Source organism: Mesorhizobium sp. P2_A8 (assembly GCF_056404935.1).
Map to the genome: position 1 here is coordinate 454,802 of NZ_JBFUDB010000004.1, position 56,567 is coordinate 511,368.

General features: G+C 62.8%; 50 protein-coding genes, 1 tRNA gene, 1 pseudogene and 1 riboswitch (2 of these 53 running past the window's edge). Of the genes and pseudogenes, 23 read left to right on the plus strand and 29 right to left on the minus strand.

What is annotated here, in order from left to right; all coding sequences use genetic code 11:
* Positions 1–835, plus strand: partial view of an Hsp33 family molecular chaperone gene (locus tag AC1D10_RS14630; RefSeq protein WP_477272832.1) — the 3' portion only. The gene continues 200 nt to the left of window position 1, outside the view; only the last 835 of its 1,035 coding nucleotides appear in the window; the start codon falls outside the window, past its left edge; the stop codon is at positions 833–835.
* 43 nt (positions 836–878) lie between these two features.
* Here the strand turns inward: AC1D10_RS14630 and apaG are convergent, their stop codons facing one another.
* On the minus strand, positions 879–1,271 hold the full coding sequence (gene apaG, locus AC1D10_RS14635) for a Co2+/Mg2+ efflux protein ApaG (protein WP_379107056.1): 393 nt from the start codon (positions 1,269–1,271) through the stop codon (positions 879–881).
* Between the two features lie 224 nt (positions 1,272–1,495).
* On the opposite strand from apaG, the gene AC1D10_RS14640 reads away from it, so the two are divergent.
* Positions 1,496–2,647: a ceramide glucosyltransferase gene (locus tag AC1D10_RS14640; protein WP_477272835.1), complete on the plus strand. Its 1,152-nt coding sequence runs from the start codon at positions 1,496–1,498 to the stop codon at positions 2,645–2,647.
* A gap of 14 nt (positions 2,648–2,661) precedes the next feature.
* Here AC1D10_RS14640 and AC1D10_RS14645 read toward each other — a convergent pair whose 3' ends face one another.
* On the minus strand, positions 2,662–3,849 hold the full coding sequence (locus AC1D10_RS14645) for an O-succinylhomoserine sulfhydrylase (RefSeq protein WP_477272837.1): 1,188 nt from the start codon (positions 3,847–3,849) through the stop codon (positions 2,662–2,664).
* A gap of 57 nt (positions 3,850–3,906) precedes the next feature.
* Positions 3,907–3,984, minus strand: a riboswitch (SAM riboswitch).
* Positions 3,985–4,121: 137 nt separating this feature from the next.
* On the opposite strand from AC1D10_RS14645, the gene AC1D10_RS14650 reads away from it, so the two are divergent.
* Positions 4,122–5,216 (plus strand): 2'-deoxycytidine 5'-triphosphate deaminase, encoded by a 1,095-nt coding sequence (locus AC1D10_RS14650; protein WP_477272839.1) that lies wholly within the window; start codon positions 4,122–4,124, stop codon positions 5,214–5,216.
* 101 nt (positions 5,217–5,317) lie between these two features.
* Positions 5,318–6,091, plus strand: coding sequence for an ABC transporter substrate-binding protein (locus AC1D10_RS14655; protein WP_379107064.1), 774 nt, complete (start codon positions 5,318–5,320; stop codon positions 6,089–6,091).
* An 18-nt stretch (positions 6,092–6,109) separates the two neighbouring features.
* On the opposite strand, the gene AC1D10_RS14660 is transcribed toward AC1D10_RS14655, so the two are convergent.
* The 5 genes from AC1D10_RS14660 to chvE all read right to left on the minus strand — a co-directional run bounded on the left by AC1D10_RS14660 (position 6,110) and on the right by chvE (position 11,793).
* The gene (locus AC1D10_RS14660; protein WP_477272841.1) at positions 6,110–6,559 is read right to left on the minus strand and encodes a hypothetical protein; all 450 of its coding nucleotides are present in this window, start codon (positions 6,557–6,559) and stop codon (positions 6,110–6,112) included.
* 28 nt (positions 6,560–6,587) lie between these two features.
* The gene (gene araD1 / locus AC1D10_RS14665; RefSeq protein ID WP_477272843.1) at positions 6,588–7,580 is read right to left on the minus strand and encodes an AraD1 family protein; all 993 of its coding nucleotides are present in this window, start codon (positions 7,578–7,580) and stop codon (positions 6,588–6,590) included.
* A 198-nt stretch (positions 7,581–7,778) separates the two neighbouring features.
* Positions 7,779–9,071: a multiple monosaccharide ABC transporter permease gene (mmsB, locus tag AC1D10_RS14670; protein WP_477272845.1), complete on the minus strand. Its 1,293-nt coding sequence runs from the start codon at positions 9,069–9,071 to the stop codon at positions 7,779–7,781.
* Positions 9,068–10,600 carry a multiple monosaccharide ABC transporter ATP-binding protein gene (mmsA, locus tag AC1D10_RS14675; protein ID WP_477272847.1) on the minus strand — a complete coding sequence of 511 codons (1,533 nt, stop codon included), beginning with the start codon at positions 10,598–10,600 and terminating at the stop codon, positions 9,068–9,070. The genes mmsB and mmsA overlap by 4 nt, the downstream gene beginning before the upstream one ends.
* Positions 10,601–10,722: 122 nt before the next feature.
* The gene (chvE, locus tag AC1D10_RS14680) at positions 10,723–11,793 is read right to left on the minus strand and encodes a multiple monosaccharide ABC transporter substrate-binding protein (protein WP_477272849.1); all 1,071 of its coding nucleotides are present in this window, start codon (positions 11,791–11,793) and stop codon (positions 10,723–10,725) included.
* Between the two features lie 315 nt (positions 11,794–12,108).
* Between chvE and AC1D10_RS14685 the strand changes: the two genes are divergently transcribed.
* Both AC1D10_RS14685 and AC1D10_RS14690 read left to right on the plus strand, forming a co-directional pair.
* Entirely contained in the window at positions 12,109–13,098 is a 990-nt protein-coding gene (locus AC1D10_RS14685; protein WP_477273115.1) for a LysR family transcriptional regulator, read from the plus strand.
* A gap of 141 nt (positions 13,099–13,239) precedes the next feature.
* Positions 13,240–13,491, plus strand: coding sequence for a hypothetical protein (locus AC1D10_RS14690; protein ID WP_477272851.1), 252 nt, complete (start codon positions 13,240–13,242; stop codon positions 13,489–13,491).
* A 222-nt stretch (positions 13,492–13,713) separates the two neighbouring features.
* Here AC1D10_RS14690 and AC1D10_RS14695 read toward each other — a convergent pair whose 3' ends face one another.
* Together AC1D10_RS14695 and AC1D10_RS14700 are read right to left on the minus strand one after the other, a co-directional pair.
* A complete protein-coding gene (locus AC1D10_RS14695; RefSeq protein WP_477272853.1) occupies positions 13,714–14,010 on the minus strand; it encodes a hypothetical protein in 297 nt (98 codons plus the stop codon).
* 77 nt (positions 14,011–14,087) lie between these two features.
* The gene (locus tag AC1D10_RS14700; RefSeq protein ID WP_477272855.1) at positions 14,088–14,465 is read right to left on the minus strand and encodes a low affinity iron permease family protein; all 378 of its coding nucleotides are present in this window, start codon (positions 14,463–14,465) and stop codon (positions 14,088–14,090) included.
* Between the two features lie 541 nt (positions 14,466–15,006).
* On the opposite strand from AC1D10_RS14700, the pseudogene AC1D10_RS14705 reads away from it, so the two are divergent.
* Together AC1D10_RS14705 and AC1D10_RS14710 are read left to right on the plus strand one after the other, a co-directional pair.
* Positions 15,007–15,126: pseudogene (locus AC1D10_RS14705) on the plus strand (DUF1236 domain-containing protein); the annotation flags it as partial.
* A gap of 9 nt (positions 15,127–15,135) precedes the next feature.
* Positions 15,136–15,300 carry a hypothetical protein gene (locus AC1D10_RS14710; RefSeq protein WP_477272857.1) on the plus strand — a complete coding sequence of 55 codons (165 nt, stop codon included), beginning with the start codon at positions 15,136–15,138 and terminating at the stop codon, positions 15,298–15,300.
* Between the two features lie 378 nt (positions 15,301–15,678).
* On the opposite strand, the gene AC1D10_RS14715 is transcribed toward AC1D10_RS14710, so the two are convergent.
* From AC1D10_RS14715 to AC1D10_RS14740, 6 genes are all read right to left on the minus strand, one after another.
* Positions 15,679–15,870, minus strand: a complete 192-nt coding sequence (locus AC1D10_RS14715) for a hypothetical protein (RefSeq protein ID WP_477272859.1) — start codon at positions 15,868–15,870, stop codon at positions 15,679–15,681.
* A gap of 279 nt (positions 15,871–16,149) precedes the next feature.
* Positions 16,150–16,223: transfer RNA gene (locus AC1D10_RS14720), tRNA-Gly, on the minus strand.
* Positions 16,224–16,541: 318 nt separating this feature from the next.
* Positions 16,542–18,023 carry a hypothetical protein gene (locus AC1D10_RS14725; RefSeq protein WP_477272861.1) on the minus strand — a complete coding sequence of 494 codons (1,482 nt, stop codon included), beginning with the start codon at positions 18,021–18,023 and terminating at the stop codon, positions 16,542–16,544.
* A gap of 39 nt (positions 18,024–18,062) precedes the next feature.
* A complete protein-coding gene (locus AC1D10_RS14730) occupies positions 18,063–18,506 on the minus strand; it encodes a GtrA family protein (protein ID WP_477272863.1) in 444 nt (147 codons plus the stop codon).
* 10 nt (positions 18,507–18,516) lie between these two features.
* The gene (locus AC1D10_RS14735) at positions 18,517–19,218 is read right to left on the minus strand and encodes a class I SAM-dependent methyltransferase (RefSeq protein WP_477272865.1); all 702 of its coding nucleotides are present in this window, start codon (positions 19,216–19,218) and stop codon (positions 18,517–18,519) included.
* The gene (locus tag AC1D10_RS14740) at positions 19,211–20,230 is read right to left on the minus strand and encodes a glycosyltransferase family 2 protein (protein WP_477273117.1); all 1,020 of its coding nucleotides are present in this window, start codon (positions 20,228–20,230) and stop codon (positions 19,211–19,213) included. Before AC1D10_RS14740 ends, AC1D10_RS14735 begins: the two co-directional genes overlap by 8 nt.
* A 343-nt stretch (positions 20,231–20,573) precedes the next feature.
* On the opposite strand from AC1D10_RS14740, the gene AC1D10_RS14745 reads away from it, so the two are divergent.
* Positions 20,574–20,837 carry a DUF6460 domain-containing protein gene (locus AC1D10_RS14745; protein ID WP_477272867.1) on the plus strand — a complete coding sequence of 88 codons (264 nt, stop codon included), beginning with the start codon at positions 20,574–20,576 and terminating at the stop codon, positions 20,835–20,837.
* 4 nt (positions 20,838–20,841) lie between these two features.
* On the opposite strand, the gene AC1D10_RS14750 is transcribed toward AC1D10_RS14745, so the two are convergent.
* Positions 20,842–21,744, minus strand: coding sequence for a histone deacetylase family protein (locus AC1D10_RS14750; protein WP_477272869.1), 903 nt, complete (start codon positions 21,742–21,744; stop codon positions 20,842–20,844).
* 133 nt (positions 21,745–21,877) lie between these two features.
* On the opposite strand from AC1D10_RS14750, the gene AC1D10_RS14755 reads away from it, so the two are divergent.
* Positions 21,878–23,218 carry an MATE family efflux transporter gene (locus AC1D10_RS14755; RefSeq protein WP_477272871.1) on the plus strand — a complete coding sequence of 447 codons (1,341 nt, stop codon included), beginning with the start codon at positions 21,878–21,880 and terminating at the stop codon, positions 23,216–23,218.
* Here the strand turns inward: AC1D10_RS14755 and AC1D10_RS14760 are convergent.
* Complete coding sequence (locus AC1D10_RS14760) at positions 23,211–24,290, minus strand: quinone-dependent dihydroorotate dehydrogenase (RefSeq protein WP_477272873.1); 1,080 nt, start codon at positions 24,288–24,290, stop codon at positions 23,211–23,213. The two genes, AC1D10_RS14755 and AC1D10_RS14760, sit on opposite strands and share 8 nt — an antisense overlap.
* Complete coding sequence (locus AC1D10_RS14765; RefSeq protein ID WP_477272875.1) at positions 24,287–24,637, minus strand: DUF952 domain-containing protein; 351 nt, start codon at positions 24,635–24,637, stop codon at positions 24,287–24,289. The genes AC1D10_RS14760 and AC1D10_RS14765 overlap by 4 nt, the downstream gene beginning before the upstream one ends.
* A 107-nt stretch (positions 24,638–24,744) precedes the next feature.
* Between AC1D10_RS14765 and AC1D10_RS14770 the strand changes: the two genes are divergently transcribed.
* Positions 24,745–25,173: a hypothetical protein gene (locus AC1D10_RS14770; RefSeq protein ID WP_477272877.1), complete on the plus strand. Its 429-nt coding sequence runs from the start codon at positions 24,745–24,747 to the stop codon at positions 25,171–25,173.
* Between the two features lie 125 nt (positions 25,174–25,298).
* Entirely contained in the window at positions 25,299–25,958 is a 660-nt protein-coding gene (locus AC1D10_RS14775) for a response regulator transcription factor (RefSeq protein ID WP_477272879.1), read from the plus strand.
* Positions 25,959–25,989: 31 nt separating this feature from the next.
* On the opposite strand, the gene AC1D10_RS14780 is transcribed toward AC1D10_RS14775, so the two are convergent.
* Positions 25,990–29,472 carry a PAS domain-containing hybrid sensor histidine kinase/response regulator gene (locus AC1D10_RS14780; protein ID WP_477272881.1) on the minus strand — a complete coding sequence of 1,161 codons (3,483 nt, stop codon included), beginning with the start codon at positions 29,470–29,472 and terminating at the stop codon, positions 25,990–25,992.
* Positions 29,473–29,750: 278 nt separating this feature from the next.
* Between AC1D10_RS14780 and mscL the strand changes: the two genes are divergently transcribed.
* Positions 29,751–30,173, plus strand: coding sequence for a large conductance mechanosensitive channel protein MscL (mscL, locus tag AC1D10_RS14785; protein ID WP_477272884.1), 423 nt, complete (start codon positions 29,751–29,753; stop codon positions 30,171–30,173).
* A gap of 111 nt (positions 30,174–30,284) precedes the next feature.
* Positions 30,285–31,451: a pyridoxal phosphate-dependent aminotransferase gene (locus tag AC1D10_RS14790; RefSeq protein WP_477272886.1), complete on the plus strand. Its 1,167-nt coding sequence runs from the start codon at positions 30,285–30,287 to the stop codon at positions 31,449–31,451.
* 73 nt (positions 31,452–31,524) lie between these two features.
* Here the strand turns inward: AC1D10_RS14790 and hemA are convergent, their stop codons facing one another.
* On the minus strand, positions 31,525–32,802 hold the full coding sequence (hemA, locus tag AC1D10_RS14795; protein ID WP_477272888.1) for a 5-aminolevulinate synthase: 1,278 nt from the start codon (positions 32,800–32,802) through the stop codon (positions 31,525–31,527).
* 266 nt (positions 32,803–33,068) lie between these two features.
* Between hemA and galE the strand changes: the two genes are divergently transcribed.
* The 3 genes from galE (at position 33,069) to AC1D10_RS14810 (ending at position 37,247) form a co-directional block, all read left to right on the plus strand.
* Positions 33,069–34,064 carry a UDP-glucose 4-epimerase GalE gene (gene galE / locus AC1D10_RS14800; protein WP_477272890.1) on the plus strand — a complete coding sequence of 332 codons (996 nt, stop codon included), beginning with the start codon at positions 33,069–33,071 and terminating at the stop codon, positions 34,062–34,064.
* A 103-nt stretch (positions 34,065–34,167) separates the two neighbouring features.
* Positions 34,168–35,418, plus strand: a complete 1,251-nt coding sequence (locus AC1D10_RS14805) for a D-amino acid dehydrogenase (protein WP_477272892.1) — start codon at positions 34,168–34,170, stop codon at positions 35,416–35,418.
* A gap of 2 nt (positions 35,419–35,420) precedes the next feature.
* Positions 35,421–37,247 (plus strand): alanine racemase, encoded by a 1,827-nt coding sequence (locus AC1D10_RS14810; RefSeq protein ID WP_477272894.1) that lies wholly within the window; start codon positions 35,421–35,423, stop codon positions 37,245–37,247.
* On the opposite strand, the gene AC1D10_RS14815 is transcribed toward AC1D10_RS14810, so the two are convergent.
* The 7 genes from AC1D10_RS14815 to AC1D10_RS14845 all read right to left on the minus strand — a co-directional run bounded on the left by AC1D10_RS14815 (position 37,248) and on the right by AC1D10_RS14845 (position 44,393).
* A complete protein-coding gene (locus AC1D10_RS14815) occupies positions 37,248–38,624 on the minus strand; it encodes an FGGY-family carbohydrate kinase (protein WP_477272896.1) in 1,377 nt (458 codons plus the stop codon).
* Positions 38,621–38,938, minus strand: coding sequence for an L-rhamnose mutarotase (rhaM, locus tag AC1D10_RS14820; protein WP_477272898.1), 318 nt, complete (start codon positions 38,936–38,938; stop codon positions 38,621–38,623). Before rhaM ends, AC1D10_RS14815 begins: the two co-directional genes overlap by 4 nt.
* The gene (locus tag AC1D10_RS14825; RefSeq protein ID WP_477272900.1) at positions 38,938–39,933 is read right to left on the minus strand and encodes an ABC transporter permease; all 996 of its coding nucleotides are present in this window, start codon (positions 39,931–39,933) and stop codon (positions 38,938–38,940) included. Before AC1D10_RS14825 ends, rhaM begins: the two co-directional genes overlap by 1 nt.
* On the minus strand, positions 39,930–40,910 hold the full coding sequence (locus AC1D10_RS14830; protein WP_477272902.1) for an ABC transporter permease: 981 nt from the start codon (positions 40,908–40,910) through the stop codon (positions 39,930–39,932). Before AC1D10_RS14830 ends, AC1D10_RS14825 begins: the two co-directional genes overlap by 4 nt.
* Complete coding sequence (locus tag AC1D10_RS14835) at positions 40,907–42,448, minus strand: sugar ABC transporter ATP-binding protein (RefSeq protein WP_477272904.1); 1,542 nt, start codon at positions 42,446–42,448, stop codon at positions 40,907–40,909. Before AC1D10_RS14835 ends, AC1D10_RS14830 begins: the two co-directional genes overlap by 4 nt.
* Before the next feature lie 84 nt (positions 42,449–42,532).
* The gene (gene rhaS, locus AC1D10_RS14840; RefSeq protein ID WP_027055502.1) at positions 42,533–43,528 is read right to left on the minus strand and encodes a rhamnose ABC transporter substrate-binding protein; all 996 of its coding nucleotides are present in this window, start codon (positions 43,526–43,528) and stop codon (positions 42,533–42,535) included.
* Positions 43,529–43,583: 55 nt separating this feature from the next.
* Positions 43,584–44,393, minus strand: a complete 810-nt coding sequence (locus AC1D10_RS14845) for a DeoR/GlpR family DNA-binding transcription regulator (protein ID WP_477272907.1) — start codon at positions 44,391–44,393, stop codon at positions 43,584–43,586.
* Between the two features lie 183 nt (positions 44,394–44,576).
* On the opposite strand from AC1D10_RS14845, the gene AC1D10_RS14850 reads away from it, so the two are divergent.
* The 3 genes from AC1D10_RS14850 (at position 44,577) to ggt (ending at position 49,916) form a co-directional block, all read left to right on the plus strand.
* Positions 44,577–46,679: a bifunctional rhamnulose-1-phosphate aldolase/short-chain dehydrogenase gene (locus AC1D10_RS14850; protein WP_477272909.1), complete on the plus strand. Its 2,103-nt coding sequence runs from the start codon at positions 44,577–44,579 to the stop codon at positions 46,677–46,679.
* Between the two features lie 113 nt (positions 46,680–46,792).
* Complete coding sequence (gene rhaI, locus AC1D10_RS14855) at positions 46,793–48,085, plus strand: L-rhamnose catabolism isomerase (protein ID WP_477272911.1); 1,293 nt, start codon at positions 46,793–46,795, stop codon at positions 48,083–48,085.
* A 91-nt stretch (positions 48,086–48,176) separates the two neighbouring features.
* The gene (gene ggt, locus AC1D10_RS14860; protein ID WP_477272913.1) at positions 48,177–49,916 is read left to right on the plus strand and encodes a gamma-glutamyltransferase; all 1,740 of its coding nucleotides are present in this window, start codon (positions 48,177–48,179) and stop codon (positions 49,914–49,916) included.
* 165 nt (positions 49,917–50,081) lie between these two features.
* On the opposite strand, the gene AC1D10_RS14865 is transcribed toward ggt, so the two are convergent.
* On the minus strand, positions 50,082–50,429 hold the full coding sequence (locus tag AC1D10_RS14865) for a hypothetical protein (protein WP_477272915.1): 348 nt from the start codon (positions 50,427–50,429) through the stop codon (positions 50,082–50,084).
* A gap of 440 nt (positions 50,430–50,869) precedes the next feature.
* Positions 50,870–53,020 carry a TonB-dependent siderophore receptor gene (locus tag AC1D10_RS14870; protein WP_477272917.1) on the minus strand — a complete coding sequence of 717 codons (2,151 nt, stop codon included), beginning with the start codon at positions 53,018–53,020 and terminating at the stop codon, positions 50,870–50,872.
* Between the two features lie 220 nt (positions 53,021–53,240).
* On the opposite strand from AC1D10_RS14870, the gene AC1D10_RS14875 reads away from it, so the two are divergent.
* The 3 genes in view from AC1D10_RS14875 to AC1D10_RS14885 are tightly spaced (at most 24 nt apart) and all read left to right on the plus strand, a layout consistent with a single transcriptional unit that may run on beyond the window.
* Positions 53,241–54,158, plus strand: a complete 918-nt coding sequence (locus AC1D10_RS14875; protein WP_477272919.1) for an ABC transporter substrate-binding protein — start codon at positions 53,241–53,243, stop codon at positions 54,156–54,158.
* Entirely contained in the window at positions 54,155–56,206 is a 2,052-nt protein-coding gene (gene fhuB, locus AC1D10_RS14880; RefSeq protein WP_477272921.1) for a Fe(3+)-hydroxamate ABC transporter permease FhuB, read from the plus strand. Before AC1D10_RS14875 ends, fhuB begins: the two co-directional genes overlap by 4 nt.
* 24 nt (positions 56,207–56,230) lie before the next feature.
* Positions 56,231–56,567, plus strand: the start of a protein-coding gene (locus AC1D10_RS14885; RefSeq protein WP_477272923.1) for an alpha/beta hydrolase. 545 nt of this gene lie beyond the right edge of the window; the window shows 337 of its 882 coding nt (coding positions 1–337); the start codon lies at positions 56,231–56,233; the stop codon falls past the right edge of the window.

Consider the following 56,567-nt stretch of genomic DNA (forward strand, 5'->3'; position numbering starts at 1 on the left):
CGCCCGCCTGCTGGCGGAAGCTTGTGTGTTGACGGTCCTGCTTGGCACCTCGCTCAAATTCGAGGGCAAGTTCATCTTGCAGACCCGCACCGACGGGCCGGTCGACATGCTGGTCGCGGATTTTTCCACGCCCTCGGCGCTGCGCGCCTATGCACGCTTCGATGCGGACCGGCTGGAGGCGCTGGTCGCGGCGGGCGAGACGTCCCAGCAGACCCTGCTCGGCAGCGGCGTGCTGGCTCTGACCATCGACCAGGGCGCTCACACGCAGCGCTATCAGGGCATCGTCCAGCTCGACGGCGAAACGCTGGAGGATGCGGCACGCACCTATTTCCGTCAGTCGGAGCAGATCCCGACCGATCTCAGGCTCTCGGTGGCCAAGCTGTTGACGCCAGGCGTCGGCGGCGCCCGTGAGCAATGGCGCGCCGGCGGCATCCTGGCGCAGTTCCTGCCGCAGTCGCCCGAGCGCATGCGCGTTCCGGACCTGCCGGGCGGCGATGGCGATCCACGCGAGGAGATCCACGATCCGGCCGACAATTCCTGGCAGGAGCTGTTGGCATTGCTCGGCACCATAGAGCCGACCGAACTGATCGACCCGACGATCGGCGCCGAACGGCTGCTCTACAGGCTGTTCCACGAACATGGCGTGCGCGTCTTCGGCGGCGTTCCGGTCGCCGACCAGTGCTCATGCTCGCGCGACAAGATCCGCGGCATCCTCGAGGGCTTCTCGGCGCAGGAGATCAAGGACAGCACCGAAGACGGCGGCATCCATGTCGCCTGCGAATTCTGCTCGAAGCAATATGACTTCGATCCAGCGGAATTTACGGCGGCCCAGTAGAGAATAACACGCCTCACCGGCTGCTTCGTGGCCGGTGAGCGAACTAATTCACCGTCCGCCGCGTCCCCGGCAGATCAAGCGAAAAGGCGGGGATGGCGATGTCGAACGTCTCGCCCCGCTTGTTGCGCATGGTGTAGTGCCCGACCATGATGCCGGACGGTGTCGAGAGCGGGCAACCGGACGTGTATTGATAGCTGTCGCCGGGATTGAGTTCGGGCTGGTCGCCGACCACGCCCGGCCCGCGCACTTCCTCGACCCGGCCGGTGCCGTCGGTGATGTGCCAATAGCGAGACAACAGCTGCACGAAATCGTCCGACTGGTTGTCGATCGTTATCTGATAGCCCCAGACATAGCGGTTCTCGGACGGATCCGAGCGGTCCTCCAGATAGAACGGCCTGACCTGCACTTCGATGTTGCGCGTCACGGCGCGGTACATAAGCGGCTCCAAAAACAATCCAAGTCGAACTGTCCTCGCTCCGGGCGAGCAGGTCAACATGCGCGTCCTGTCGCGCCCGGCCTGAAAGGCAGGTGCCGACAAAGAATGTCATTTAGGTGACACATGACAATGGTGGTGTGCACGAAGCGGGCGACTCGGCGCTCTGTCGAACGGTTGAAAACGGCCATCACGCGGGCCGTCTTTTCTGGAGTGACCAGATCTCGATGGAACTCACGCTCATAACCGCCTCGCTGTCGATCGCCCTCATTCTCTCAAACCTCGCCAGCATCCTGCTCGCCGCTTCGCGTCTGAAGCGCCGCCGCACCATCGCGCCGCCGGCCGGCAAGCCACGGCCAGTGTCGATCGTCGTGCCGTCGCGCGGCGTCGAGCCGTTCACGCAGGAGACGCTGGAGCGTGCCTTCTCGCTCGACTGGCCGCGCTACGAGCTGATCTTCTGCGTCGCCCATGCCGATGATCCGGTGGTCAGGCTGATCCGCGCCGCCATCGCCCGTTTCCCCAGGGTGCCGGCCCGGCTGTTGATCGGCGACGACCGTATCAGCGCCAATCCGAAGCTCAACAATTGCGTCAAGGGCTGGGAGGCGGCGCGCCACGATTGGGTTGTCTTGGCCGATTCCAACGTGTTGATGCCGAAAGACTATATTCAGCACCTGATGGCGGCGTGGCGGCCAAATACCGGCCTTGTCTGCTCGACGCCGATCGGCTCGCGGCCGGCCGGGTTCTGGGCCGAAGTCGAATGCGCCTTCCTCAACACGTTGCAGGCGCGCTGGCAATATGCCGGCGATGCGCTTGGCCTCGGCTTTGCCCAGGGCAAGAGCATGTTGTGGAACAAGCCGATGCTCGACGCCAGCGGCGGCATCCGTGCGCTGGCCGCCGAGATTGCCGAGGACGCCGCCGCGACCAAGCTGGTCAATGGCCTTGGCCTGCGCGTCAATCTCGTCGCCGCGCCCTTCGAGCAACCGCTCGGCCGGCGCACGTTTGGCGAGATCTGGTCGCGTCAGGCCCGTTGGGCGCGGCTGCGCCGCGTCACCTTCCCGCTGTTCTTCGCACCCGAAATCCTGACTGGCGCTGTGGTGCCGCTGGTGCTTGCGCTGGTTGCGGCGGCAGCCGCCGGTGTCAGCCTCTGGGCAACCGCCATTGCCGTGCTGGCGGCCTTCTACCTTCCGGAGAGCGTCCTTGCCAGGTCCAAGGGCTGGTACCTGTCGCCGCGCATGGTCGCGGCGATCATGGTGCGCGACATGATCCTGCCTGCGATGTGGGCGCGCGGCTGGCTCGGCGGCGCCGTCGACTGGCGCGGCAACGCGATGACCATCAGCACCAAGGCGGCCGAACTGGAAGAGACGCCGTCGGGCGCCTGAAAGCCAAAGGCCGCCTATTTGGCCTTCAGCGCCTGCTCGATGTCTTCCAGAAGATCGTCGGCATCCTCCAGGCCGACCGACAGTCTGAGCGTGCCCGGCCCGATGCCGAGCTCGGCGCGGGCCTCGTCGCTCAGATTCTTGTGCGTCGTCGTTGCCGGATGGGTGATCAGGCTCTTGGCGTCACCGAGATTGTTGGAGATCAGCACGATGTCGAGGGCGTTCTGCAAGGCGAAGGCCGCCTGCTTGCCGCCCTTGACGTCCAGGCAGATCAGCGTCGAGCCGCCCGACATCTGCTTCTTGACGATGGCCGCCTGCGGGTGGTCGGCGCGGCCGGGATAGATGACGCGGGCGATTTCGGGCCGCTCGGCCAGGAAATCCGCGATCTTGCCGGCGCTTTCCGTCTGCTGGCGCACGCGCAGCGGCAGTGTCTCCAGGCCCTTTAGCAGTGTCCAGGCATTGAACGGTGACAGGCTGGGGCCGGTGTGGCGGAAATAGTCGTGCAGGTTCTCGTCGATCCATTTCTTGTCCGACAGGATGACACCGCCGAGACAGCGGCCCTGGCCGTCAATGTGCTTGGTCGCCGAATAGACGACGATGTGCGCGCCGAGCTGCAGCGGTTTCTGTTGCAGGGGCGTGGCAAAGACATTGTCGACGATCAGCCGCGCGCCGATCGAATTGGCAAGCGAGGCAACCGCAGCGATGTCGACCACTTCCAGCGTCGGGTTGGTCGGGCTTTCCAGGAAGAACAGCTTGGTGTTCGGCTTGACCGCCTTTTCCCAGTTGGCGATGTCGGTGCCGTCGACCAGCGTCGCCTCGATGCCGTATCTCGGCGCCAGCGTCTCGACCACCCAGCGGCAGGAGCCGAACAGCGCGCGCGCCGCCACGATATGGTCGCCGGCCTTGGCGCTGCACAGGAGGGCTGCGGTCACCGCCGCCATGCCGGACGCCGTGGCGCGCGCGTCCTCGGCGCCTTCGAGCGCGCACATGCGCTTTTCGAACATGTCGACGGTCGGATTGGCATAGCGCGAATAGATGAAGCCCGGCTCCTCGCCCTTGAAGCGGGCTTCCGCCGCCTGCGCCGTTTCGTAGACATAGCCCTGGGTCAGGTACATCGCCTCGGAGGTTTCGCCGAAACCGGAACGCAGGGTTCCGCTATGGACGAGTGCTGTTTGAGGCTTCCAGTTGCGCTTCTTGGTGCTCATCGCTTTTGTTCCAGACACAAAAAAACCGGCCGCGAAAGTCGCAACCGGTCCATACGGCCTTGCGGCCCGACGGTCCTTTAGCGACTTGTTTAACGTGGCTGCAAGCCGACCGGCCAAATCACCACGGGATAACGACCCTTTAAACCCGCGCCACGCTTGCGTCAATTGCCGGCTTGATTAAGAGGTTTGTACCAAGCAGGTTCCGCAAAAGTGTTCCACGGTTTTGCGGCAGGAACCTGCGATCAGAAAACGTCTGGCCTAGGAGTGGAGCCTTGCGGCAGACAGGCATTCTTCCCGATCAGGACATTTCGGCGCTGTTCCAGTCCGGCGCGCTGAAGTCGGCCCGCGCGCTCGATATCGACCAGATCCAGCCAGCGAGCCTGGATCTGCGGCTCGGCGACAAGGCCTGGCGGGTGCGGGCCTCGTTCCTGCCGGGTCCCAACCACAAGGTTTCGGAAAAGCTCGACCGGCTGCAGCTGCACGAGATCAATCTTGCCGAGGGCGCGGTGCTGGAGACCGGCTGCGTTTATATCGTCCCCTTGCTTGAAAGCCTGGCATTGCCGGCGGACATTTCGGCCTCGGCCAATCCGAAGAGTTCGACCGGGCGACTCGACATCTTCACCCGCGTCATGACCGACCGTGGCCACGAGTTCGACAAGATCGCCGCCGGCTATCACGGACCGCTCTATCTCGAGGTCAGCCCGCGCACCTTTCCGATCGTCGCGCGCACCGGTTCGCGACTGTCGCAGATACGCTTCCGCACCGGCAATGCGCTGCTGTCGGAAGCCGAGCTGCATGACCTGCATCGCGCCGAGATGCTGGTTGCCACCGAGCCGCCGAACATTTCCGGTGGCGGCATTGCGCTGTCGATCGACCTCAACGGCGATCAAAACGGGCTGGTCGGCTATCGCGGCAAGCATCACACCGGACTTGTCGACGTCGACAAGCGCGCCGCGCAAGAGGTCGTCGATTTCTGGGAGCCGATCCACAAGAGCGGCGCCGGCGAACTGGTGCTCGATCCCGATGAATTCTACATCCTCGTCAGCCAGGAAGCAGTGCATGTGCCGCCGCTCTACGCCGCCGAGATGACGCCGTTCGATCCGCTCGTCGGCGAATTCCGCGTCCACTATGCCGGCTTCTTCGATCCGGGTTTTGGCCACTCTGCGTCCGGTGGTAGCGGCAGCCGGGCGGTGCTCGAAGTGCGCAGCCACGAAGTGCCGTTCATCCTCGACCATGGCCAGATCGTCGGCCGGCTGGTCTACGAGCACATGCTGAAGCGGCCGCAGGCGCTCTATGGCACCGATCTCGGCTCCAACTACCAGGCGCAGGGGCTGAAACTGTCCAAGCATTTCCGCCCCGCGCGCTGACCTCCCATTGCCGTCAGGCAATATGCTTGCCTGCGCCGGCTCGCCATGCTTGGCTGCACTGCTGGCCGTCAAGCTGGCGGCGTTCAAGGGGAACCAAGAAAATGCAGATTTCCAGATGGATCATATCGGCAGCTGGTGCTGCCATGCTGGTTATGGCCGCCGGCTCTCTGTCGGCGCAGGCAGCGGAGAAACTGAAGATCGGCACCGAGGGTGCCTATCCGCCATTCAACACCATCACCTCGGACGGCAAGGTCGTCGGCTTCGACATCGACATCGCCAATGCGCTGTGCGCGCAGATGAAGGTCGAGTGTGAAATCGTCACCCAGGACTGGGACGGCATCATTCCCGCCCTGCAAGCCAAGAAATTCGATGCCATCATCGCCTCGATGAGCATCACCGAGGAGCGCAAGAAGCAGGTCTCCTTTACCAACAAATACTATACGACGCCGCTGGCGCTGGTGGCACCGAAGGACACCGATCTCACCTCGACCGAACCGGCGGCACTTGCCGGCAAGACGGTCGGCGCCCAGGCTTCGACCACGCAGGCCGACTATGCCCAGAATGTCTATGGCAAGGCGGGTGCGGAGGCGAAACTCTACCCGACCCAGGAAGAGGCGATCACCGACCTGACGAACGGCCGCCTTGATGCCGTGCTGTCTGACAAGTTCGTGCTGGTGGACTGGCTGAAGAAGGCAAGCGACGGCTGCTGTAAGCTGGTCGGTGACGTCAAGGGCACCGAGACGCAAGCCGGCATCGCCGTTCGCCTGGAAGACACGGCGCTGCGCGACAAGCTCAACGCGGCGATAGACGCCATCGTCGCCGACGGCACCTACAAGAAGATCCAGGCCAAGTATTTCGACTTCGATATCTATTGAGGCTGTCGCAAGCCCTGGTCAGCCGCGAAAGAGATACTCTTTCGCGGCGCCGAGGCAGGCATGGAAATGGCCGATAAAGAGCAGTTCTCGCACGGCCAATCGCTTCCTGCCCCAGAACGCGGTGGTCCGCTTCTCCTCGTCAAGCGAGGCGCTTGATCCCGCCCCCAAGGGAAACAGCTGCTTGTCCAGGCAACCCAGGACATGCGACCTGGCTGAATCGATGCCGCAGGCTTTGGCATTGTCGTTCAATCTGTCGCTGCGAAGTGCGGAGGTCATCCGATCCGCATTGCGCATTAGGAAGCCGACCTGCGCTCTTGAATATCCCGTGGCCAGAAGCCGGTTCATCATCGCCGTACGAGCTTCGCGATACGATTTTGCGCTGCATTGTCCCGCACTGTAGGCCGCTGATGGATGAGCGAGGACGATTGCCAGGCCTACGGATGCAATACCAAGTCGCATGCTGCCCATCGGCCGATCTTTCTGGCGCGCCCGGTCTTCAAAGCGCCTTCACCGCCACCTTCACCGGCTGCTCGATCTCGAGCGGGTTGCGCAGCGGCAGGCCAAAATCCTTGGCCCCGATCTCGAACACGTCGCCGGCCTCGGTGTTGATGCCGTCGGCAAAGGACAGCGTCGCCGTGCCGAACATGTGCACATGCACGTCGCCCGGCTGGCGGAAGGCCGCATATTTGAAATGGTGGTGTTCGAGATTGGCGATGGTGTGCGACATGTTTGCTTCGCCAGACAGGAACGGCTTTTCCCACAGCACCTCGTTGTCGCGATAGATGCGCGAGGTGCCCCTGATGTCGGCAGGCAGGTCGCCGATCAGGATCTCCGGGCCGAACGAGGCGTTGCGCAGCTTGGAGTGGGCAAGGAACAGATAGTTCACCCGCTCGGTGACGTGGTCGGAAAACTCGTTTGACAGCGTGAAGCCGACGCGGAATGGCGCGCCGTCGTCCCCGATGACATAGATACCGGCCACTTCAGGCTCTTCGCCGGCGTCCTTGGCGAAGGCCGGTGACAGGAGTGCGGCCCCTGGCGCCACTGCCATCGTGCCGTTGCCCTTGTAGAACCATTCCGGCTGCACGCCGATCTGGCCTTTCGCAGGTTTACCGCCCTCCAGCCCCATGCGGAACATCTTCATGGAATCGGTCAGCTGTTCCTCGCCGTCGGCGTTGAGCTTCTTGTGCATGGAATCGCGCGTCGCGGCCGAGCCGAGATGCGTCAGTCCGGTGCCGGTCAGATGCAGATGCGCCGGATCGGGATGATTGATCGGCGACAGCAGCCGTCCCTTCTTGTAGGCGGCATCGAGATCGACCGCCTCGCCTAGGCCCTTGCGTTCGATCAGCGCGACGAGGCCGACGCCGGTGCGGGCGGCCTCCATCGCCAGCGAATAGACGCTGCGCGCGCCATTGATGATCCGGGTCTTGCCGCCGTTGCGGGCAACGACGCGGATGGTCTCGGCGTCGTCGAGAATCTGGGAGATCAGCATGATGAATCCTCTCTCATTTGCCTTGGCAGGGCTGCCGGAACGGCAAACCTTACCCAGCGCGGCCGGGACCTCGTCCATGCCACGGGTGAAATTCTCCATTCGGATTGCGCTCGCGAGCCTGGTCCCTCTTGGGACTTCTTCGTGCCGCCTGGTTGCCGGACAGCGCCGCGATGTGACCCGTATGCCTTCCTGGTTCCCTCAGCCCTTGTTCTTGTTGTAGACGTCGAACACCACCGCGCCGAGCAGCACCAGGCCTTTCACCACCTGCTGCCAGTCGACATTGACGCCCATGATCGACATGCCGTTGTTCATCACGCCCATGATAAAACCGCCGACCACCGCGCCGATGACCTGGCCGACACCACCCATCGCCGAGGCGCCGCCGATGAACACCGCGGCGATGACGTCGAGCTCGCTGCCAAGACCTGCCGCCGGCACCGCCTGCCCAAGGCGCGCCGCGATGATCAGGCCGCCAAGCGCCGACAGAACACCCATATTGACGAACACCATCAGGGTCAGCCGCTCGGTCTTGATGCCCGATAGCTGCGCCGCCTTGGCATTGCCGCCCATTGCGTAGATGCGCCGGCCGATCGTCATGCGTTTGGTGACGAACACGAACAGGGCGATCAGCAGGCCCATCACCATGAGTACGATCGGCAGGCCCCTGTAGCTGGCGAATTGGTAGACTAGGAACAGCGCCAGCGCGCTGGTCACCAGGGTCTTGACGACAAACAGTGAGAACGGCTCGGCCTGGTAGCCGTGCTGCTCGCGGGTGCGCCGTGCCTTGAGCCCGAAATAGGCATAGGCGAGTACGGCGATCAGGCCCAGCACAATCGTCGTCATGTGCAGGGTCAGGCCGCTGCCCATAATGGTCTTGCCGGCGGCGTTCACCGTCGGAGGGATGAGCGTCAAGGGGCCGATCACGTCCGGAATGAAGCCGGAACTGAGCGCCTTGAAGCCGTCTGGAAGCGGCCCCACGGAAGACCCGCCACCCAACAGCGCCTGGCAGATGCCGCGGAAGATCAACATCCCCGCCAGCGTGACGATGAAGCTCGGTATTCGGTGGTAGGCAATCCAGTAGCCTTGGGCCGCGCCGATGCCGCCACCGATGATGAGGCAGATGATCGACACGACCAGCGGATTGCTGAAGGGGCCAAGCGGCCAGATGACCATCATCATTGCCGCCAGCGCGCCGATGAAACCGGCGACGGAGCCGACGCTGAGGTCGATATGGCCCGAAACGATCACCAACAGCATGCCCAGCGCCATCACGATGATGAACGAGTTCTGCTGCACCAAATTGCTCAGGTTCACTGGCTTGAACAGCGTGCCGGACGTGGTGAACTGGAAGAACACCATGATGGCGATCAGCGCCAGGATCAGGCCGTATTCGCGCAGATTCGTGATCAGCGCCGAGACGGCCACACGCGGCCCCTGCTGCACATCTTCGGCAACGCCGCTTTTCGGCGCGGGAGCGCTTTCGGTGGTCATGATGCTTTTCCTTCTCCCCGAACGATGGCGCGCATGATCTTTTCCTGGCTGGCGTCGCTCGCCGCCATTTCGCCGACCATGCGGCCTTCATTCATGACGTAGATTCTGTCGGTGATGCCGAGCAGTTCCGGCATCTCCGACGAGATGACGACGATCGCCTTACCCTCCGAGGCGAGGCGGGCGATGATGGTGTAGATTTCGTACTTGGCGCCGACGTCGATGCCGCGCGTTGGCTCGTCGAGGATCAGCACTTCCGGATTGGCGAACAGCCACTTCGACAGCACCACCTTCTGTTGGTTGCCGCCCGACAGATTGCCGGTCATCTGATAGACGCTGGACGAGCGGATGTTGGTCTTGGCCTTGTAGTCATTGGCGACGGCGAGTTCGCGCAAATCGTCGATCACGGCGTGGCGCGACACGCCGCCAAGATTGGCCAGCGTGATGTTGTGTTTGATATGATCGATCAGGTTGAGACCGTAGGTCTTGCGGTCCTCCGTCACATAGGCAATGCCATGGTCAACCGCCTTGCTGACCGAGGAGACATCGATCGGCTTGCCCTTGAGCAGCACCTCACCGGTGATACGGCGGCCGTAGGAGCGGCCGAACAGGCTCATCGCGAATTCGGTGCGCCCGGCGCCCATCAGCCCGGCGATGCCCACCACTTCGCCCTTGCGGACGTTGATGTCGATGCCCTTGATCACCTGCCGCTCGGCATGGATCGGATGATAGACCGACCAGTCCTTTACCTGCAGCACGATCTCACCGATCTTGGGTTCGCGCGGCGGATAACGATCGTCGAGCGAGCGGCCGACCATCGAGGTGATGATGCGGTCTTCGGAGATGTCTTTCTTGGCAAGCGTCTCGATGGTCCGCCCGTCGCGGATGACCGTGACCTTGTCGGCGACCCGGTTCACTTCGTTGAGCTTGTGCGAGATCAGGATCGAGGTCATGCCCTGCCGCTTGAACTCGAGCAGCAGATCGAGCAGCGCCTGGCTGTCTTTTTCGGACAGGCTCGCGGTAGGCTCGTCGAGGATCAACAGCTTGACTTCCTTGCTGAGCGCCTTGGCGATCTCGACCAGTTGCTGCTTGCCGACGCCGATATTGGTGATCAGCGTCTTGGGGTCCTCCTTGAGGCCTACCTTTTTCAGCAAGGCGCTGGTCCGCGTCTCATTGGCATTCCAGTCGATGACGCCGAATTTGGCGTGCTCATTGCCAAGGAAAATATTTTCGGCGATCGACAGCATCGGCACCAGCGCAAGTTCCTGGTGGATGATGACGATGCCCTTGTGTTCGCTGTCATGAATGCCTTTGAAATGGCATTCCTCGCCGCGATAGACGATCGCGCCGTCATAGGTACCGGATGCGTAGACGCCCGACAGCACTTTCATCAGCGTCGATTTGCCGGCGCCGTTCTCGCCGACCACGGCATGGATCTCGCCTTCCTCGACGCTGAGGTTGACGTTCGACAGCGCCTTCACGCCGGGGAACGTCTTGGTGATGTCGCGCATCTCCAAAATCGTCGAGGCCATCAGGAATACCGCTCCTCCGAGGTCCGGAACAATGCCGGGGGGCTAGTATGCGAATTTTGGATTCGCCGCGCTAGCAAAAAGGGGCCCCGCTGTGCGCGGGACCCCTGGCTTTGTAACCGAGATTACTTGAGCTCTTCGGCCTTGATGTAGCCGGAGTCGACCACCAGTGCCTGGTAGTTCGACTTGTCGACATCATGCGGCGTCAACAGGATCGAAGGAACGACCTTGACGTCGTTGTTGTAGGTCTTTTCATCGAGACCGTCCGGCTTGCCGCCCGAGAGCACCTTGTCGACGAGTTCGACAGTGGCCTTGGCCAGTTCGCGGGTGTCCTTGAACACGGTCGAGTACTGCTCACCGGAGATGATCAGCTTGACCGAGGCGGTCTCGGCGTCCTGGCCGGTCACGATCGGCCAGGGCTGAGCGTCCGTGCCGTAGCCGACAGCGCGCAGCGAGGCGGTGATGCCGCGCGACAAGCCGTCATAGGGCGACAGAACGCCATCGACGCGGCTGCCGTCCGAATAGTTGGCCGAGAGCAGGTTGTCCATGCGCGCCTGGGCGGTGGCGGCGAGCCAGCGCAGCGTGCCGACCTTGTCCATGCCGGTCTGGCCGGACTTGATCTTGATCGAGCCGTCATCGATCAGCGGCTGCAGGACGGAGATCGCGCCATTGTAGAAGAAGAACGCGTTGTTGTCGTCCGGCGAGCCGCCGAACAGTTCGACGTTCCACGGCTTGGTGTTCGGGAAACGCTCCTTGAGGCCCTTGACCAGCGAGTTCGCCTGGATGACGCCGACGCCGAAATTGTCGAAGGTGGTGTAGTAGTCGACATTGGCGGTCTTCTTGATCAGGCGGTCATAGGCGACGACGACGACACCGGCGTCAGCAGCCTTCTGCAGCGCATCCGACAGGGTGGTGCCGTCGATCGAGGCGATGATCAGTGCCTTCGGGCCCTTGGTGATTTCGTTTTCCAACTGGCTGAGCTGGTTGGGGATGTCGTCCTGCGCATATTGCAGGTCGACCGTGTAGCCGAGAGCCTCGAGCTGGGACTTGACGGCGTCGCCGTCATTGATCCAGCGCTGCGAGGTCTTGGTCGGCATCAGCACGCCGACGAGACCCTTGTCGGCTGCGTGCGCCGAGTAGGTCATGGCAGCGATGCCAAGGGCCGCGACGGCGGCCAGTGTCTTGATGATTTTCACTTAACTCTCCCTGGTTGATGGACGCGGCACCCCGGGGCTTCGCGGGCCGCGCAGTCGAGCGGAAGCGCAAGCGCGCCACCGCCGGCATATCGATCTCTGGTATCCTCCCAATGGTCCCGAGACGCTGATTTCAGTCGATACGATTTGCTCGTTACCGACCGTCAAGTCTCAGAACGCGGCATAGGGTGTGGCCCTTTGCCATAACTGTCAAATGCGATCTTTGATGGTTGCTATATCGAAACTGATATATATTAGGAGCGGATGAAAACGTGGCCCGATGGCCAGCTCGTCATACGCGCGGGGGTACGGAAAATCATGGCGAGGTTGCGCAATTCTGGCGGAATATCAGGCGGTTACGACGAGCGTCCAAGCGACGGCGAAACCCTGCTGCGCAGCGGCCTCAGCCTGCGCCACATGCGCATGATCGTCGCGCTCGACGACCATGGCCGGGTGAGCGCGGCAGCCCAGATCATGAACATTTCGCAGCCGGCGGCCTCGCGCATGATCAGCGAGATGGAGGCCGTGCTCGAGGTCAAGCTGTGTGAAAGGTTGCCGCGCGGGGTCACCTTGACGCCCTACGGCAAGGCACTGGCCAGGCGCGCGCGCTCGATCCTGCTGGAAATGCGCGAGGTCGACCGCGAGATTGCCGAACTCAAGGCGGGCAAGGGCGGCTCGGTGTTCCTGGGTGCCGTGACGGCGCCGGCGATCGAACTGGCGGTGCCGGCAATTCGCGAAATCCGCCGCATCTATCCGCGCATCGAGATCACCATGCAGGTCGAGACCTCCAACGTGCTGGCACGCGAACTGATCGCCACGCGTCATGATTTCATCATCGCGCGCATCCCCGACGATCTCAATCCGCGGCTGTTCGAATCGCGCGTCATCGGCGTCGAGAAGGCCTGCCTGATCGTGCGCCGGGGTCATCCGCTCGCCAAGGGCGAGGCGGTGCGGCTGGAAGAGACCGCCGCCTATGACTGGGTTTTCCAGTCAGGCGGTTCGCCCTTGCGCCAGGCGATGGAGAGCAATTTCCTCAACCGCAACATCGCCCTGCCGGACCGCATCCTCAACACCAGCTCGCTGCTCTTGACCCTGGTCATGGTCGCACAGTCAGATGCCATTGCGCCGGTATCGATCCAGGTGGCGAAATTCATCCAGAACCCCGAAGGGCTGGCCGGCGCCATCGACGTCGTCCAGACCGAATTCGACATCGAGGTCAGGCCCTACAGCCTGATCACGGTAAGGAACCGCGTGCTGTCGCCGGCCGCCAAGATGCTGCACGACTTCATCCTGCGAGAGGTGGGATAACGGTCAACTCGGGCACCTGCCGGGCGCCTAAAGCATATGAAAGAGCCGCCTGGCCGAGGCCGGTGAACAGCGAGCCGGGAACATTATTTCCTGCCGACGCGTTCATGATCTTGCAAGGGACGATTCTTCTGGAGGTTGAACATGCGCAGCTTCGAAATCATCGACCTGCTTTGCGTGGTCGAGGCCTGCAGGCACGATCGATCGGTCGGGAATTTCGTCTCGATGGCCGAAGGCGTGGAAGAATTGCGGGTCCTGACCGGCGATTTCGTCTCATCGGACGACGTAGTCGCAAACGCCCTCGCAACGGTGGCGCTTGCGCGAGGCTGCTCGGTTTTGTTCGACGAACAGGCAGGCGCTGAAATTGTTTCTGGCGCCCTAGGCTGGAGCGGGTAGAGGGAATCGCCTGAGAACACGGGCCTGCGGTCGCGGCCTGTGGCCTTGCAATCCGAGCAGCCAAAGAGCCCGACCAAATCCCAATGCATCGAGCCGTGATCCGGCCCGACCCGTTCGACCAACGCTTGGATGTCGAGCTTCGTCGATTTGCAGCACACCGGGTGCTTGGCTGAACGTGATCGCCTATCTGCGAACGCTCTCCGACTCGCCGGTTCCGCTGCCCTAATCTGCATGGCCTCGCCGGCGCGCGTTGTCATCGCGAGTGGCTTTCATTTGTCGGGCGGCGTGCAGCAATGCCGCGCCATCTCTTTCAATCTTGTCGACGAGTTCGCGGGCACTGTCCGCGTCAAGGCCCGTTTCTTTGGAGAGGAACAAGGCTCGAAAGGTCTTTTCTTCAGATGGAACAGTAGCAATAGATCCACCGCCATCGTGTCCCTCCTCGGCCAACCTCTTTGCACGCTTCCGCAGTGTGCGCTTTGGCTGGGCAGTTGCCGGCATTGGGTCGACGGACATGCTCATGTCGGCCTACCGAAGGCCAAAAAAGCTCAATACCACCAATATGACGACCACCGCTCCAACAAGCCAAATGATATTGTTCATTGTCTCTCTCCTGGTGCTTCCGAAAGCTTGCGCCTGGCACATCCACCTGTTCGGGCCGCTTCTTCTTCGAGTTTCACAAGCTTTTCCCTGATCTCTTCCGGCTCGGCATGCTCCAACCCGACAACGTCGTTTCTGGTCTCGTCAAGCGCTACGATGATCTCATCGAGTTTGGCGTGAATAGCGGCGGTGTCGCGATACCCTTGTATTAGGACAACACCAGTGATCACGATGGCCGCAACCGACAGGGCATAGGTGACCGCATTTGTCAGACCAAAGGGCACCAGGGCGGTGCACAATACCATGGCTATGAGCATCACGTAGAAACCCGGTGGCCGAGATAGAAAGTCGGCCGCCATGAAAAGGAACCGGTTCATATCCTGCCCAAAGTCAACAAGGCGATCAGTGCTGTGATGGCTACGCAAATAGGCACTGCTGCGAGTAAGCCTGCCTCTAGGAAACGACTCTCTCTGTCGCGAAACATCAGTTCACCTGCTGTCTATAATTGAAGAAATAGGGTTCGCTCCCCGCTAGCGGCTTCGCGAACCCTATCAGCGCAGGAAGGGACATAGCTGCGCCGATCTGGAAAATGTCAGCCAAGCACTATTCCGATCACGAGAAAGGTGACGGCGGTCGCGAACAGCGGTGCGAGCAACCAGCGCGCCTGACTAACACTTCTATCCATCTGATTTCTCCGAGCGTTCCGGAGAAACAATTACCTTCGAAGCTGGCTGTTCCACGCAATGTCATGGGTAGGACCATTGCGTTTTGCGATCAGACTTAGGTCCTGCCCTCCGCAGACCGAAGCCTGGTTTGAATGCCGACTTACGATGCGCCGGTCGCAAGAGGAGAAAATCATGAAAATGCATCTTACGGGCGCTGCTGCGGCGTTGTTGCTCTTTGCCGCTGTCGGCGCGGTCGCTGCCAGACACGGTCGAGCTTCATGACGTGCCCGACGTCAACCGCTATGTCGTGATCGACAATCGGACAGTTCTCGTGGATCCGGGCACTCGCAAGATTATCAAGGTTTACGACTGACCAAGCCTTATGGCTGAAGCCGTCGCCACAAATGGCGACGGGCTTCAGCTCAAGTGCCCGGTGTGCGGCCAGTTGGTTGACATGCGGGATCTTCGGCAGGTGATCTGGCATGATCGTCCGAAGCACAAGCCGCTTGAAATGGACGCCTGGAAGCCCGCGAGCGTGCGCTGCTAGCCAAGGATCATTCCAGCTAGCAGCACCGTAATGAGAAGTGACAACGGAACGGCTAGAAGACCGCAGAACTCAATAGTTTTTGTGTTTTGCCGCGTGCCCATCTTCACCGCCTCGAGTCGTTGGCGTTGTCATTTTGACGCTAACGGGCAGCCGTTGGAAGCGGTTCGGCACGAGGCCGTTCGCAAAGCTCTCCTGTGCTGTATATTAGCAACACCTTGACGATCTGACTGCTCGACCGGCGAACGAGGGACTTCAGTCTTAGTTGAGCTATCGCTAATATGGCGATAGATTGATCTCGGGCGGAACAGTGGTCGGTGCGGCCATCGTGTCCTCGAAAGCCGCAGCTGCACCGGCCATTCCTCTACGGCTGGGTAGTGCCTACAGTCGCGTGAAGTTGGCAAGCCCCAGACGTCGCCTCTGGCCTTCCGCAAAGGCTAGGGCGAAGGATTCCAGCTCGAATGATCGGGTAAGTTCCTGGTCTTCCTCGACCACGCGGACGAACCATTCGCCGCAGGCCTCGACCACTTCAATGCAAGGATGAACCTTGCCGTTTAGCGTCACGTCATCCATCGCGGTTGCCTCTTGGCAATGGGGAACGTCGAGTTTTATAAATCCCTCAAATCCGAGTTTTCAAGAGGAAAATCCATACGGATTCGTATAGGGCGGCGGGTTGGCGCAAGGTGCGCCGGCGCGGGCCATGATGGCGCGCCGGACGCGCGCAAAAGCATTTTGGGGTTGCGCTGCAAATTGGGAATCCCTGGGCGTTCGCCTTCACAAGAACGCTTCAGATATCGATTCCCATGAAAACGTCACATCCAGGGATCGTGTTCAAACCGTTGCTTTGCAAGGTGGAGCGGGTAGAGGGAATCGAACCCTCGCGTTCAGCTTGGGAAGCTGACAAGCTACCATTACATCATACCCGCGCGTGCCTTCGTTACCATGATGGCCCGGCTTCGGGCAATCGTCAAAACGGCACCTGTAGGGCAACGAATTCGGGCCAACGGGTTCCTTCGGAACCCTCGCCGACGCGTTGGTTGACGAGCATCAAACGAAAAAACCCGCCTGTGCGGCGGGTCATTGGCGCAAACCAGCACCATGCCTAAATTAATAGCATAACTGCCCTCACATGTCAATGAAAGCTACCGGCACAAGGACACCCGACACCGCTGGACCGGCCATCGTCAGGCCTTTTGTCAACCAGAGTTCGAAGCCCTGACGGCCACGCGCGCCGGCGCGGCAGCTCAGGCGCCGGGCAGGTAGATCAGGGCGTACTCGTCCGAATAGGCGCGCTTCCAGCCCAACTCCTCGAAGAAGGGAATGCGCTTGTCGCCGGCCGCCAGCAGCGCCCAGTCGACTGCGTATTTCTTCAACTGGGCTTCGAGGAGCGGTTTGCCGTTGCTCTGTCCCATCTCGTCCTCGGTTTTTGTAAAACCGCCCAGGAACAGCTGGTCGGTCCGTCCGTCGATATAGGTCTTGATCCCATGAAAAATCAGCGTGCCGCCGAAATCGTAGGAATTCAGTACGTTGCCGGACAGATGGTGGCTTTCGGCGAATGCCAGCGCTCCGCTGGCCGACGTCTTCGGGCTCGGCGTGAGCTGGTAGACGCTGCCGAGCACGGCGATCGCGCTGATCAGTAAGACAGCTGCCGCGCCGCAGACCGCGTAGAACCGCCTGGCGACGAATTTTTCCAGTCCGTCGCGCCTTTCAACCAGCCAAGCGGTGACCGACAGAGAGGGAAACTGCTGTGCGACCTCCATCGCGATCACCAGCGGAACCAGGAGGAAGAACAAATACATGAAACGCACATGGGCGAGAAAGACATGCAAGGTGAAGACGATGAACAACGCCTTGGCCCAGCCAATTCGCAACCGTGACACCAGCAGCCCGAACAGCGCCACCAGCATCAGAACTTCCTGGAGGGGGTAATCCTGCACATTGAACGGTCGCCATTCCACGATCAGCGACACGGCCTCATTGCCATAGGCCACCGCGAAGGTCGCCAGGATGGCCTGGACGCCATAGGGGTGGATCAGGCTGACCAGCGGGCAAAGCAGACCAAATGCGACCCATTTCGCCAAGAGGGCCGGTTTCGAGAGACCCGTACGTGTCAGCAGATCGAGACCGGCGAAAGCTGCGATGACGAAGCTCACGGTGAAGGTCGCGTGCAGGTTCGCCCACAACACAACAAGCACAAGCAGCCACCAGGGCGGCGCCTGTTCCTCCCTTGCCGCTCGAAAGAGCACCGCTGTCCAGATGACGATGATCGGGAAGGTGAAGATATGTGGGCGCCCGGTATAGATCGGGGCAATCGCGACCGCCGCGACAAAGGCCAGCGTAACCGCCAGGATCGGCTTCAGCCATGTGCTGAGAAACCATCCCATCAGGAAAACCGTCAGGGAAATCGAGGCGATGATCAGCGTGACCACGCCGTTCCAGCCTCCTGCCCGATAGGCAAGAGCCAGCATGACCTGGCCCAGCCACTCCTTGGCGATCCATGGCTGGCCGGCAAAAGTGTAGGAGTAGGAGTCGACCGTCGGAAATGTCCGGTTTGCCAGGAAATCCAGCCCGACCTTTACCTGCCACCAACTGTCTGGATCCTGCAGGACGGAATTGGCGAAGGCCCCCATTAACGCCGCCGAGACGCAGGCCGTGAACAGGCAGAATATCAGGCGGATCCGCTCGTCGTCTGTTGCGGCCTCCACACTGGCCAGGGCGTTGTCCATAAGTGCGCCGCCTTTAATCGTTTCCGATGACAGTTTGGTTCAAGGAGTTCGACTGGTCGGCGCCCGCCGGGGCCTATCGGTCACATGGATGTCCCGGTCGACCCTGTCGTCTGCGCGACCTTCGCGTCCGACAAACACGAAGTGAGCCGAGCCGAGGTAGAAGACGACCGAATAGACGCAGATCCCCGCCAGGTGAACCAGGGGGCTTTCGGTGATGCCTGCCGAGCGGGCGGCGATCACGACTGCCAGATTGATGCTGTAGGCGACCAGGAAGACGCCCCCATATCGCAACAGGGTTCCGGCTCGGAAGCCATCGGCTCGTGTGAAGGTCCATTGGCGGTTGAGGAAGAAGCCGAGGACAAGGCCAGCGGCATAGCCCGTGGCGTTGGCGACGATGTCGCCAAGACCCAGTGCAAGCCCGGCCAGAATGACCGCGTATCCCAGCGCCGTGTTCAACAGACCGACGGCGCCAAATCGCAGCATCCTCGGATAGTCAAATGGCAGGTTTGACCGCATGCGCAAAATATTGGGCTCCGACAGGAATCTTGGTGAGGAAACGCTCGAATGGCCTCAGCCTCGCAAGCAGCCGGGGAAAGAAAATCCGGTAGACGATCCGGGTGTTGGCAAGACCCGCCGCGGCCATGCGCCTGCGCATCTCGCGCGCATTGATCAAAACCGCGTTCTCGTCGAAGGCGCAATTTCTCACCGCGTGCGTGGTCAGCGGGTTCCACGGATTATGCTCGAAAACAAAGAAGCTGCCGCCATCGGCCAGCACCCTGCCGATCTCCGAGAGCAGTCCGATCTGCAGGTCCTCGGGAATATGGTGGAAGACGCAAGCCGCGAAGGCAAGGTCGAAGCTGCCGTCGGCAAAGGGAATTGTCTTGCCATCGAAATGCGTGAAGGCGGCTTGGTCGGGAAAGCGCTTGCTGGCGATGTCGAGCGATTCCCGCGAAGGATCGAGCAAGGTGATCTCGCTGTCGGGAAACGCGTAGCGCATATGGCCGAGCGAATTGCCGACACCGGCGCCGAAATCGAGTATCCGTCGCGGTTTCACGCCGGCCCGCCGCAGCGTCGCGGCGATGTCGTCGATCTTGTACTTGTGGAAGAACTCCGGGGCTTCACCGCTCAGCTTTATGCTCGCGGCATGCTGTTCCTGGTATTCGCGCGCAAACTGGTCGAACTCCGCCTCAAGCACGTGCGGCCCTCTTTGCCATCTTCTGCAGGCGATGGACCGGCAGATCCTTGTCAGTGGCTGCCCGGTTGCGCGAAACGATCTCGTTGACGAAGTAAAGCGGCCGCCGCTTTGTCTCCATGTACATGCGCCCAAGATACTCGCCGAAGATACCAAGCACCATAAGCTGGACGCTGCCCAGGATCAGCACGATCGCGGCAAGGCTGGTCCAGCCTGGCAACACGTTTCCGACCGACCATTCGATGAGGGTGTAGCAGAGCACAACCAGCCCCAGAAGCCCGAACAGCATTCCCAGCAGCGAGGCGAACCGCAGCGGCGCGATGGAAAAGCTGGTCATCGCGTCGACCGCCAGCAGAACCATCTTCTTCAGGGGATAGTGGGTGGTGCCGGCAAAGCGCCGGTGTCTTTCATAGGGGAAGGCAACCTGTTTCAGCCCGATCCAGCTCACCATGCCGCGAATGAACCTGTAGCGTTCGGGCATCGCGTTCAGATGATCGAGAGCGCGGCGGCTCATCAGTCGGAAATCCCCGGAATTCGGCGCGATCTCGACGTCGACCATGCCGCGCAGCAAGCGATAGAACATCGAAGCAGAGGTGAGCTTGAACCAGCTTTCCCCGTCGCGGCTCAGTCTCTGGCCGTAAACGACATCGAAGCCTTCATTCATCTTCGCCATCATGGCGCCGAGGAGCTCAGGCGGATCTTGCAGGTCGGCATCGAGAATCAGAATGCGCTGGCCGCGGCAGAATTCGAGCCCCGCGCTCAACGCGATCTGGTGGCCGTAGTTGCGGGCAAGGTCGATGGCGACGACATGGTCGTCCTTTTCGGCCAACTGGAAAATGGCCTCGCGCGTGCCATCGGTCGCGCCGTCGATGACAAGGACGATCTCATAGGAGGGCCCCTGCTCGAGGCATGCGTCCGTCACCCGTCGATGAAGTTCGGCCACCCCATCCAGCTCATTGTAGCATGGGACGACCACCGACAACATGACGGCGCTTCGCGCGGTGTTTTTCTCCATCTCCACCAAAAGCCCCTTGCTCCCGCTATTGGAATGGCAATAGCGGGAATTGGTTAGAAAACAGATAAACCAGCGGCCACGGCCTTTGGTCGGCCTGCCTTTCTGCCGTCAGCGGCCAAGATCACGAACGAACCTGCAATTCCATGCGGATCCGGGCGCCCCGCCAGGGCCGGTCAAAATCCGAATGGTGCCATTGTGCAGCAACGCGATCTGGCGGGCAAGGTTCAAACCCAGACCCGCGCCACGTGACATCCCGTAGACCTGTCGGCTTGAAGCCGGCAAGCCAAGTGCGTATGTCTGGGCCGACGCCCCTCGGTATGGGCACCTCACTCGGAGACGGGCCTTGTCCGCACTGACGCGCTTTCTCGGCGACTCGCCGCTTAGGGTGATCCTGAAGCTGCTTGTGGTGTCGTTCCTCGTCGGCCTCGTCATGAATGCCTTCGGCTGGTCGCCGATGGACGTGCTTTACGGCATCCAGAGGTTTTTCCGCGACCTGTGGAATCTGGTCTTCCATGCCATCGACCGTTTCCTCGGCTATATCCTGCTGGGTGCGGCGATCGTCGTTCCGGCCTTCATCCTGCTCAGGATCGCCAGCTACCGGAAGTGACTTCTCAAGCGTAACCGGCTGCGACCTCGAACAACATGGCGTGGCGTGCGGCGAGTGCGGGCACATCCGTGGAGTAGCCGCCACCAATCACGCCGCAGACGGGGATGCCGAGCCTGCGGAAGTGACTGATCACCGTTTCGTCGCGGGCGCGCAGGCCGTCATCCGATAACGACAACCGTCCAAGCCTGTCCTCTGCGTGAACGTCGACGCCGGCATTGTAGAAGATGATGTCCCAGCGCCTTTGGGAGCTGAGTTCCGGCAGGATGGCGGCGAGCCCCTCCATGTAAGCTGCATCACCCGTGCCATCGGGCAGCGCGACATCGAGATCCGAGGCGATCTTGCGCGCGGGATAGTTGCGGTCGCCATGCATGGAAAAGGTGAACACGCGCGGATCGTTCGCGAGAATGTCCGCCGTGCCGTCGCCCTGATGCACGTCGAGATCGACGACCAGGATGTTCCGTGCGGCGCCGTCGGCGAGCAGCACCAGCGCGGCGACAGCGACATCGTTGAAGGTGCAGAAGCCGGCGCCTTGCGCGCGTCGCGCATGATGGCTGCCGCCGGCCGTGTTGCAGGCAATGCCGTGGCGCATGGCGAGCCGCGCCGCCAGCACCGTGCCACCGGTGGCAAGCTGCGCGCGCAGCGAGACACGCGGGCCGACCGCAAAGCCGATCTCGCGCTCGATTTTTTCAGGCACGGAGCAGCTGATGACCTGATCGACATAGTCCGCCGCATGGGCGAGTTTCAACCACGCTGCCGGCGCCGGTTCGGCGGTGTTGAGTGCGTCGGGTCCGGCCAGTCCGCGTGCCCGCAGCGCTTCCATCAGCAGCGGATATTTGCTCATCGGGAAGCGATGGTTGACGGCGAAGCCGGCGTCGTAGTCGGGATGGTGGACGATCTGCAGGGGCATGGACTGGATCCGGCGGGCTCACGCCAGACCGGGGATTTCGGTTGGCCGTCACGGGATGGGTGATTGCGCGATGCCGGGAAAATGGGGCACACCGGCTGTTCGATCAAGCCGCAATCAGCAAGGCAGCAGTCCTTTGGACAAGGGTGCAACCCCAGCCGACGCCAAATCCTTTGTCGTCACCAATCGGTCCGTGCTCGCCATCGCGGTGCCGATGACGCTTGCCTATCTGACGACCCCGATGCTCGGCCTGGTCGACACGGCGGTGGTCGGCCAGTTCGGCGATGCAGCCTTGCTCGGCGGCCTGGCGGCCGGCGCGCTGATCTTCGACGTCGTCTTCACCACCTTCAATTTCCTGCGTTCAGGCACCACCGGCCTCGTCGCCCAGGCTTTCGGACGCGGCGACGAACTGGAGGAACAGGCGGTGTTCTGGCGCGCCGTGCTGATCGCGGTCGTCGCCGGCATCGTGTTGGCAGCGCTTGCGCCCCTGGTCGCCATCGCCGGGCAAAAGTTCATGGGCGCCGAACCGCGCGTCAGCGAGGCGATGGGCGTCTATATCCGCATCAGGCTGCTCGCAGCTCCGTTCTCACTGATCAACTATGCCATCCTCGGCTATGTCCTCGGCCGTGGCGAGGGCGGGCTCGGGCTGATGCTGCAATTGGTGCTGAACGGCATCAACATCGCGCTCTGTTTCCTGCTCGGCCTGAAGCTTGGCTGGGGCGTCGCCGGCGTCGCCTGGGCGACCGTCACCGGTGAATTCCTTGCCATGCTGCTGGGCTTGGCGATCGTCGTCCGCCGGTTCCGGGCGGCCCCGTCGTTGCCGCGCCACCGCCTGCTCGACATGGCGGCCTTCCTGCGCATGCTGTCGCTCAACCGCGACATCATGATCCGCTCGTTCTCGCTGCTCGCCGCCTTCGCGCTGTTCACCCGCCAGGGCGCGCAGTTCGGCACGGTGACACTGGCCGCCAACGCCGTGCTGATGAATTTCTTCCTCGTCGCCGGCTATTTCCTCGATGGCTTTGCCACCGCCGCCGAACAGCTGGCGGGCCGTGCCGTCGGTGCGCATGCCGCCACACCGTTCCGGCAGGCCGTGCGGCTCACCTTGTTTTGGGGGTTCGGGCTGGCGGGCGCGGCCACGCTGATCTTCTGGCTGGGCGGTGCCGGCCTGGTCGCCTTGGTCACAACGTCGCTGGACGTTCGCGGCGTCGCTGACATCTATCTGCCCTGGGCGGCGTTGACGCCGCTCAGCGGTGTGCTGGCATTTCAGATGGACGGTGTCTTCATCGGCGCCACCTGGTCGCGCGACATGCGCAACATGATGCTGCTGTCGTTCCTCGTCTTTTCAGCCGCGCTGCTGACCCTGGCGCCCACCTTCGGCAATCATGGCCTGTGGGCGGCGCTGCACGTCTTCCTGCTGGCGCGGGGCTTCAGCCTGCTGACGATTTTGCGGCTCAGGGTGCGGACGGCGTTCAGCTGAGCGGCTTCGACGCCCATTGATCGAGATGGCTGTCGCGCAATTCGCGAATGGATCTGAGTCGCCCCGTTTCGGCAAAGCGTGCCATTCCCGCGACGATCCGGCCCGGCAGTGCGGGTCCGGCATAGATCATGCTGGTGTAGAGCTGGACGAGATCGGCGCCGGCGCGGATCTTTTCCAGTGCCGCGTCGGTGGAATCGACGCCACCGACACCGATGATGGCGCGGTCGGGGCCAAGCAGCTTGCGCATCCTGGCCAGCACGATGGTCGAGCGTTCGAACAGCGGCCTGCCGGAGAGCCCGCCGGTCTCACGCGCGGCGTCGCCGCTGTGTAGCGGTGGCCGGGAGATGGTGGTGTTGGAGACGATGACGCCGTCGATCTGATTTTCAGTGACCTCGGCAGCGATGTCTTCCAGCTCGGCCTCGGCCAGGTCCGGCGCAATCTTGAGGAAGACCGGCGGCCGTGCTGTTGCTGTGGCGCGCGCGGCCATGACACGTGACAAAAGTTCGCCGAGCTGCTCGCGCGCCTGCATGGTGCGCAGGCCCGGCGTGTTGGGAGAGGAAATGTTGACTGTTAGATAGCTGGCGTCGGGCGCAAAGCGGGTAACGCCGCGCTCATAGTCGCCGATGCGATCGGCACTGTCCTTGTTGGCGCCGATGTTGACGCCGACGATGCCGGCACGCCCCTTGCGGGCAGCGAGGCGCTTTTCGGCGGCCGCTTGGCCTTCATTGTTGAAGCCCAGCCGGTTGATCACCGCTTCATCTGCCGTCAGCCGGAAGATGCGCGGCTTCGGGTTGCCCGCCTGCGGCAGCGGCGTGATCGTGCCGACCTCCGCAAAGCCGAAGCCGAGGCCAAGCAGCGCGTCCGGCACTTCGGCATTCTTGTCATAGCCCGCCGCCATGCCAAGCGGGTTCGGAAAATCGAGGCCGCAGACCGTCACCTTCAGCCGCGCATCGCGCGTCGTCCGCGCGCCGACAGGCAGGCCGCATCGCAGCGCCGCGATCGACATGCCATGCGCGGTTTCCGGATCGAATGTGAACAACAGTTTCTGGCCGATACGGTCGAGCACGCTCATTCGGCCTCCAGCGCCGGGAACTGGTGGGCACCGTCGGCGCCAAGCGGCAACGGTTGAACCCACAGGACGGCTTTCAGGTCCAGCACATCGTAAAGATGCGGAAACAGCGCGCCGCCGCGTGAGATCTCGTATTTCAACGCGGCGCCCAGACGCGAGTCGTCGACGGCGACCAGCAGAAGGCCGGTCTGGTCGGCAAAATGCTTTGCCGCCGTTTCCTTGACCTGCCCTGCGGTGGAGAAATGGATGAAGCCGTCGGCGACATCGATCGGCGCGCCGGTGTAGCGGCCATTGGCTTCGGCCTCGCGCCAGGGCGCTTCCGGGGTTATCTTGTAGATAATCTGAGACATGGTTGCGCTATAGTCCGAACCAGTCACGCGGGAAAGACCACGTCAGGGGTCTTCCCCATTTCCGGCGCAAACATGCGATAAAACTGACTTTGGCCATGGAGGACAACATGCGTCTGCAGCACATCTTGATCCCCGCCGCGCTCGCTTCGCTGGTCGCGGCTTCAGCTTATTCGGAAGAAACCGACCGCTACCGGCTGGAAAAGTCTGATAACGGCTATGTTCGGATGGACACGCAGACCGGTTCGATGTCGATCTGCGAGGAGCGCTCCGGCCAGCTCGTCTGCAAGATGGCGGCCGACGAACGCGCCGCTTTCCAGGACGAGGTCGACCGCCTCCAGACCTCGATGAAGGCGATGGACGAGCGTGTTACCAAGCTCGAGAATTCGCTCTCCGCCCGCCTCGAATCGAAATTGCCGAGCGAGGAGGATTTCAACAAGACGATGAGCTACATGGAGCGTTTCCTGCGCGGCTTCATGGGCATCGTCAAGGATATGGACAAGGACGACGGCGCCCAGCTCAACTCGCAGAAGACCTGAGCGCTCAAAATAGGGAAAACGCGGCGCGCTGGCTTTGCCGCTTGAAAACAGCGCGCAGCCCCTCATAATCGTCCAACTGGTCCCGGAAAAAGCAGAAAAACATCGGGGGATTCGGGGAGGGACATTTGCCGTCAGGCTATTCTTTCGTCATCGCCGACGATCACCCGCTGTTTCGTGGTGCGCTGCGCGAAGCGCTCGCCGGCATCGGCAATGTCGCGGCAATCCACGAGGCCGGGGATTTCGAGAGCGCCAAGGCGCTGGTCGTGGCCAACGAGGATGTCGATCTGGTGCTGCTCGACCTGTCGATGCCGGGCGCCAGCGGGCTTTCCGGCCTGATTTCGCTGCGCGGCATCCACCCGGCGGTGCCGTTGGTCGTGGTGTCTGCGCATGACGATCCGGCGACCATCAGGCGTGCGCTCGATCTCGGCGCTTCGGGCTTCATCTCCAAGTCGGCCAGCATGGAAGAGATCCGCAATGCCGTGCAGTCGGTGCTTGCCGGCGACATCGCCGCGCCCGTCGGCGTCGATCTCGGCGTCGAGCGCGATCCCGAGATTTCCGACCTGATCAAACGCCTGCAGGCGCTGACGCCGCAGCAGACCCGCGTGCTCGGCATGCTGGCCGAGGGCCTGCTCAACAAGCAGATCGCCTATGAGCTCGGTGTCTCCGAGGCGACCATCAAGGCGCATGTCTCGGCCATCCTGCAGAAGCTCGGCGTCGACAGCCGCACCCAGGCGGTGATCCTGCTGTCCAAGATCGGCAACGACCCGTTGCAGCCGGCCGGCTGACACCCGTCCCCGGCGAAATCAAACGCCTGAATTATTCGGCCGCAGAGGCCAGTGGCCTGACCCTGGCCATCATCGAACGCAGCCCCGCCGGCTTCAGCGGCTTGTTGATCACCGGAATATCGAGCGCACCCGCCGCTGTGCGCACCTCGTTGGAGCGGTCCGCGGTCACCAGCACGGCCGGCAGGCTATCGCCATGGATCGCGCGTAGCCTGACGACGATGTCGAGACCGGTTTCGCCGTCGAGATGGTAGTCGGCAAGGACAATGTCCGGGCGGTGTATCGCGGCCAGATCCCTTGAGCCGGACACTGTGTCGACGTTGCAGCCCCAGCCTTCGAGCAGGAGCCGCATGCCTTCGAGGATGCGGGCATCGTTGTCGATGCAAAGCACGCGCAGCCCGGCCAGCGACGCTGTGGCGCGGGCAGGAGCCCTGGTTTCGATCTCGCGTCGCGGCTCCTGCACGGCCGCTACCGGCAGGATGACGGAGAAGCGCGTGCCCTTGCCAGGATTGGAAAAGATCCGGATCTCCAGGCGCAACACCCGGGCGATGCGGTCGACGATCGAAAGGCCGAGGCCAAGGCCCTCGGCTTCGCGCGCGCCTTCGTCCAGCCGGGTGAATTCGTGAAAGACGGTGTTGAGCTTGTCTCCGGCGATGCCGATACCGCTGTCGATCACCTGGATCTCGGCCAGTTCACCGCGCCGGCGCACGCCAACCAGCACACGGCCGTGGCGCGTGTATTTGATGGCGTTGGAGACGAGATTCTGGATCAGCCGCCGCAACAGGTTGCGGTCCGTCTTCACGGTCAACGATGATGGCATGATCGTCAGGCGGAGCTTTTTCTCGGCGGCCAGCGGCTGGAAGTCGTTGCCGATCTGGCGCAGCAGTCCGTCGAGATTGAAGGCGGTGTCGTCCGGCTTCATCGCGCCGGCATCGAGGCGCGAGATGTCGAGCACGGCGCCGAGAATCGTTTCGACCGATTCCAGCGAGGATTCGATGTTGACCGCGGCCTTGCCGGCAGGCCCCTTGCCGGCCTTCTCGATCAGCGACGAGCAATATAGGCGGGCAGCGTTCAGCGGCTGCAGGATGTCGTGGCCGGCGGCGGCGAGGAAGCGCGTCTTGCCGAGATTGGCCTCCTCGGCCAGCATTTGCGCCTGCGCCAGTTCCTCGTTGACGCGGGTCAGCTCTATGGTACGGGTCTTGACGCGCTGTTCCAGCGATTCATTGGCGCGCTTGAGTGCCAGGTCCTGTTCGACGCGCCCGGAAATGTCGGCGTAGGTGGCGACGATGCCGCCATCCGGCATCGGGTTGGAACGCAGCTCCAGGATGCGGCCACTGGTCTTGAGTTCCATCTGCCATGGGCTGACGAAACTGGTCAGCCGGTTGAGCATCGCCACACGCTGGTCCGCGGGAATGTCGCCACGCTCGGCGAGGTGGCGCAGGATGCGGTCGAGCGAGACGCCGACCTGGCCCATCTCGTCGGGCAGGTCGAACAATGCCCGGTATTGGCGGTTCCAGCAGATCAGCCGGAAATCGCGGTCGAAGACGGTGATGCCTTGCTCCATTTGGTCGAGCGCGATCTGCAACAGGTCGCGGTTGTGCTGCAGCGCCTCGGTGGCGTCGTCGAGCAAGCGGAAGGCATCCTTGGATTCGCGGTCATGGCGCCGAAACAGCAGCGACAGGATCAGCCGCGCCGAGGAAGAGCCGACGGCGCTGGCCAGCAACTGCTCGGAAAAGCGGATGACGTCCATGCTCGCCTGCTCTTTGCCGTGCAGCGAGGTGCCGTTGGTCTTTTCGAACGACTGGAAGGAGCGCTCGGTGCGCTCGACGCCGAGATAGCGCGAGATCGTATCCTTGAGGTCATTGACGGTGATGGCGGTGCGGAAGCGGCGCAGGCTGGGCATCGGGCCGGCATCGCGCGGCACGAAGATCGAGGCCTGGATGCGTTCCAGCGGCACCGAGGCGCGGGAGAGGGAGCCGAGGACGAAGAACACCGCGTTGATCGACAGGCTCCATAACACGCCGTGGTTCAGCGGTTCGGCGACGGTGCCGAACAGCGCCTGCGGCCGCAACGCCTCGAAGCCGAATAGCCCGTGCACGATGATGCCGGTATCGGGTGCGGCAAGCGATGGAAACAGCAGCGTGTAGCCCCAGACGAGGATGCCGGCGACCATGCCAAGTGCCGCGCCCCTGCCATTGGCGCCGCGCCAGATCAGGCCGCCGATCAGCGCCGGCGCGAACTGCGCGATGGCCGCGAACGACATCAGGCCGATCGACGACAGGCGCGCGCTGTTGGTGCTCTCGCGGTAGTAGAGGAAGGCGATGAACAGCAGGATGAAGATTGCCCCGCGCCGCACATTGAGGATCAGCGTCGACCAGTCTTCGTTCTCGGAGGTCGAGGTCTTGAGCAGGCGGCGCACGAACAGCGGAATGACGAGGTCGTTGGAGATCATGATCGACAGCGCGACGCTTTCGACGATCACCATGGCCGTTGCCGCCGACAGCCCGCCGATGAAGGCCGCCATCGCCAGCACATCATGGCCGCTGAACAAGGGCAGCGACAATACGTAGAGGTCGCTGCTGGTTCCGGTGCCGACCAGCGACAGGCCGGCAAAGGCGATCGGCAGCACGAACAGGTTGATCGCCAGGAGGTAGAGCGGGAACACCCATGTCGCGGTGCGCAACTCGGCCTCGCCGCGGTTCTCGACGATGGTGACGTAGAACTGCCGCGGCAGCATGATGATGGCAAAGCCGCTCAGGCAAGTCAGCACCAGCCAGGTGGCGAGCGAGGTGTTGTAGCCCATTGCCTGCCGGACCTGAGCATTCTGCGCCAGCTTGTCGAACATGTCGCCCGGGCCGCCGAAGATCATGAAGGTGACCATCAGGCCGATCGCCAGGAAGGCGGCAAGCTTGACCACGGTCTCGACCGCGACCGCCAGCACAAGCCCGTCCTGGTGTTCGGTGGCGTCGGCGTGGCGTGTGCCGAACAGCACCGCAAACAGCGCCAGCAGCATGGCGACCACCAGCGAGATGTCGCTGACGAACGGATCGAAGGAGGGTGGCGAGCCGGTGTAGTGCTCGACCATCAGGCTGACCGAACCGGAGATCGCCTTCAACTGCAGCGCGATATAGGGCACCGCGCCGATGGTGGCGATCAGCGTTGCGATCGCCGCGACAGTGAAGCTTTTGCCGTAGCGAGCGCCGAGAAAGTCGGCGATCGAGGTGATCTTCTCGGTCTTGGCCAGCCGCACGATGCGGTTGAGCAGCGGAAAGCCGAACACGAACACCAGCACCGGGCCGGTATAGATGCCAAGGAATTCGAGGCCGCGTTCCGAGGAGAGGCCGACCGAGCCGAAGAAGGTCCAGGACGTGCAGTAGATGGCAAGGCTGAGCGCGTAGATGAAGGGCCGCGCCCGGCTGGGTCCAGCTATGGCCGAGCGGCGGTCGCCCAGGCTGGCAATGGCGAACAGCAGCGTCACATAGGCGATCGCGATGATGACGATGAACAAGCCCTGCACGCCTGGAATTTCCTCCTTTGCCGTCTTTTTTTGTCCGGCTTGCCCGGACGCAATCACAGCTTGGCGTCGGAGTCCATTGCGGCTTTGGGAGCATGATCGCGGCCGCGACATTCAGACAGCACAACCAAGCCGTCATCCGCTGTGCCGCGAGGTAAGGAGAAACCGGTTGTTTTCTCTTTTTTGCCCATGTTGCAACCCCAGGTTTTTGTTATCTTGCCTCTGGGTCGATGCCGCAAGGACGGAACGGCAGCGCGGCCGGTCATGACATGGAGGGTCGAATGCTGAAAGAATTCCAGGAGTTTATTTCCAAGGGCAACGTGATGGACTTGGCCGTCGGCGTCATCATCGGCGCTGCCTTCGGCAAGATCGTCGATTCCCTTGTCAACGACATCATTATGCCGATCGTCGGCGCGATTTTCGGCGGGCTGGACTTCAACAACTATTACGTCGGGCTTTCCTCGGCCGTCACCGCCACCTCGCTGGCGGACGCCAAAAAGCAAGGCGCTGTTTTCGCCTATGGCAGCTTCGTCACCGTCGCGCTGAATTTCATCATCCTCGCCTTCATCATCTTCCTGATGGTCAAGGCGGTGAACAACATGCGCAGGCGGCTGGAGCGCGAGAAGCCGGCAGCACCCGCTGCACCGCCGCCGGCCGACGTTGCGCTGCTGACCGAAATTCGCGACCTGCTCGCCAAAAGATAGTTCAGCAGAGCATGGCTGGACCAAGACCCCGGTCGTTCGCGGCTGGGGTTTTCTGTTTTCGCATCTGGTATGGAGCGCTGATCAACGCCCGAGATCGGAACGGACCTGCCCATGACCTTGATCGACAGCTTGCGCGCGGAAGCCCGCGCCGCTCCCGAAAGCGGCATTGTCGCCGTCGTCAATTATGGCCGTCTGCGCGAGGGCATGATCCCGCTCTGGGCCGGTGAAGGCGACCTGCCGACGCCTCCGTTCATCACCGATGCGGCGTCGAAAGCGCTGGCCGGCGGCGAGACGTTCTACACCTGGCAGAGGGGCATCCCCGATCTCAGGCAGGCGCTTGCCCGCTACTATGCCAGGCATTTCGGCAAGACGTTCCCCGAGGAACAGTTCATCGTCACCGGGTCCGGCATGCATGCCATCCAGCTGGCGCTCGATGCGCTCGCCGGCGCCGGCGACGAAGTTGTCTATCTGTCGCCGGCCTGGCCGAATTTCCACGCTGCCGCGGCGATATCGGGAGCCGTACCGGTGCCGGTCACGCTCGATCAATCCGGCAATGGCTGGTCCTGCGACGTCGAGAAGATCGCGGCGGCGATTACGCCGCGCACCAAGGCGCTGTTCATCAACACGCCGTCGAACCCGACCGGCTGGACGGCCGACCATGAGACCTTGCAGGCGATCCTCGATCTCGCCCGCGCGAAGAATCTCTGGATCATCGCCGACGAGATTTATGCGTTGTTCCACTATGGCCATGGCCGCGCGCCGTCCTTCCTCGACATCGCGACGGCGGAAGACCGCATCCTGTTCGTCAACAGTTTTTCCAAGAACTGGGCGATGACCGGCTGGCGTGTCGGCTGGATCAAGACCCATCCTGCCTTGCAGCAGGTGTTCGAGAACCTGATTCAGTATTCGAACTCCGGCGTCGCCCAGTTCATGCAGCGCGGCGCGGTCGCAGCCCTTGATCAGGGCGATGATTTCATTGCCGAACAGGTGGAACGGGCGAGGAAGGCGCGCGACCTGGTCTGCGGCATTCTCGGGGCCACCGATCGCGCCCGGTTCACCGTGCCGCAAGGTGCATTCTACCTGTTCTTCACCGTCGATGGCATCACCGATTCGCGGACCGCCGCTTTCGACATCGTCGACAAGGCCAATGTCGGCCTGGCGCCCGGCACGGCCTTCGGCCCCGGCGGCGAAGCCTTCCTCAGGCTCTGCTTCCACCGCCGCCTCGACCAGGTCGAGGAAGCGGCGCACCGTCTGGCGAAGTGGATGAAGACTGTTTGAGCCGCCGACGAAGCTCGAATTGAAAATCGCTCCGGCGCGTCAGATGGCCGTCAGAGCGAGTTTCAAACGGGCTTTAGCCGCCTGATTTGGGCACCAGCAATGGAATGATCCGGTCGCTCTTGGCGACCGACGGCCGGCCGGCCGAGCCGTAGGGTATGCCGAGCGCATCCCAGGTCTCGACCAATGCATCCTGCAGGGCCGCGATCAGCGCGTCGGAATGGAACGGCGTCGGCGTGATGCGCAGCCGCTCCGTGCCGCGCGGCACGGTCGGGTAATTGATCGGCTGGATATAGATGCCGTGCACGCCGAGCAGGCGGTCGCTCGCCATCTTGCAGAGTTCCGGGTCGCCGACCAGCAGCGGCACGATATGGGTCGGCGACTCCATCACCGGCAGGCCGGCGGCGGAGAGGATCTGCTTGGTACGCGTCGCCTGCCGCTGCTGGGCATCGCGCTCGGCCTGCGAGCGCTTGAGATGGCGGATGGACGTGGTCGCCGCAGCGGCGATCGCCGGTGGCAGCGCGGTGGTGAAGATGAAGCCCGGTGCATAGGAGCGCACGGCGTCGATGACAGCGCTGGTGCCGGTGATGTAGCCACCGAGCGTGCCGAACGCCTTGGCCAGCGTGCCTTCGATGATATCGATGCGGTCGGCCAGGCCTTCGCGCTCCGTGATGCCGCCGCCGCGCGGTCCGTACATGCCGACGGCATGGACCTCGTCGATATAGGTCATGGCGTTGTGGCGCTCGGCGAGCTCGACGATCTGCCTGATCGGCGCGATGTCGCCATCCATCGAATAGACGCTTTCGAAGACGATCAGCTTGGCGCGTTCGCGGCCCGCCGCCTGCAGCAGGCTTTCCAGATGCGCGACGTCGTTGTGGCGGAAGATCTTCTTTTCCGCACCCGAACGCCGCACGCCTTCGATCATCGAAGCATGGTTCAGTTCGTCCGAGATGATCAGGCAGTTGGGCAGAAGCCGGGCGATGGTCGAGATCGACGCTTCGTTGGAGACGAAGCCGGAGGTGAAGACGAGGGCGGCTTCCTTGTCGTGCAGGTCGGCAAGCTCCAGTTCGAGCTCGACCAGCGGGTTGCTGGTGCCGGAAATGTTGCGGGTGCCGCCGGCGCCAGAGCCCATCTTGCCCGCCGCATTCTGGAACGCGGCGATGACATCGGGATGCTGGCCCATGCCGAGATAGTCGTTGGAACACCAGACGGTGATTTCCTCGGCGCGGCCATTGGAACGCCAGATGGCGCGCGGAAACTTGCCTGCAATACGCTCGAGGTCGGCGAAGACGCGGTAGCGACGCTCGGCATGGAGCTGGTCGATCGCTTCCTCGAAGAACCGCTGATAGTTCATGTCGACTTCCCAATTTTGCGCGGGATCATAATCATTGCCCGATTGGTCGTCCACCGGGCCAATTTGGTCAAAATGCCACGCCCCGGACCTGTTCCTAACGACCACGAGCCGTGGCCTATTCCATTGATGTGGATCAATTTTGTTTCAAGATGATGCCACATGCCGATGATACCGGTTACCACCGTTCTAATGGCAATGCGGCAGGCTTTCCAGTAAGGCGGTGGTTGAGACAGTTTCCGATAAATCTTGAGATGCGAGGATTTGGGATGACGGTTTTGGTGACAGGCGGTGCCGGCTACATCGGCAGCCATATGGTCTGGGAGTTGCTGGATGCCGGCGAGAGCGTGGTCGTTCTCGACCGTCTTTCCACCGGCTTCGAATGGGCGGTGGCGCCGGAGGCAAAGCTGGTCGTCGGCGATGTCGCCGACAAGGAACTGGTTGGCGGCATCATTCGTGACAACAAGGTCGACGCGATCATCCATTTCGCCGGCTCCATCGTAGTCCCGGAATCGGTCGCCGACCCGCTCGGCTATTATGAGAACAACACCTGCAAGACGCGCACGCTGATCGAAACCGCGGTGCGAGAGGGCGTGCCCAATTTCATCTTTTCCTCGACCGCGGCCGTCTATGGCGGCGCCGGGTTGGAGCCGGTGCGCGAGGATGCCCGCCTGGCGCCGGAATCGCCCTATGGCCTGTCCAAGCTGATGAGCGAATGGATGCTGCGCGATGCGGCGATCGCACATGGGCTCCGCTACACCGCGCTGCGCTACTTCAACGTCGCCGGCGCCGACCCGAAGGGCCGCACCGGCCAGTCGACACCGGGTGCCACCCATCTGATCAAGGTCGCCTGCGAGACGGCGCTCGGCAAGCGCCCGTTCATGCAGGTGTTCGGTACCGATTATCCGACGCCGGACGGTACCTGCATGCGCGACTATATCCATGTCAGCGATCTGGCCGCGGCGCATCGTCTTGCGCTGCAGCGGCTGCGTGCGGGGGGCTCCAGCCTGGTCGCCAATTGCGGCTACAGCCATGGCTATTCGGTGCTCGAGGTCATCGACAGCGTGCGGCGTGCCTTCGGCCATGATTTCGAAGTGAAAATGGGCGATCGCCGTCCCGGCGACGCCGCAGCGGTAGTTGCCAATTCGGATCTCGCCCGCGCGGAACTCGGCTGGACCCCGCAACGCGACGATCTCGACCAGATCGTCGCCGACGCGCTCGCCTGGGAGCGCATCCTGACCGGCAAGAACTCCGCGCGAGGCTGAGGCGCGTTCTCCCAGGGGCTCGCAAGGCGGGCAGTGAAGCGCTATTGAAGGCATTCGCGGCCGGCGTGGAGGCGCTGCGCCGCGGAGAGCTTTGGGGGATGGCATGAAAATAACGGTGCTCGGGGCCGGCGTTGTCGGTACGGCGGCCGCCTATTATCTGGCCAGCGACGGTCATGAGGTCACCGTCATCGAGCGCCATCCGGCGCCGGCGCGCGGCACCAGCCAGTCGAATGCCGGCCTGGTGTCGCCGGGTGATGCCACCGCCTGGGCCTCGCCGGCGGCGCTGAAGACCTTCCTGCGCGCGCTCTACAACCATGATCTCGGCATCAAGGTGCGGCTGCGCTTCGATCCCTATTTCCTCGCCTGGAGCCTGCGCTTCCTGCGCCAATGCACGAAAGAGCGCTTGCGCGCCAACAGCCGGGTCAAGCTGCGCCTGGCGCTTTATTCGCGCGACTGCATCAACGCCATCTCCGCCGATACCGGCATCGGCTATGACGAGCGCAAGAAGGGCATCCTTTATTTCTTCCGCTCGCAGCACAGTCTCGACACCGGCACGGACAATTATCGCTATCTGGCCGAGCATGGCCTGCCGATCGAGATCGTCGGCCGTGACCGGCTGATCGAGCTTGAACCGGGCCTTGCCGGCGTGAAGGAAAAGATCGCCGGAGGCGTCTATTCGCCGATCGACCAGACCGGCGATTCCCGGCAGTTCGTGGAAAAGCTCGCCGCCCACGCCGCCGAGAAGCTCGGCGTGAAATTTCTCTACGGCACCACGGTCGAAGGCCTCGATATCGAAGGTGACCGGGTGCGCGCGGTGATGACCTCGGCTGGGCCGATTGCCGGCGATGCCGTGGTGATCTCGATGGGGCCGGAAAGCGGCCTGCTCGGCCGCCGCTACGGCATCGACCTGCCAGTCTATCCCGTGAAAGGTTATACGGCGACGATACCCCTGGAGGACGAAAGCAAGGGTCCGACCATGGGCGGCGCCGACGAAGACCAACTGATCGCCTACTCCAGGCTCGGCAATCGGCTGCGGCTCGCTTCGACCGCCGAATTCACCGGCTTCGATCGCACCCACAGGCCAAGCGACTTCGCCGCCATGTTCAGAACCGGCAAGGATCTGTTCCCCGGCGCCTTCGACGAGAAGAAGGCAGAGCTGTGGGCAGGTCTGCGGCCGATGATGCCGAACTCGGTGCCGGTCATAGGCCAGGCGCGCTACAAGAACCTCTATCTCGACACCGGGCACGGCCATGTTGGCTGGACCATGGCTTGCGGCTCCGGAAAATTCCTTGCCGATCTGGTCGCCGGCCGCAAGCCGGAGATCGATCCGCAAGGGCTGGTCTACGGAGGCTAGGAATGTCAGGACCGCAAGTCGCCATCGACCTTGGCCGCATCGAGCGCAACACGCGCACGATCGTCGAACGTTGTGCGCTGTCGGGCATCAAGGTATTCGGCGTCACCAAGGGCACCTGCGGCATGCCGCAAGTGGCGCGCGCCATGCTGCGCGGCGGCGTCGCCGGCATCGCCGAGTCGCGTTTCGAGAACATTCGCCGGCTGCGCGACAGCGGCGTCAACGCACCGATCATGCTGTTGCGCAGCCCGCCGATGGCGCGTGTCGAGGAAGTGGTGCGCACCGTCGACATCAGCCTGCAGTCGGAACTGACGATCATCCGCGAGATTTCGCGCATCGCCGAGCGCATGGGCCGCGTTCATGACATCATGCTGATGATCGATCTCGGCGATCTCAGGGAAGGCATCTGGCCGAGCGACCTGATCCCCACGGTCGAACAGATCCTGCAGTTCAAGGGCGTGCGCATCGCCGGTATCGGCACCAATCTCGGCTGTTTCGGCGCCATCATGCCGACCGAGGAAAATCTCGGGCAACTGGTCGCCCACGCCTACAAGACCGAGCGGCTGTCCGGTAAAAGCCTCGACTGGATCTCGGGCGGCGCCTCGTCGTCGCTGCCGTTGCTGCTTGAAGGCAAGCTACCCGCCGGCATCAACAATCTGCGCGTCGGCGAGGCGATCCTGCAAGGCGGGGTCGAAACCTTCCGCGATGTGCCGTGGGCTGAACTCGAACCCGACGCCTGCCGCCTGACAAGCGACATCATCGAGGTCAAGCTCAAGCCGTCACGGCCGATCGGGCAATCCGGCTACGACGCCTTCGGCAACCAGCCGGTCTTTCCCGACGAGGGCGACAGGCTGCGCGCCATCGCCAATATCGGCCGCGAGGACGTGCTGGTCGAGGGACTGACGCCGATCGCCAAGGGGGTGCGGGTGCTCGGCGCCTCCAGCGACCATCTGCTGCTGGATGTGGCGGATGCCGATCCGCCGCCCGCCGTCGGCGACCGCGTCGCCTTCCGCATGAGTTATGGCGCCATGCTGCTGGCGATGACCTCGGAATATGTCGAGAAGGCCCCGATGCACGATGTCGAGGATTTTTCCGGCCGCAAGATGGTGTCGATACTGGCGGAACAGGGCGCCGCCGGCATCCTGGCCCGGGAAGGCACCGGCGCGCGGCTTGAGGCGATGAATTTCGACGTCGTCGAATTGGCCGATATCGAGCGGCCGCCATCGGGGTTGATCCGGCTGACCGCCGGCGCCGATCGCCGCATCGCGCACAAGGCGCTGACCGCAACGGCGCGCGCGACGCATTCCTTCGGCCTGATCTGGATCGATTCCATCGCTGCCCTGATGCCCGAGGACGAGGATGGCATCGACCTTCCGGAACGAGCGGTGCTGGCCCGCGCCCTTGGCCTCGATCACAAGGCGGGTGCGCTGCAGCCGCAGCTGTCGCCGGAGAATGTCGTCATCGTTGGCTTGCGCCATGCCGATCCGGCCGAGGCGAGAGTGCTGAAGGATTCGCGCGTCGCGGCCTTCACCATGACCGATATCGACGCCATGGGCATGCGCGACCTGATGCACGAGGCGATCCGCATCGCCACTTCAGGCACACAAGGTTTTCACGTCAGCTATTCGCCTGATGTCACCGAATTCGCCGGCTGGGCGGCAGGTTCCGGTGGCCTCACCGTGCGCGAAACACATCAGGCGATGGAGGCGATCGCGCTCTCCGGCGGGCTGTTGTCGATGGATGTTTCGGGCCTGACCGCGGATCTGGAGCCTCGGATCGGCACCGATACGGTCAACTTCGTCATGTCGGCCTTCGGCAAGCGGATTCTGTAATCAGCGCTGCACTTCGACTGCCGCGCGCCATGCGCTGACGTAGTCGACCCAGGCCGGATCGGTCGGCGGCTCCATTCTGTCGCCTTTGCCATGAGCCGTTACCGGACCCGAAGCGAGCAGTGCTGCGCCAATGCTGGTGCCGGTGGCGGCCTCTGACGCGACAACGGCGCGGGCCGTGCTTGCCGCCAGCATGCCGACATAGAGCCGGTTGCGGGCAAAGGGCCCCTCGACCGTGGTCGGGCCGTCGGCGCCGATCAGGTCGAGGCAGGTCGCCGTCATCAGCGCCAGATAGAACGAGATGGCGGCGAAGCGCTGGCCGCGTGTGATGCCGTCAGCGTCAAGCCATGTCGCGGCATGGTGCGGGAACGGCCCCGACCCTTGCTGAGTCGATGGTAGCAGCAATGTCTTTCGCGCCAGCACGGCGCCGACATCAGCTTCGGTCCAGTTGTCCGGCTGGCCTTCCGTCAGCACGGAAAACTCGCGGCCGCCCATGAAGCGCGCCGAAGGCACAGGCGCGCCCAGAGCGCTGACGTTGACCAGCGTATCGCGCGCCGCATCCAGCACAATCTGCTTGCCGCCGACGGCCATCGACACCACCCAGGTGCCGGTCGAGACCACGGAGAAAGGCGGCACGTCGGACAGGAGATGCGGCAGCAACGATGCGTTGGAATCGTGCAGGCCGCAGAACACCGGCGTCTGCGGATCGAGCCCGGTTCGCGCGACAAGTGTAGGCAGGATCGGGCCGAGACGGTCTTTGGCTGGCCGCGCTGGCGCCATCAGCTCGCGCCAGCCCAGGCGGTCGACCAGCGACGAAAAATCCGCTGTCCACGGGTTCCACAGATCGGTGTGGCAGCCGAGCGAGGTCACTTCATTGGCGGCGACGCCGGTCAGGCGCAGCGCCCAGTACTGCGGATACATCAGCAGCGCGGAGGCCTTGGCGAACTCCGCGGGGAAGCGCTTCTGCTGCCAGAAGAATTGCGCGCCGAGATTGAGGCCTAGCGGCAAGCGCGGCGTGCCGGTCTCGGCGAAGGGCGGACGGATCGCATCATAGTCTGCTGCCAGACTGTCGGGGCCATCGAATTCATAATCGAGGACGGGCAGCACCAGGTCGTTCGCGGCGTCGACCAGTGCGCCCGTCGCGCCATGCGTGGTGATCGAGATGGCGTCGATGCGCTGTTCGCGGTTGAGGCTGGCAAGGCTGTCGAGGATGAACGTCCACAGCGCCTCGACATCGTGATGCGGGTAGGGCGCGTGCCGCACCGGCGCATTGGCCATGCGGCGCAGCACCACTTCGCTCAGCGTGGCGAGATCGACCAGCGCCACCTTGGCATTGGTCTTGCCGATATCGATGACGGCGATGTGGCGCATCGCGCTCATTTCATATGGAACACGGTTTCCAGCGGCACGGCCACCGGCTCACTGTCCGGCTTGGTCTCCATGATGTCGGCCATGTGAGCCCACCAGCGCTGCATCACCGGATGCTTCGGCAGATCGTCCATGCCGTGATCGTCTCGCCGCCACAGCACGCCGAACAGGATATTGGTCTCTTCGTCGAGATGGATCGAATAGTCGGAGACGCCGGCCTGCTTGAGGAGAGCGACCAGCGATGGCCAGATTTCGTCGTGGCGCTTCTTGTATTCGCTATTCATGCCCGGTTTGAGTTTCATCTTGAACGCATATTTCTCAGCCATCATCGTCCTCCGCGCAGCCGCCGCCAGACGATCGGCAGCGCGATGACGATGATCAACAGCAGGCCGATGAAGATCGACATGACGATGCCTGGCACGTTGAGCAGGCCAAGCCCGAAGGTCACCAGCCCCATGATGAAGGCGGCGAGCACGACACCCAGAATGCTGCCGGCGCCGCCGAGGATGCTGACGCCGCCGAGCACCACCATGGTGATGACTTCCAGTTCATAGCCTTGCGCGATCGAAGGCCGGGTCGAGCCGAGCCGCGAAGTGATCAGCACCGAGGCGATGCCCGACATCAGCCCGGTCAGGCAGAAAAGCACGAACTTGGTGCGCCCGACGCGCACGCCGGAAAACTGCGCCGCAACCGGATTGTTGCCGATGGCAAAGACACGACGCCCGAAACTCGTCCGGTGCAGCACGAACCAGTAGATGACAGCTGCGATGAGAAACAGCACCAGCTCGAACGACACCACCCACCAGACATATCCCTGGCCGAAGAAGGCGAAGCTTTCCGGATAGCCCTTGTAGGCCTGGTCGCCGAGGACGATGAAGGCGATGCCGCGAAACAGGCTCATCGTGCCGATGGTGACCACGATGGATGGCAATCCCAGCCTTGTCACCAGCACCCCATTGAAGGCGCCGCAACCAAGCCCGACGACGATGCCGATCAGCACCAGCACCGGCGTTCCGGCGCCGGCCTGCACCGCCATGCCCATCATGGTCGACGCCAACGCAATGATGGCGGCGACCGACAGGTCGATCTCTCCGGAAATGATCAGCAGCGCCATGGCAAAGGCGATCAGACCCTTCTCGGTGAAATTGAAAGTCAGGTCGGACAGCGAGTACGGGTCGAGGAAATACGGCGAGGCGAAGCTGTTGATGGCGAAGATGGCGACGGCCACCACGACCAGCAGCGCCTCCCAGGAAAAGATCGCCGAACTCAGCGGCTTGTCGAGCCGGTCGGGAATGTGGCGCGGGGCAGGGACGTCGGTCATGTCACCGCCTCCACTTTTCTGAGGATAATGCGGCCCTGCTGGCGTTCGCCGCGCGCGTTGAGCACGACGGCGAGGATGATGGCGCTGCCCGAAATCGCCATCTGCCAGAAGGGCGAGATGTTGATGACCGGCAGCGCGTTGGAAATGATCCCGAGGAACAACGCGCCCAGCACCGCGCCACCGACCGAGCCGATGCCGCCGGCAATCGAAATGCCGCCGATGACGCAGGCGGCGATGATGTTGAGCTCATAGCCGTTGGCGACCTCGACCGAAGCAATCACATAGCGCGATATCCAGAGATAGCCGGAAAGGCCGCCGATCATGCCGGAGATGCAGAAGACGATGAATTTCGTCCGGCCGACATCGATGCCGGCATAGACCGATGCCGTCGGATTGACGCCGATGGCATAGATCGAACGGCCGAGTGCTGTGCGCGTCATCAAGACGAAGAACAGCGCAATCACCAGGATGGCAATCCAGGACAGCACAGGGATGCCGAGGAAGGCTGCGCGTTGAAAGCCGATGAAGTCGGGGCTCATCTTGTCGGCATTGACCCAGGCGCCGCCGGACAGGACGAAAGTGGCGCCGCGATAGATGGTCAGTGTGCCGAGCGTAACCACGATCGAGGGGATGTTCAGTCGCCAAACCAAGAGGCCGTTGATGGCACCCAGTACCAGCCCGACGGCCAGCGCAATGACGATCAGCAGCGGGATCGGGATCGCCGGGTGCGCGGCGTTCAGCATCGCCACCACCATGCCGGTGAAGCAGAGGTTCGACGCCATCGACAGGTCGATCGACCGGGTCAGGATGACGACCATCTGGCCGAGCGCCAGGATCATGAGGATCGAGGTGTCGTTGAACACCTGGCGCAGATTGCCGGGGTCGGCGAAGGCCGGGAAGCGCGTCGAGATCAGCCCGATGAGCAAAACGATTGCCGCCAACAGCCAGATTTCGCGGTGTTTGAGAAAGGCTCTCATGCCGCGATCCCCGCTGCCGTCCGGACCAGCGTCTCGGCGTCCAGTCCCTTGTTGTCGTAGATCGCCGCGACAAGTCCTTCGCGCATGACAACGACACGGTCGGACATGCCGAGGATTTCCGGCAGCTCCGACGATACCATGATCACCGACAGGCCCTGCGCCACCAGCTCGGCCATAAAGCCGTGCACGGCGGCCTTCGAGCCGATGTCGATGCCCTTGGTCGGTTCGTCGAGGATGATCACCTTGGGCGCGGTGGCCAGCCATTTGGCGATGACGATCTTCTGCTGGTTGCCGCCCGACAGCGTGCCGACATCCTGGCTGAGCGAGGAGGCGCGGAGGTCGAGCCGCTCGGTGTAGGAGCGGGCGAGCGCGAACTCCTCCGACAGCCGCAGCAGGCCGGATTTCGAGGTGCGCTTGAGTGAAGGCAGCGAGACATTCTGGAAGATCGGCAGGCCGATCACCACGCCTTGCTTGCCTCGCTCCTCGGGAACATAGACGATGCCGGCATCGATCGAATCCGCCGCCGATTTCGGCGCGATCGTCTTGCCTTCCAACGTGATGGTGCCGCCTGACGTGCGGGTGATGCCTGAAATCGCTTGCATGACCTCGCTGCGCCCGGCGCCGACAAGGCCATAGAAGCCAAGGATTTCGCCCTTGTGCAGCTCGAAGCCGATGTTGTTGAACTCGGTCGGGTGCGACAGGCCGGAGACGGAAAGCACCGGCGCGCCGATTTCGGCTTTGCGCTGCGGAAAAATGTGGTCAACCGAGCGGCCGACCATCATGCGCACGATCTGGCTCTGGCCGGCATCCTTGATCAGGCCTTCGCCGACCATCTCGCCATCGCGGAACACCGTGTAGCGGTCGGCGATGCGGTAGATCTCGTCGAACTTGTGGCTGATGAACAGGATCGCCTTGCCTTCGCTCTTGAGGAACTCGATGAGCAGGAAAAGCTCCTCGATCTCCTTCATCGAAAGCGCGGCGGTCGGCTCGTCCATGATGACGATCTGGGCGTCGATCGACATGGCGCGGGCGACGGCGACGAGATGCTTGTTGGCGATGCCAAGGTCCTTCAGCCGCGCATCGGCGTCGATATGGCCGGCATGCATGGTGTCGAGCACTTCGCGCGCATTTTTGCGCATGGTGCGCCAGTCGATTGTGCCGAAGCGCGTGCGCGGCGCGTGGCCAAGAAAGATGTTTTCGGCCACCGTCAGGTCGTCGAACAGCACGGTCTCCTGATGGATCGCGGTGACGCCATAGCCGAAGGCGGCATGCGCGCTGGGCAGAGTGACGGCCTGACCGTCGATGCTGATGGTGCCCGTATCGGGCTGGTAGATGCCGGTCATGATCTTGACCAGCGTCGACTTGCCGGCGCCGTTTTCGCCGATCAGTGCTGTCACCTGGCCCGGATAGAGCGACAGGCCGACATCGTGCAGCGCACGCACACCGGGAAAACTCTTTGAGACGCCGGACAGCGTCAGGCGCGGAGTCGAGGCCAGTGGCCCCTCCTTTGCCGTGCCGTGTTGGGCTGTCGTGTCCATAGTCGTATCAAGCCCTGAAACAAGGTCCGTTTAAAGTCGCGGCGGAACGTGAGCCCCGCCGCGACAGCTCGAAGGAGCTCCAGATCAATAGATCTTGGAGAACTTCTCGATGTTGCTCTTGTCGAACTGGAAGGGCGGAGCCATAGCAGCCGAATTGGTGTCGTCGAGCGTGACTTTGCCGACGCGACCGATCGACAGCGTGGCGCCCGGCTTGGCCTCTTCCTTCTTCACCGCCAGATCGTGGGCGAGGTAGACGGCGGAGTAGCCGAGGTCGATGGGGTTCCATAGGGCCACGGCCTGGCTGGCGCCGTTGTCGATGAACTTCTTGAACTCGGACGGCAGCGCAAGGCCGGTGACGTTGACCTTGCCGATCAGATTCTCGTCAGTCACCACCTGGGCGGCGGCAACGACGCCGACGGTGGTCGGTGCGATGATCGCCTTGAGGTTCGGATAGGACTTCAGCAGGCCCTTGGCTTCGTCCGTGCTCTTGGCCGAGTCATCGTCGCCGTAGACGGTGGCGACGAGTTTGATCTTGGGGAACTTCTCCGGCAGGATTTTCTTGGCCGCGTCGATCCAGGCGTTCTGGTTGGTCGCGGTCGAGGACGCCGACAGGATGGCGACGTCGCCGCCTTCCGGCAGATAGTCGGCGGCAAGCTTGATGATGGTCTCGCCGATCAGGCCGGTGTCGGACGGGTTGAGGTGAAGCTGGCGGCCTTCCTTGGCGACGCCCGAATCCCAGGAGATGACGGTGATGCCGCGCTCCATGGCCTTCTTCAGCACCGGCACCAGCGCGTCGGCGTCATTGGCCGAAATGGCGATGGCGTTGACCTTCTGGGCGATCAGCGAATTGACCACTTCGATCTGCGCTTCGGCGGTCGCCTTGGTCGGACCGGTATAGATGATATCGACGTCGCCGAGTTCCTTGGCCGCCTCTTCGGCGCCCTTGTTGGCGGCATCGAAGAAGCCGTTGCCGAGCGACTTCACCACCAGTGCGATCTTGACGTTTTCGGCATAGGCCGCATTCACGAACATGGCGGCAGAGAAAGCCGCCGTCACCATCAATTTCTTCAAAAAGCTCATCGAATATCCTCCCTTGAGCGTTGCATTCCATCGCCGCTGCGGGCGTGAGTTGGCCTCAGGCCTGCAGTGAAGATTCTTCCTTGTTGGTTGCCGATTTGCGGGCGACGATCAGTGTCACGCCCGCGGTTTCGAGCATTTTGGCTTCGCGATCCTCGATGCCGTCATCGGTGATGACCGTGGCGATGCGCGACAGGCCGCACAGGATCAGGCTGGAGCGTTTGCGGAATTTCGAGGAATCGACCAGCACCACCAGCTCGTCGGCCTGGTCGATCAGCTTCTGCTCCGCCTGGATCAGCAGCGGGTCGCCTTCCATCAGGCCGAGCGGCCCGAGCCCCTGCGCGCCCATGAACATGCGGCGCGCATAGAAATTGCGCGTCACGTCATTGTCGAAGGGCGACAGGATGATGTTCTGCTCGCGGTAAATGGTGCCGCCCGACAGCATCACCGTGTTCTTGGAGTGCTTGAGCAGGTGCTCCGCGATCGGGAACGAATTGGTGAAGATCGGCATGCGGCGGCCGGTCAGGAAATGCACCATCTGGAAGGTTGTGGTGCCGCCATTGATGATGATCGGCTCGCCGTCCTTGCACAGCTCGACCGCTTCGCGGGCGATCGATCGCTTCTGCGCTGCGTTGAGTGTTTCGTTGACGGAAAACGGCCGGCCGGCGAGGCCGATGAACTGCGGCGGCGAGATCGCCTCGGCGCCGCCGCGCACCCGGCGCAGGCGCTTCTGGACGTGGAGTGCCGCGATATCGCGCCGGATCGTCGCCTCGGAGGACTCCGTCAGGTCGACCATCTCCTGCACCGTCACCACAGGCTTTTCCTGGACGGCGGACAGAATGATCCTGTGGCGCTCTTTTTCGTGCATGGTTCCTCCCTGCCTGAGCATCTAGGCACTCAAAACGAGCAGTGTCAATCATTTCCGATCAAATAATTTCATTGTGCAGTGCAATATGATTGATCTTGATCGTTTGTGATTGACAAGCGGCCTGCTTGCGTAGACATTCCCGGCCGAATGGACTGCTCTTTTTGCGTCCCAGGGAGGATATCTATGCTCGACAAGCGCTCCGGTTCGCGCCTCGCCAATCTGTGGGATGATGCTAGGGCCAAGGGGATGAGCGACCCTGAGCTTCTGGTCTATCGCTCGAACACGCTCGGCTCCGACAAGCGCGTCACCAACTATGGCGGCGGCAACACCTCCTCGAAAATCCAGCAGAAAGACCCGCTGACGGGCGAAGACGTCGAAGTGCTTTGGGTCAAGGGCTCGGGCGGCGACAGCGCCTCTATCAAGCTCGACGGTTTTGCCACCCTCTACATGGACAAGTTGCGCGCGCTGAAAGGCCTCTATCGCGGCTTGGCGCATGAGGACGAGATGGTCGGTCTCCTGCCGCACTGCACCTTCAATTTGAACCCACGCGCGGCCTCGATCGACACGCCGCTGCATGCCTTCGTGCCAAAACCCTTTGTCGATCATATGCATCCCGACGCGATCATCGCCATCGCTGCCGCAAAGGATTCCAAGGCGCTGACCAGGGAGATCTTCGGCGATGCCATCGGCTGGCTGCCGTGGAAGCGGCCGGGTTTCGAACTCGGCCTTTGGCTGGAGAAATTCTGCCTCGAACACCCCGCCGCCAAGGGCGTCATTCTCGAGAGCCATGGCCTGTTCACGTGGGGCGACACGCCGAAGGAATGCTACGAGACGACGATTTCGGTCATCAATCAGGCGATCGAATGGTTCGAGCGCCGGTCCGAAGGCCTGGCGATCTTCGGCGGCGAAGCGGTCAAATCGCTCGACGCTGCATCACGCCGTGCCATTGCCGCGAAGCTGATGCCCAGGATCCGCGGCCTGATCTCGGAAAAGAGCCACAAGCTTGGTCATTTCGACGACCAGCCCGCCGTGCTCGAATTCGTCAACTCCAGGGATTTGCGGCCGCTGGCGGCACTTGGCACCTCATGCCCGGACCATTTCCTGCGCACCAAGATCCGCCCGCTGGTCATCGAATTCGATCCGGCCAAGCCCGATGTCGATGCCGTCATTGCCCGTCTTGCCGACGATATTGCCGCCTATCGTGTTGGCTACCAGGCCTATTACGACAGCTGCAAGCATCCGGACTCGCCCGCCATCCGCGATCCCAACGCCGTCGTCTACCTGATGCCCGGCGTCGGCATGTTCACCTTTGCCGGTGACAAGGCGACGGCCCGCATCTCGGGCGAATTCTATGTCAACGCCATCAACGTCATGCGCGGTGCCTCCACGGTCTCGTCCTATGTCGGCTTGCCCGCACAGGAAGCCTTCGACATCGAATACTGGCTGCTCGAGGACCTGAAGCTGCAGCGCATGCCAAAGCCGAAGGCGCTCGCCGGCCAGATTGCGCTGGTCACCGGTGGTGCCGGCGGCATCGGCCGCGCGACGGCCAGCCGGCTGCTGCGCGAAGGCGCCTGCGTCGTGCTGGCTGACATCGACGAGACAGCGCTCGCCAGCGCCAATGACGAGTTGGCGAAAGCCTATGGCAAGGATTTCGTCCGGCCGGTGCTGATCAACGTCACTTCAGAGGACCAGGTCATCTCCGGCTTCGGGGAGATGGCGGTCGAGTTCGGCGGCATCGACATTCTGGTATCGAATGCGGGTCTCGCCTCCTCGGCGCCGATCGAGGAAACCACGCTGGCGCTGTGGAACAAGAACATGGACATCCTGTCCACCGGTTATTTCCTGGTGTCCAGGGAAGCGTTCCGGCTGTTCCGGGTGCAGAAGATCGGCGGCAATGTCGTCTTCGTCGCCTCCAAGAACGGCCTTGCCGCCTCGCCCAATGCCGCCGCCTATTGCACGGCCAAGGCGGCCGAGATCCATCTGGCGCGTTGCCTGGCGCTGGAAGGCGCGGAAGCGCAAATCCGGGTCAATGTCGTCAACCCGGACGCCGTGCTGCGCGGCTCGAAGATCTGGACCGGCGAGTGGAAGGAACAGCGCGCCGCCGCCTACAAGATGTCGACCGACGACCTCGAGGAGCACTACCGCTCGCGCTCGATGCTGAAGCGTTCGGTCTTCCCGGAAGACATTGCCGAGGCGATCTATTTCTTCGCCTCCGACATGTCGGCCAAGTCGACCGGCAACATCATCAATGTCGACGCCGGCAACGCGCAGAGCTTTACGCGGTAATCATTGAAGGCGGCGCCGGAACGCTTCCCTTCTCCCCGTCCCTATGCCGGGAGAAGGTGCCGACAGGCGGATGAGGGGCAGCGCCGACCGAACGCATCTGGGAGGAAACTTTAGTGTCCGAATCCATCATTTCCGCCGACGTCGTCGACAAGGACAACGCCGCGCGCAAGGCCGATCTCGAGCGCGACTACGCGTCGCTCGGCGAGCGCCTCGACCGTCGCGGCATCGCCATCGACGCCATCCGAGACAAGGTCGAGAAATTCGCCGTAGCTATTCCCTCCTGGGGCGTCGGCACCGGCGGCACCCGCTTTGCCCGCTTTCCCGGCGCCGGCGAGCCGCGCGACATCTTCGACAAGATCGAGGACTGCGCCGTCATCCAGCAGCTGACGCAGGCGACACCGACCGTCTCCTTGCACATTCCGTGGGACAAGGCCTCCCCGAACCGGCTGAAACAGGCGGCCTCGCGCTTCGGCCTCGGCTTCGACGCCATGAATTCCAACACTTTCTCGGATGCCAAGGACCAGACACTTTCCTACAAATTCGGCTCGCTGTCGCATGCTGATGCCGGCACACGCCGGCAAGCGGTCGAGCACAATCTCGAATGCATCGAAATCGGCAAGACGCTGGGCTCCAAGGCGCTGACGGTGTGGATCGGCGACGGCTCGAACTTTCCCGGCCAGGTCAATTTCGCCAGGGCATTCGAGCGCTATCTCGACGCCATGAAGGAGGTCTATGCCGGACTGCCGGACGGTTGGAAACTGTTCACCGAGCACAAGATGTATGAGCCGGCCTTCTATTCGACGGTCGTGCAGGATTGGGGCACCAATTACATGATCGCGCAGGAACTGGGCGACAAGGCGTTCTGTTTGGTCGACCTTGGCCATCACGCGCCCAACGTCAACATCGAGATGATCGTGTCGCGGCTGATCCAGTTCAAGAAACTCGGCGGCTTCCATTTCAACGATTCGAAATATGGCGACGACGACCTCGACGCCGGTTCGATCGATCCCTACCGGCTGTTCCTTGTCTTTAACGAACTGGTCGATGCCGAGCTTTCCGGCGCCGAGGGTTTCGATCCGGCCCACATGCTCGACCAGAGCCACAACGTCACCGATCCGATCGAAAGCCTGATGCTGTCGGCGGTCGAGGTGCAGCGCGCCTATGCGCAGGCGCTGCTGGTCGACCGCAAGGCGCTGGAAGCCTACCAGGACAGCAATGACGCGCTGATGGCGACGCAGACGCTGAAAGCCGCCTACCGCACTGATGTCGAGCCGATCCTCGCCATGGCGCGGTTGAAGACGGGCGGCGCCATCGATCCGGTTGCCGCTTACCGGGCGGCCGGGTACCGCGCCAAGGTGGCGGCGGAACGTCCCGCAGTCGCCGGCGGCTCGGGCGGCATTGTCTGACATCTGAATTGATCCGCCTGGTCCACCATTGATGGTGGACTCGGCGGCCCTGACGGGTTCTTCTAGGCGTCCCCCCGCCCGGAGAACCGCCATGCCTCTCACCCGTCGGACATTGATCGCCGCCACACTTTCCATCACCTTCGCCCTGGCCCCATTGACGAGCGTCTTCGCCGCGTCGCCCGCACCAGCCAAGGGCGAGCACGGCATGGTGGTCACGGCCCAGCATCTGGCGTCCGAAGTGGGTGTCGAGGTCTTGAAAAAGGGCGGCAATGCTGTCGATGCCGCGGTCGCCGTCGGCTATGCGCTCGCCGTCGTCTACCCCAATGCCGGCAATATCGGTGGCGGCGGCTTCATGACCATCCGCTTCAAGGACGGCAAATCGACCTTCCTCGATTTTCGCGAGCGGGCGCCGCTTGCGGCGACCAAGACGATGTATCTCGACAAGGACGGCAACCCGGTGAAGGGCGCCAGCCTCAACGGCTATCTCGCGGTCGGCGTGCCGGGCTCAGTGGCTGGTTTAGAGATGGCCCGCGAAAAATATGGCAAATTGTCCAGACAGGATTTGATGGCGCCGGCAATCAGCTATGCCAAGGACGGATTCATCCTCAATCAGGGCGACGCGGCCTCTTTTGCCGGCAGCGCCGACAGGCTGGCGAAGGATCCTGCGGCTGCCGCGATTTTCCTGAAGCCCGATGGCAAGCCCTATGGCATCGGCGAGCGCCTGATCCAGCCTGACCTTGCCGCTTCGCTCGCCGCCATTTCCGAGAAAGGCCCTGATGCGTTCTACAAAGGCGCCATTGCCGATGCCATCGTCAAGGCGAGCGGCGCCAAGGGCGGCATCCTGGCCAAGCCGGATTTCGAGCAATATGCGGTTCGCGAACTCAAGCCGGTGACCTGCACCTATCGCGGCTACGAGATCACATCTTCGCCGCCGCCGAGTTCCGGTGGCGTCATCATCTGCGAAATCCTCAACGTGCTCGAAGGCTATCCGCTGTCCTACCTCGGCGCCGGCTCGGCCGAGACGGTCCATGTCATGGTCGAGGCGATGCGCTACGCATATGTCGACCGCAATTCGGCGCTCGGCGATCCCGATTTCGTCGACAATCCGGTCTCGAAACTGCTGGACAAGGCCTATGCCAAGGATATCCGCGACAAGATCGATCCGTTCCGGGCCGGCGTGTCGCAGGACCTGATGCCGAAGGGCTTTGGCGAAAGCAAGGAGACGACGCATTATTCGATCATCGACAATGACGGCAACGCGGTCGCCGTCACCTACACGCTGAACGGATCGTTCGGCGCCGGCGTCGTCGCCGACGGCACCGGCATCCTGCTCAACAACGAGATGGACGATTTTACGCAGAAACCCGGCGTGCCCAATCTCTATGGTCTGGTTCAGGGCGAAGCGAATGCCATCCAGCCGAAGAAGACGCCGCTGTCGTCGATGAGCCCGACAGTGGTGGCCAAGGATGGCAAGCCGTTCATGGTCATCGGCAGCCCGGGCGGCTCGCGCATCATCACCATCACGCTGGAAGCGATCGTCAATGTCATCGACCACGGCATGAACATCCAGGAGGCGATCGACGCGCCGCGCATCCATCACCAGTGGCTGCCAGACACGGTTTACATCGAGCCGTTCGGACTTTCACCCGATACCGAAAAGTTGCTGGCCGGCATGGGCTATCACCTCGATCTCGGTGATTCGACCTGGGGTCAGGCTGCGGGCATTCTGGTCGGCGGCAAGAGCCTGGCGGAGATCGAGAAGGGCGGCGGCGCCCGCTACAACGGCGCCATCGACAGCCGTGCGGCCTCCGGCGAGGCACTTGGATATTAGAGCATCGGCGTAGAGGGCCGATGCTGGACTTTCTGTCCGATTAGAGCAATTCCAGAAAAGTGTGAAACGGTTTTCCCGGGAAAGCGCGTAGCGCTTTCCCTTAGGGAATTGCGTCGAAACAAAGAGATAGAGTGGTTCTCCGTTTCCGTGAAACGGTGAACCGCTCTAGGCGACCAGCGTGATGGTGGATGCGACCAACATCAAGGCGGCGATGGCGACGAACAGCGCGTAGATTCGCGGCCGGTCGAGCAGCAGCGCGTTTCCCCCTATCCAGGCCGATGTGGCGCCACCAAGCGCGAAGAGGAAACCGTTGCGGTGCCCGAAGGTCATCGACGCGGCCATCAGCCCGCCGATGATCAGGGCGCCGAACACGATGATCACGGCAACCGCATATTTCTCGAAATCGTTGCCGCCGCCAATGGTTGGCCCGATCGCGTTCAACGTCGGCAGATCGTCCGGATCGAAGGGATTCGTCGATCCATATTCGTTTTGACCGGCAGGCTCTCGCATCATTCGTTCTCCGTATTGCGGCAACAAATCATCAAGGCTTGCCGAGCGCAACCCGATCGCACTGCCCTCGATGCGTTCGGCACGGTCTTCTACACCTTCTGTCGCGGCTTGCCGCCGACTTTTTGATTCGTGCCTGGCCGTCCTCTCTCAGGCAATCCCGGGGCGCGGCTGCCCGAAGGCGGCCGTGGACCATGCCATTATGGACTGAATTCGTGGAGGAAAGATGATGCCGGATATGGGTTCGGTCAGGCCGGCGGCGATTTCGGGTGGCGTGATGTCGCACGGGCGACGTAACGGACCGGATCGCCTCGCAGCGTCAACGGATTGCGCGGCCCTCGCCCGATCGCGGCCCAGAGACACGTCATGATGTCACGCGCTCAAGCGCTGCACTTCAAGCCCTTGCTCTCAGCACTGCGGTTTGCGGGCAGGCTGGGCGGCATGCATCAGAACTTCATGCTGAGGCTGCCCTTGATGACGCGGCCTTCGCCATAGATGCAGCTGAGGTCGGGATTGCTGCCGCTCTCGTAGCAGGTCGAGTAGTAGGTCTTGTCGAACAGGTTGGAGACATTGAGCGCCGCCTGCCAGCCATTCTTCTTGTAGCGCAGCGCCGCATCGACCAGCGTGTGGCCGGGCACGTTGACCGTGTTCGTGTTGTCGCCAAAACTCGCGCCGATGTAACGCACGCCGGCGCCGAGGCTCAAGCCCTCGAGCACGCCGCTGCCAACTTCATAGTTGGCCCACAGCGATGCCTGGTGTTCCGGCACCCTGGCAGGGCGGTTGCCGGCGTCGTCGCCCTTGGCTATCTCCGCATCGAGATAGGTGTAGGCCGCTGTCGCGCTCAGGCCGAAAGCAAGATCGGCATTGGCCTCGATCTCGAGGCCGCGATGGCGGACTTCTCCGGTCTGGACCTGGCCAAGCGGATTGCTCGGATCGGTCGTCAGCACATTGGTCTTGCGCAGGTCGAACAGCGAGGCGGTGAGGTATCCGGGGAAGAAGGTCGGCTCGTACTTCACGCCGACTTCGTACTGCTTTCCTTTGGAGGGCTGGAACGGCACATTGGCCAGTGTCTGGCCGATATTGGTGGTGAAGGATTCGGCATAGCTGGCATAGGGCGTCAAACCGTTGTCGAAGAGATAGCCGATGCCGACATTGCCGGTGAAGGCATGGTCCTTCTGATCGTAGCTGCCCGTACCAATCCGGTCCTGATTGGTGTTGTCGACCCAGGCCTGCCGGCCGCCGAGGGTCAGCACCCAGTGGTCGGCGATCTTGGACTGGTTTTGTGCATAAAGACCGATCTGGCCGATCGTCTGCACGCGATCGGCAATGATGAGACCCGGCGGCGTGACCGGGATCGAGTAGTCCGGATTCAGGGTGTCCAGCGGCGGACCTTCCCCATAGCCGTTCTGCCCGTCGACCGACTGCCTGTTGTAATCGAGACCGAACAGCAGCTTGTTTTCGACCGCGCCGAAGGTCGCCTTGTATTCGGCCTGGTTATCGACGTTGAACAGACTTGCCGTCTCATCCACGGTGAACAGCGTACGCGACATCGTATGATCGTTGATCATGTCCGGGCCGCCAAGCCACTCGCCATAGTAGAGCTGCCGGTAGTCGGTTTCCTGCTGCGAGTAGCGCAGGTTCTGCCGCACTGTCCAATGGTCGTCGAACTCATGGCTGAACTGGTAGCCGATCGAACCATGGTTGGCATCGAAACGGTCGAAGTCGGGCGAGCCGGTGAAGAAATTGCGCGGCAGATTGCCATACTGCGCCGGCAGAAACTGGATCGGCGTCAGCCTGTCCCACTGGTAGTTGGCCAGGATGGTCAACGAGGTCTGCGCATCCGGCTGCCATTTGAGCGCCGGCGCGACGAAGATGCGGTCGTTGCGGGAATAGTCGGTTTCGATCTCGCCGTTGCGAACCAGACCGGTCAGCCGGTAGGACCATACGCCGGCATCGTCGATCGGGCCGCCGACATCGAGCCCGGCCTCGACCGTGTTGAAGCTGCCATAGCTGAGGAAACCGTCATAAATCGGCTTGTCCGTCGGCCGCTTGGTAATGGCATTGACCATGCCGCCGGCCTCGTTCTCGCCGTAGAGCACCGAGGACGGTCCCTTCAGCACCTCGATTCGCTCCAGCCCATAGGGTTCGATCTTGAAGCCGGAGAAGTCGATCACCTTCTGCGGCAGGCCGTCGCGATAGATCGCCGACGTGCAGAGGTCAAAACCGCGGATCAGGCATTGGTCGAAGCGATCGTCGATACCCCATGGCGAAGGGGTGACGCCGGCAAGGTAGGATAGACTGTCCTCAAGCTGCTCCGGTTGGCGGTCGTCGAGTTGTTTGCGAGTGATGACCGACACCGACTGCGGAATTTCCTTCAGTGGTGTGTCGGTCTTCGAGCCGGTCGTGGTGTTCTTTGCGATATAGCCGTCATCGGGGCCGACCGGGCTGTCGGTCTGTCCCTCGACATTGATCGGGTTGAGTTCGGTCGTGGCGTCCTGTGCCAGGGCCTGCGCGCAAATCAGCGTCGAGAGCGACGCGACCACAAGGCCCTGGACCCGGCTTCGCCGACGCGCCGCACGACATGCACTCAAACCCATCTCGATACCCCTCACTGCCGGCGATGCGCAGGCCCTTTCGGCCGGCGCGAGAAATTGTTGACTAATTTGGTCATCTTCAATGTTGACTATTAAAGTCATGTTTCATAGTCAACCGGCCATCGGCTGCCGGCAGCCAGTTTTTTGGGATCGCGTCGTTCTGGAGAAAAACCGTGCCTGACATCCACGCCCAGACGGATTTCCGCACAGGCGCCGTGTGGTGATGGCGGCCCTCGAATCTCACAGGGCCGACCGTCGCCGCGGCCAGATCACCCGGCGCGGCGCGCTGGGACTTTTCGTTCTGCCTTTCACCGGAATTGCATCGCCATCTGCCGCGGCGAAGCCGCTGCGCATCGTCTGCCTGGATGACGGGCTGGCCGAAACCTTGCTCATGCTCGGCGTCAACCCGGTCGCCATTGCCGGTCGCGACGTCTGGGAGACCTGGGTGGTCGAGCCGCCGCTGCCGCCCGACATCGCCGATGTCGGCACGCTGCTCGAGCCCAATCTCGAATTGCTGCAGCAGCTTGCCCCCGACATCATCCTGGCCATGCCGTATCTCGATGGCATCAAGCCGCTGCTCGAACGCGTGGCGCCGGTAACGACGATCGGGCTCTATACCGAAGCCGGGCAGCCTTATCAGCGAGCAGTCGAGGCGACGCGCCAACTCGCCAGGCTTGTCGGCAAGGAAAGCGAAGGCGAAACGCTGATCGCGGCGACGGATGCGTATTTTTCAGAAGTTCGCCAGCAGCTGGCGCCGCTTTCGGCGCGGCCGATCTATGTCGTCAGCTTCATGGATCCGCGCAATGTGCGCGTCTACGGCAAGAAAAGTCTGTTTCAGGAGGTGTTCGACCGCATCGGGCTAAGCAATGCCTGGATCGGCGAGACCAACTATTGGGGGTTTGCGACCGTCGGCATCGACGGCCTGGCTACATCAAGCGACGCACGCCTCGCCTATCTGGAGCCTTTGCCCGACGGCGCCGGCGGCACGCTGACCGAAAGCCCGGTGTGGAACGCCATGCCCTTCGTGCGCAACCGCTCGATCATGCGCCTCCCCGCCGTGCTGATGTTCGGCGCGCTTCCCTCGGCCACCCGCTTCGCCCGGGTTCTGGCCAGGGCGATGACAGAGGGAAACAACCGATGAGGGATGGCGCAGCGACCTTGACTGGCGACACCAGCCCCGCCTCGGCCGACCGTGCGCGGTCGGCTGGCATCTTCGACAATTATCCGCTCGGCGCGATCCTGCTTTGCGTGGTGCTTGTCGGCGGTGCGGTGGCCGCAACCCTGTCCAACCTTGTTGTGCAGCTGCCGCCGGCGCTCTGGCTCGAAGCCTTCGCGAAGCCCGACATCGATGACATGGGGCAGGTGCTCGTCCACTACGCCTTCCTGCCCAGGCTTGCTGTCAGCCTGCTGTGTGGCGCGGCACTCGGACTTGCCGGAACCGTCCTGCAACAGGTTCTGCGCAACCCGCTGGCCTCGCCCGAAACGGTCGGCGTCTCGGCCGGTGCCTATCTGGCGCTGGCGCTGGCGACGCTTCTCGCACCGTCCTCGCTCGCCTTCGGCCGCGAATGGGTGGCGCTGGCCGGCGCCTTCGTCGCCCTGGCCGCCGTCATCGCTTTGTCCTGGCACAAGGGCCTGTCACCGCTTTCGGTCGTGCTGGCTGGGCTGGTCGTCAGCCTCTACGCCGGCGCCATCGGTGCGGCATTGGTGGTGCTGCGGCATGAATGGCTGGCCAGCCTGTTCATCTGGGGCGCCGGTTCGCTCGGCCAGCAGGACTGGTCGACGACGCTGTGGCTGTTGCCGCGCATCGGCACTGCTGCGTTGGCGATCTTCCTCATGGTGCGGCCGCTGACCTTGCTTGGCCTCGACGAGGACGGCGCGCGCAGCCTTGGCGTCCCGCTCGGCCTCTATCGCTTCGCCGGGCTGGCGGCGGCCGTCGCGCTGATCGCCTTCGTCGTTGCCGCTGTTGGCGTCATTGGCTTTGTCGGCCTGGCCGCCGCGACCCTCGCGCGCATCGGCGGTGCCCGCCGGTTGGGTCAGCAGCTGGTGATGGCGCCGCTCATCGGCGGTGCATTGCTGTGGGCCACCGATCAGGCCGTGCAGATCGCCACTGGACCGCAAGGCGACCTGATGCCGACCGGAGCGATCACCGCGCTCCTCGGCGCGCCGCTGCTGCTCTGGCTGCTGCCGCGCCTTGCCCTTGGTTCGGAAGCCCCGGCATTGACGGCCGAGCGGCTCCCGCGCGCGAGCCGGCCCGGCCTCGTGCTGGCGGCGATCGGCCTGGCTCTGCTTTTGCTGCTGGGGCTGGCCTTGCTCTTTGGGCCGGGGCCGCATGGCTGGACCTTCGCTTTCGGCGATGCGCTACAGCCGCTGCTGTCGTGGCGGTGGCCCCGCGTGCTTGCCGCGCTGGGTGCCGGCGCGATGCTGGCGCTTGCCGGGCTCATGATGCAGCGACTGACCGGCAATCCGATGGCCAGCCCCGAAGTGCTGGGCATCAGCGCCGGCGCCGCGCTGGGCATGATGGTGGCGCTGTTCGCGCTCGCCGATGCAGGCCGTCCGCTGCAGACCGCGGCCGCCACCATTGGCGCCTTCGCCGCTCTTCTGGTGACGCTGGCCATCGGCCGCCGTGCCGCCTATGCACCGGAACGGCTGCTGCTCGCCGGAGTGGCTTTGACGGCTTTGTTCGACGCTCTGATCCTGGTGCTCACCACCACCGGCGATCCGCGCGCCATGCTGCTGCTCAACTGGCTCACCGGCTCGACATATGGCGTCGATCCGAGCGCCGCCCTGCTGACGGGCGGCATCGCCATCTGCCTCTTTGCGCTGGCGCCTCTCTTCATGCGCTGGCTGGACATCCTGCCGCTCGGGGCCGCCGCCGTTCAAGGTCTAGGCATCAACCTGAAGGAGGCGCGGATTCTTGTGCTGCTGGTGGTCGCAGCACTCACCGCCGCCTCGACGCTGATCGTCGGCCCGCTGACCTTCATCGGCCTGATGGCGCCGCATCTTGCCCGTCGCCTCGGCCTGTCCCGCGCGCTGCCGCAAGCAGCCGGCGCGGTGCTCGCCGGCGCGCTGATCATGGTCGCCGCCGACTGGATCGGCCGCACCGCCATCTTCCCGCACCAGATCCCGGCCGGTCTCGTCGCCACGCTGATCGGCGGCCCGGTATTGATGTGGCTGCTGCGTCGCCGCTGACTTTTTGTCCCTGTGGAGATTTCCATGCCCAAGTCGATGGCAACGCCTGCCCTGATCGCCGACACCACTGTCCGCGATTTCGCGACCGCTCATGGCGGCAATCCCTGGCGGATATTCCTGCATGTGCCGGCAAAGCCGGCGCCGGCAGCCGGCTGGCCGGTCCTCTACATGACCGACGGCAATGCCGTCATCGGTACCGCCGTCGACGTGGTGCGCGCGCAGGCGAGCTATCCCGCCGGCACCAATGTCTGCGAAGGCGTCATCGTTGCCATCGGCTATCCCGTCGAGGGGGCCTATGATCCACTGCGGCGCTCATGGGATCTCGGCCCGCCGCCGGGCAAGATCTATCCGCCCTTCTATG

What these genes read in the sequence shown, in the direction of transcription:
- mscL (WP_477272884.1), top strand. Translation starts at nt 29,751, where the DNA reads ATGCTGAAAGAATTCCAGGAGTTTATTTCCAAGGGCAACGTGATGGAC.
- AC1D10_RS14810 (WP_477272894.1), top strand. Translation starts at nt 35,421, where the DNA reads ATGTCAGGACCGCAAGTCGCCATCGACCTTGGCCGCATCGAGCGCAAC.
- AC1D10_RS14715 (WP_477272859.1), bottom strand. Translation starts at nt 15,870, where the DNA reads ATGGATGACGTGACGCTAAACGGCAAGGTTCATCCTTGCATTGAAGTG.
- ggt (WP_477272913.1), top strand. Translation starts at nt 48,177, where the DNA reads ATGCCTCTCACCCGTCGGACATTGATCGCCGCCACACTTTCCATCACC.
- AC1D10_RS14725 (WP_477272861.1), bottom strand. Translation starts at nt 18,023, where the DNA reads ATGGACAACGCCCTGGCCAGTGTGGAGGCCGCAACAGACGACGAGCGG.
- AC1D10_RS14690 (WP_477272851.1), top strand. Translation starts at nt 13,240, where the DNA reads ATGCGCAGCTTCGAAATCATCGACCTGCTTTGCGTGGTCGAGGCCTGC.
- fhuB (WP_477272921.1), top strand. Translation starts at nt 54,155, where the DNA reads ATGAGGGATGGCGCAGCGACCTTGACTGGCGACACCAGCCCCGCCTCG.
- galE (WP_477272890.1), top strand. Translation starts at nt 33,069, where the DNA reads ATGACGGTTTTGGTGACAGGCGGTGCCGGCTACATCGGCAGCCATATG.
- AC1D10_RS14815 (WP_477272896.1), bottom strand. Translation starts at nt 38,624, where the DNA reads ATGAGCGCGATGCGCCACATCGCCGTCATCGATATCGGCAAGACCAAT.
- AC1D10_RS14660 (WP_477272841.1), bottom strand. Translation starts at nt 6,559, where the DNA reads ATGGGCAGCATGCGACTTGGTATTGCATCCGTAGGCCTGGCAATCGTC.
- AC1D10_RS14825 (WP_477272900.1), bottom strand. Translation starts at nt 39,933, where the DNA reads ATGACCGACGTCCCTGCCCCGCGCCACATTCCCGACCGGCTCGACAAG.
- AC1D10_RS14700 (WP_477272855.1), bottom strand. Translation starts at nt 14,465, where the DNA reads ATGAACCGGTTCCTTTTCATGGCGGCCGACTTTCTATCTCGGCCACCG.
- AC1D10_RS14695 (WP_477272853.1), bottom strand. Translation starts at nt 14,010, where the DNA reads ATGAGCATGTCCGTCGACCCAATGCCGGCAACTGCCCAGCCAAAGCGC.
- AC1D10_RS14655 (WP_379107064.1), top strand. Translation starts at nt 5,318, where the DNA reads ATGCAGATTTCCAGATGGATCATATCGGCAGCTGGTGCTGCCATGCTG.
- araD1 (WP_477272843.1), bottom strand. Translation starts at nt 7,580, where the DNA reads ATGCTGATCTCCCAGATTCTCGACGACGCCGAGACCATCCGCGTCGTT.
- apaG (WP_379107056.1), bottom strand. Translation starts at nt 1,271, where the DNA reads ATGTACCGCGCCGTGACGCGCAACATCGAAGTGCAGGTCAGGCCGTTC.
- AC1D10_RS14805 (WP_477272892.1), top strand. Translation starts at nt 34,168, where the DNA reads ATGAAAATAACGGTGCTCGGGGCCGGCGTTGTCGGTACGGCGGCCGCC.
- AC1D10_RS14790 (WP_477272886.1), top strand. Translation starts at nt 30,285, where the DNA reads ATGACCTTGATCGACAGCTTGCGCGCGGAAGCCCGCGCCGCTCCCGAA.
- AC1D10_RS14830 (WP_477272902.1), bottom strand. Translation starts at nt 40,910, where the DNA reads ATGAGAGCCTTTCTCAAACACCGCGAAATCTGGCTGTTGGCGGCAATC.
- hemA (WP_477272888.1), bottom strand. Translation starts at nt 32,802, where the DNA reads ATGAACTATCAGCGGTTCTTCGAGGAAGCGATCGACCAGCTCCATGCC.
- AC1D10_RS14875 (WP_477272919.1), top strand. Translation starts at nt 53,241, where the DNA reads ATGGCGGCCCTCGAATCTCACAGGGCCGACCGTCGCCGCGGCCAGATC.
- AC1D10_RS14710 (WP_477272857.1), top strand. Translation starts at nt 15,136, where the DNA reads ATGGCTGAAGCCGTCGCCACAAATGGCGACGGGCTTCAGCTCAAGTGC.
- AC1D10_RS14685 (WP_477273115.1), top strand. Translation starts at nt 12,109, where the DNA reads ATGGCGAGGTTGCGCAATTCTGGCGGAATATCAGGCGGTTACGACGAG.
- AC1D10_RS14845 (WP_477272907.1), bottom strand. Translation starts at nt 44,393, where the DNA reads ATGCACGAAAAAGAGCGCCACAGGATCATTCTGTCCGCCGTCCAGGAA.
- AC1D10_RS14640 (WP_477272835.1), top strand. Translation starts at nt 1,496, where the DNA reads ATGGAACTCACGCTCATAACCGCCTCGCTGTCGATCGCCCTCATTCTC.
- AC1D10_RS14645 (WP_477272837.1), bottom strand. Translation starts at nt 3,849, where the DNA reads ATGAGCACCAAGAAGCGCAACTGGAAGCCTCAAACAGCACTCGTCCAT.
- AC1D10_RS14835 (WP_477272904.1), bottom strand. Translation starts at nt 42,448, where the DNA reads ATGGACACGACAGCCCAACACGGCACGGCAAAGGAGGGGCCACTGGCC.
- mmsA (WP_477272847.1), bottom strand. Translation starts at nt 10,600, where the DNA reads ATGGCCTCGACGATTTTGGAGATGCGCGACATCACCAAGACGTTCCCC.
- AC1D10_RS14865 (WP_477272915.1), bottom strand. Translation starts at nt 50,429, where the DNA reads ATGATGCGAGAGCCTGCCGGTCAAAACGAATATGGATCGACGAATCCC.
- mmsB (WP_477272845.1), bottom strand. Translation starts at nt 9,071, where the DNA reads ATGACCACCGAAAGCGCTCCCGCGCCGAAAAGCGGCGTTGCCGAAGAT.
- AC1D10_RS14730 (WP_477272863.1), bottom strand. Translation starts at nt 18,506, where the DNA reads ATGCTGCGATTTGGCGCCGTCGGTCTGTTGAACACGGCGCTGGGATAC.
- AC1D10_RS14870 (WP_477272917.1), bottom strand. Translation starts at nt 53,020, where the DNA reads ATGGGTTTGAGTGCATGTCGTGCGGCGCGTCGGCGAAGCCGGGTCCAG.
- rhaS (WP_027055502.1), bottom strand. Translation starts at nt 43,528, where the DNA reads ATGAGCTTTTTGAAGAAATTGATGGTGACGGCGGCTTTCTCTGCCGCC.
- rhaM (WP_477272898.1), bottom strand. Translation starts at nt 38,938, where the DNA reads ATGGCTGAGAAATATGCGTTCAAGATGAAACTCAAACCGGGCATGAAT.
- AC1D10_RS14850 (WP_477272909.1), top strand. Translation starts at nt 44,577, where the DNA reads ATGCTCGACAAGCGCTCCGGTTCGCGCCTCGCCAATCTGTGGGATGAT.
- AC1D10_RS14770 (WP_477272877.1), top strand. Translation starts at nt 24,745, where the DNA reads ATGCGTCTGCAGCACATCTTGATCCCCGCCGCGCTCGCTTCGCTGGTC.
- AC1D10_RS14750 (WP_477272869.1), bottom strand. Translation starts at nt 21,744, where the DNA reads ATGCCCCTGCAGATCGTCCACCATCCCGACTACGACGCCGGCTTCGCC.
- AC1D10_RS14760 (WP_477272873.1), bottom strand. Translation starts at nt 24,290, where the DNA reads ATGAGCGTGCTCGACCGTATCGGCCAGAAACTGTTGTTCACATTCGAT.
- AC1D10_RS14765 (WP_477272875.1), bottom strand. Translation starts at nt 24,637, where the DNA reads ATGTCTCAGATTATCTACAAGATAACCCCGGAAGCGCCCTGGCGCGAG.
- AC1D10_RS14740 (WP_477273117.1), bottom strand. Translation starts at nt 20,230, where the DNA reads ATGGAGAAAAACACCGCGCGAAGCGCCGTCATGTTGTCGGTGGTCGTC.